Genomic DNA, 57,078 nt, shown 5'->3' on the forward strand with positions numbered 1-57,078 from the left:
CCGCGGCACGCTGTCGGTCCTCGACGCCGACGCCGTGATCGAGGTCCCCTGCCTGGTCGACGCGAACGGCGCCCACCCGGTGGCCGTGGACCCGTTGCCGGGCCACGCCACCGGCCTGGTCTGCGCGGTCAAGGCGGTCGAGCGGGAGGTGCTGACGGCGGCCGAGAGCGGCTCCCGTACGACAGCGGTACGTGCCTTCGCCCTGCACCCGCTCGTCGACTCGGTCAACGTCGCCCACCGCCTCGTGGCCGGCTACACGGCCGTCCACCCGGGCCTGGCGTACCTGCGGTAGAGCGGCCGTTCCACGACTCGCGGACAGGGCGAGGCGGGTCGTGCCCGGCCGGGGAGGGGAGGGAGGGGTGTCCGGCCCCCTGGGCGCAACGCGCCGCACACGGATGTGCCGGGGCGGACGAGGTCCCCGGCGGCACGGGCGAGCCGCCCTTGTGACCCGGCACCCCGGTATGATCTTGTGGGGCCGAACGCGCGTCCGGAAGGGGTGGGGATGACGTCGACGGCCGGACGTCCGGGGCAGCTGTGGGCGATCAGCGACTTGCACATCGGCTACGCGGAGAACCGCGCCCTGGTGGAGACGATGCGCCCCGAATCCGACGACGACTGGCTCCTGGTGGCCGGCGACGTGGCGGAGACCGTCTCCGACATCCGCTGGGCCCTCGGCACCCTCGCGGACCGCTTCCGCCGGGTCGTCTGGGTCCCCGGCAACCACGAGCTGTGGACGCACCCCAAGGACCCCGTCACCCTGCGCGGCGTCGCCCGCTACGAACACCTCGTCGAGATGTGCCGCGAGTTGGGCGTGACAACCCCCGAGGACCCCTACCCCGTCTGGGACGGAGCCGGTGGGCCTGCGGTCGTCGCGCCGCTGTTCCTGCTCTACGACTACTCGTTCCTGCCCGCCGGATGCGCCACCAAGGACGAGGGACTGGCGTACGCCCACGGCACCGGCGTCGTGTGCAACGACGAGTTCCTGCTGCACCCCGACCCCCACCCGAGCCGCGAGGCCTGGTGCCGGGCGCGGGTCGCCGAGACCGAGCGCAGGCTCGCCGCGCTCCCCGCCGAGCTGCCGACGGTGCTCGTCAACCACTACCCGCTCGACCGGCACCCCACCGACGTCCTGTGGTACCCCGAGTTCGCCATGTGGTGCGGCACCCGGCTGACCGCCGACTGGCACCGCAGGTTCCGGGTCGAGACCATGGTCTACGGGCATCTGCACATCCCGCGTACCACTTGGCACGAGGACGTCCGCTTCGAGGAGGTGTCGGTGGGCTACCCCCGCGAGTGGCGCAAGCGGAGCGGACAGCCGGGACGTCTGCGCCGCATCCTGCCGTCGCCGTCGCGCGAGGAGGTGGCCCGATGATCGAGGAGCTGCTGCCGGACACCGTCGTCACCGTGGAGGCGTACGGCCACGACGACGCCGGACACCTGCCCCTCTACCCGGAGGAGGAGGCGCTCGTGGCGCGGGCGGTCGCCAAGCGCCGCCGCGAGTTCACCGTCGTACGGTCCTGCGCCCGCCGGGCCATGGAGAAGCTCGGCGTGCCCGCACAGCCCGTGCTGACCGGTGAGCAGGGCGCGCCGCGCTGGCCGGCCGGCCTGGCCGGCAGCATGACCCACTGCGACGGCTACTGCGCCGCCGCCCTGGTCCGCGCCACCGACCTGGCCTCCCTCGGCATCGACGCCGAACCCGACGGGCCGCTCCCGGAGGGCGTCCTGACCGCGGTGGCCCTGCCCGGCGAGGCGGAGCGGCTGCGCCGACTCGCGGAGGAGCGGCCCGGCATCCACTGGGACCGGCTGCTGTTCAGCGCCAAGGAGTCCGTCTACAAGGCGTGGTTCCCCCTCACCGGGCAGTGGCTGGACTTCTCGGAGGCCGACATCGAGATCGCCGTGGATCCGGGCGACCCGCGCCGCGGCACCCTGCACGCCGTCCTCCTGGTGCCGGGGCCGGAGGTGGGAGGCCGGCGCCTCACCCACTTCCGCGGCCACTGGGCCGCCCGCCAGGGCCTGGTCGCCACGACGGTGACGGTCCCGCACACATAGCCCACCGCCCGGTCCGGGCCCGGGGCGCGCCTCGGGCGTGCCGCCCGTCCCGGGCGTGCTGCACGCCGCCGGGCGTGGTGCGCTCCTCGGGCATGCTGCCCGTCTCCGGGCGGGGTGCGCGCCGCCCGGTTGTGCGTGCTGCCCGTTCCCGGGTGTGCGTGGTGCCCGTCCTGTGCGTGGTGCCCGGCCCGGGGCTGGAGCGTCCCTGGACGCGGTGCGCGCCGCCGGGAGCGGTGTACATCGGGGGCGTGGTGCCCGTGCCCGGGCGTGCTGCCCGTCCCGGAGGCATGGTGCGCGTCCTGTGCGTGCTGCGCGCCGCCGGGCGGGCTGCCCATGCCCGGGCGGGCTGCCCGGCCCGGGCGTGGTGCGCCCCGGCGGAGCGCAGGTCATGGGCGCGGGCACCAGTGGGCCAGCAACCGGAAGAAAGCCTCCTCGTTGCCAGCGAGCCCGGCGGCCTCCAGCGCCTGCTCCGCCTCGGCCAGTACGGAGGGCGGGACGACGGGCGGGCGAGGCGCGTCGGCGGGTCCCGCCGCGGTGTCGAAGCCGGCCCGCACGGTGTGCAGGAGCCGCAGATAGGCCTGAACGGCGGTGCGCTCGCGGTCGGTCAGTACGGCGGTGGTCATCGGTCGGCTCTCCCCACAACGACGTCAGCGGTCACGCGCCACCGCCACGACGGCGGCACACTCCAAGCTTGCCGTCCACCACTGACAATCACCCCGGGCCGCGCCCCCCACGGGCCGATCCAGCCGTCAGCCCAGGTATCCCAGCGACGCACCGATCCGCCCCGCCAGGTGATCCCGCTGCACCGGCCCGCGCAGTGACGAACCCGCCAGCCACGCCCGGCACTTGCTGGCCAGCAGCAATCCGAAGGACTCGGCCTCCTTCTCGTCGGCGAGGTCGAAGCGGGAGCGCGCGGCGACCGTGCGCACGGTCGCCCGCAGCGCGTCCTCGTCCCGGTCCGCGCCGGCCCCGCCCAGCAGGCGGGCCGCGACCGCGGTGTCGTCGACGTGGTGCCCGCCGTGCCCGGCCTTCATGTGCCACAGCTCGTGCCCCAGGATCACCAACTGGTGGTCGGGCGCGGTGCGTTCCTCGACGACGACCAGGTCCTGGTCGGCCAGGTCGAGCCACAGGCCGCTGGCGGTCCCGGGCGGGAAGGCGGCCATGCGGAACCGGACGGGACGGCCCCGGCGTCTGCTCATCGCGTCGCACAGTGCCGCGTACAGCTCGACGGGCCGCGCCGGTGCGGTGAGCGTCAGCTCCTCGACCAACTCGCCGCACAGGCGGCGCATCTCCCTACCGGTGCCCACGTCTCTCCCCAGGCTCACGACTCGGGCCGCTTGACACTCTCCAGAAGCATGTCCAGCCACTCGGCGACCTTGTCGCGGTGCTGGTCGGTGGGCAGTTGGGCGGCCCGCCAGGCGATGCCGCGCACGCCGTGGTCCTGCAGCAGCCGGTCCAACGGGTCGTCGGCGGCGGCCTCCGCCTGCCGCTCACAGTCGGCGAGCTGCTGCAACAACTCCTGCTCGGTGTGCTGCAAGGCGCCCGCGAGCGCCTCGGGGTCCTCGGCGGTCAGGAACCCGGCGTGCACCCGGAAGAACCGCTGGATGGCGTCGCAGTGCTCCATGGTGGGCCGTCGGTCGCCGTTGATGAGGGCGCCCGCCTGCTGCCGGGACATGCCGGCGCCGTCGGCGATCTCCTGCTGGGTGTACTTGCGGCCGTTCGGCTTCAGCCGGGTGCGACGCAGCAGGTCCAGGCGCTGCACGAACCGGGCCTGCACATCGGGCTCGCCCGCCGGACGCCCGCACAGCAGGGCGCCCACCACATGCTCCGGGACGCCGGAGGCGGCGGACAGGCGGCCGACGTCGAAGACCTCGGCGTGCGGCACGCCGAGCCGGTCCGCGAGTGCGGTGACGCGGGCGACGACGGCGGGCAGTACGGCCGTCGGATGGGCACCCGGACCCTCGAAGGCACCCGTCACCGACTGATCTCCTACGTCTCTCACAGGCCTCACAGGCTTCTCACACGTGCTTGCCGTGAACTTCCCGGAGAGTAGCCCGCGCTCGAACCCACATCCAGGTCTCGCCACAACTGTGGCCAATTTCAGCCGTCAACAGGCATGAAATGCCACGATAGTTGACACGCCTCGCGTCGGGGCACCAGGATCGGGACGCCGCGAGAAGGCCGCATAGGCAAGAGGGGTGACCTCCCGATGGCATTTCAGGCAGGAGGGCAGCGGCCGGCGCCGCGGCCCGCTCCCGCGACGCCCGAGGCACAGGCGTATCTCCAGGACTACGCCACTTTCCTGGAGGCCGTTCCCTTTCCCTCCCTCGTCGTCGACCACCGCTGGGACGTGGTGCTGACCAACGGCGCCTTTCGGACGCTCTTCGCAGGGGCCGGGCCGCATCCGACGGCCATGCCGGGCGACAACTTCCTCAGGTTCGTCCTGTTCCACCCCGACGCGTCCGCGGTCCTCGGGGAGCACGAGTCGAGCTGGTGCCTGCCCATGCTGGCGCACTTCGCCGCGACCCTGGAGCGGTACGGACACGACCACGGCCTGCAGGCCGTGCGCCGCGACATCGCCCAGGACCCGATCATGGAGGCCGCCTACCGGCAGGGCCTGCCGCACTGGATGCGCGCCGTCGGCGTGGAGGCGGTCGAGCACGACGGTGCCGTACGGCCGGTGCACCACCCCGATCCGCGCTGGGGCGCCACCGAGTGCCGGATCGTGGTCGAAACCCCCAGGGCGCTGGACCAGCTGGGCTACACGCGGTTGACGCTGGTCCTGCGCGAGCCGCACCGCCCGCCGCGCACCCGCCGCGCCGCCTCCCACCTCAGGGTGGTCCCCGCCGCCGGGTGAGCCACCGGGAGAGCGGTCACGAGCTGGAACTCGCGCCGCTCCACGGACGTTGTGAACGGTGTGGGACGTCCTGGTCGCCCGTGGCCGCTCCGCGTCCGGCGGCACGGATCGTGTCCGTGGTCCGGGGAACGCCCGGGCGGCAACGTTTCTCCCTCCCTCGCGGAACGCGTGCGCCGGGACTGTCGGTGGGTGCCCCTAGTCTTTCGCCCATCGTCACAGCGGGGCGCGCCGATGGGCCGCCGGACGTGCTGTGCCAAGTTCCGGCTAGGGAAGAGGCGAGGAAGCCATGGGTTGGCTGGCAGCGGGCGACACTTACGAAGTCGCTCTGGTGGAGGGGCAGGTGGTGGCCCGGCCCGCGTCGGGAGCGTCCCCGGCCGAGCAGGGGACGACCTTGCCCGCCGAGATACGGGACCGTCCCGAAGTACGCGAGCTCCAGCACTTCGCCGAGTGGCTGGAGCGGCACGCGGCCCAGTGCGCCGCGCAGGTCGACCACTGGATGGTGTCCTCGCTGCCGGTGCCGACCGCTCTGCTGGCCCAGGTCTGGCCCGACGAGGCGTGGCGGGCGGCGCTGCGCGACATCGTTATCGTCGGTGACGGCCGCGGCGACGTCGGCTTTCTGCGCGACGCGGACGAGTCCGGCGCGCTGCGGGTGGTGAACCTCGACGGCGAGACCGTCCGCCTGACGCCCCGCACGGTGACCATGCCGCACCCGGTCCTCCTCCCCGACCTGGAGGAACTGCGGACCTTCGCCGCCGAGTTGGGTGTGATCCAGGGCGTCGAGCAGCTCCACCGCGCCACCTGGCGCAAGCCCGACGGGATCGACCCCGCCGCCGACAGGGTCACAGAGTTCTCCGGCGCCGAGTACCGCTCGTGGTTCCACCTCTCCTCCCGTGCCACCTCCCTCGGCTACCGGATCTCCGGCAGCAGCGTGGTCGACCGGATCCGGGACGCCGGGCGCGTTTTCACCGCCACGGTCGGCATGAGCGATCCCTACACCGAGGAGAAGGCCTGGACCGGCAACCTGAGCTGGAGCGACGAGGACGGCAGCCGGCGCCTCCCGCTGAGCGAGGTCGGACCCGTGGCCTGGTCCGAGGGCATGCGCATGGCCGCGGCCCTGCACGCCGGCCGCACCGTGAGCGCGGACGGCGCCGAGTGAACAGCACCGAGGTACGCACATCCATGAAAGGCACGCGATCATGAGCGACGGGACGACACGGGGCGGGGCGGCGGCAGAGGTGGAGGAGCTGCTGCGCGCCGGGGCGGTACTGCCGCCGGGCACCCCGGGCGGAGGCGACCGGGCCGTGCCCGTGTTCACCCGGGCCTACCGGCACCCCGGGCTGGAGGGCCGGACCGTGGTGCGCCTGATCACCGAAGACCGGACCGGGGACCCGGACGCGGGCTTCCTCGGACTCGAACCCGAGGGCGAGCCGGTGGAGGTCGGCGTCGGGCAGCACCGGGCCATGGGCTTCCCCGAATGGGTGCTGGTCCGCCATCCCTCGGACGGCCACCTGGCGATGTCCCTGGTCGAGGAGATGGAGAAGGTCGCCCGGATGGTGAGGTCCCGGGCGAAGAAGGCCCGCGCCACCTACGAGTCGATCGGCGAACGGCTCGCGGGCTCCGTGCCGCACTTCCTGCCGACCTTCTACGAGCAGGCGGGCCGGGTGTTCCTCGCCGCCGGCCAGCAGGCGTACGCCTCCCAGATGTTCGTCAACGCGCGCAAGGCCGAGACGGCACACGGGCTGCCGTTCGACGAGGCGCGGATGGACGCGGTCTTCCTGGAGTTCGCCCTGGCCGACGCCATGCCGACCAAGGTCCTCGCCGGCTATGCCAAGGGGCTGTCCTCCAGGGTCCCGGCCGCGACGGCGTTCCGGCACCTGCGCGGGCTCTTCGTCCGGCTCGCCGCGCACGGCGTGGCACCGTCGAGTCCGGGCGCGACCGATCTGCGCCGGCTGGCGAAGGCGGTCGCGGGCAAGAACGCCCTCGCCGAGGAGATGGCCTACCTGCGTGACGTGCTGCCGCTGCCCGGCACCGTCAAGGCACCACCCGGCTGGTGGAAGGCCCACCGGCCCGCCCTCGTGGAACTCGCCCGACGGGAACCCGCGGTCCGCGGCACGCTGCTGGGGCTGCTGCCCACGGGGTGGGAGCAGGACGAACTGAACCAGTGGCTGGAGCTGCTGGAGAAGACCGGAGCCGACGCCGGGCTGTGCGACGTCACCCTGCCCGCCGAGGTGCGTTCCCCCGACGGCACGGCCGGCTGGACGCGCAGGTTCCTCGGGCTCTGGGACGCCCGCTCGAAGCTCGCCCCGGCGGCGCTGTACCCGTTGCTCGACCGCACGGCCGACGCGCTGCGCACCGAACTGACCTCGTCCGGCGACACGTTGACGCCCCCGGTCGGTGACGTCAACCTCCTCGACCAGCTGCTGGCCCTGCGCATACCGGTCGCCGAACCGGAGGAGCGCTGGATGCTCAACCTGCACCAGTGGGCGACCTGCGACCAGCGGCGCGACCTCGTCGCCCTGGCGGCCGACACCCGCTTCCGCCCGGCGTTTTGGCGCGGCTGCCCCACGTTCGAGCGCGAGGGCATCGACAGACGCACCGTCACCACCCTGGCGGACACGCCCGGCGGACGCCCGATGCTCGCCGAGTGGGTCGCCGACGTCAGCCGGAGGTACCTCACCACCGAGCTGGGCGGGTTCTCCCGCTGGCGCGGTCCTCTGGAGACACTGAGCTGGCTGCCGGGCGAGGTCCTGGCGACCGCCGAGAAGGAGGTGCGGGAGGCCCTGGGCACCGGCATGGCCCCGGCGCTCGCCCGCACGCTCCGGACCGGGATCCTCGACGAACTGGGCTGGCCCGCCTGGGACGAGGCGGTCGGCCCGCCCGAGTCCGCCGAGGCGGCGGCGCAGATGACCAGGGTGTGCGAGGCCTGGCCGCACCTCATCGTCCTGCGCGGCACACGGGCCCGGGTGATCGGGGCGGAGGGCACGGTGCTCGAGCACGACCTGCGCCTGCCGGACAAGGCGGACCGCTGGCGTTCCGACGCCCGGTACGTGGACGGCGGGCTGCTCGTCTCCTGGTACTCGTTCTCCACGTCCAGCAGCCACGGTTACTGGTACGACGGCGACACCGACGCCCCGGCACCGGTACCGGTCGACGGCGACGTCCGCAACTCCTACGCGTGCCATGCGGACGGCAGCGGCGGGATGAACGGCATGCCGCCCGCCTCCCTCCCCCTCCCCGGGGGCGGCCGGACCACCGGATACGGCGTGCTGCGGAGAGGCGACACCCACGTGCCGTCGAGGCGCGAGGTGATCAGCGACGGCACGTCGTACTGGGTGTGGTTCAAGGACTGGTCCGACGAGAGGAACAGCGGCTGGCACGCCTACGACCCGGACAGCAATGCGCAGGGTGAACGCGCGGAGCCGGAGTGGTTCGACGAGGGCGCGCGCGCCGCGCCGGAGGGCAGCACCCTCCACGCCGGCTGGTTGCTGCCCGCCCCCTCCGCCGCGCCGGGTCCGGTGTCCGCCCCGGTGGACGGGCTGCTCGGCTGGCGTGTGATCACGCTGCCCGACGGTTCGAAGCGGGGCGAGGACCTGGCCGGACGCTCGGTCGTCGTACCGCCCGGAACGAGTGCGACGCCCGAGCACGCCCTGATGTTCCCCGGCGCCGACCGGGCCCTGGCCGTCACGCGGTGGTCGAGCGACCTCGTGCTGCTCGACAGCGAGGGCGCGGTCGTCGCCGAGGTCGCGCGCCACCAGGCGGCCGGGCCCTTCAGCGCGGGCACCGCCGTGCTGCCGCCCCTGCGCTACTGGCACCTGCTCCAGCCCCGCGACCCGCAGGGCTCCGCGGCGCTCCGCCGGGTCGGCGAGGACACCGCGACGGCACTGCTGGCAGCGGCCCTGGCGGAGCCGACCGGCGACGAGACGGACGGCCGGGACCAACTGCCGGCTCTGATCCGGACGTTGCTCCCCGAGGTCCGCCACGAGGCACTGCGCGCGGGCATCGCCGGCGTGGTGCGCTACGCCGCCGACCAACAGCGCACCCTGGACGCGGCGCGGGCCCGGCTCGACGCGGCGGTCGAGGGCGACGCCCCGGAGGAACCACGGCCCGCGCTCGGCGACCGCCTGCTCGCCTCGGCGCTGAACGGGGTCGGCCTGACCGAACGCGACAAACGCGGGTACTACGACTTCCAGCACGGTCTCTTCGACCTGCCCCGGCTGCTCTCCCGGTCGATGAAGGGCCTGACCGAGCCGGCCGCCGCGGGCGGAGTGCACCTGTCCATGCCCCAACAGGCACCGTTGCAGCACCTGAACGGGCTGGCCCTGCCCGAACTGCCCGCCGTAGTGGCCCTGAGGGCGGCTTCTCAGGCCACCGTGGAGGAGCACCGGCAGGCCCTGGAGGCATTCCTCGAGGAACTGGACGCCCACGAGCTCACGGAGCTCGACCCCGGCCACTGGCGCCGTGTCCGACTGGTGCTGGACCACAGCCTGTTCAGCGGGCCCGACTCCGTGAGCGGCTGGACGAAGGGGACCGTACTCGACCTGGGCGAGGGCGCGTTCCTGATCTTTCCCGACGACTGGTACCGGGTCGTTCACGAGTACGGCCACCCCGAGGGCAAGGGCAGGCAGTACGCCGCGGCCTATCACGACCCTTCCGGCCGGTTCGAGACGCCCGCCCCCTACACCTTGGAGTCCGAGGAGCCGTTCGTCCCGGGGCCGACCAGGGCTCCCGGCTGGGCCGCGGCCTTCCGGGCCGAGCTCGCCGGGCGCGGACCCGCGCCCTGGCGCCCCGAGGCCGCCGAGGAGTTCGCCCGGCTCACCGGCGTCACCCCGACCACGGCGCGGCTGGTGCTCGCCGGAATGCCGCAGATCGACGACAAGCGCGTGAGCGTGCCCTCCGCGACCCTGAAGGCCATCGGGGTGAAGACGGCCGACGCCCTCGTGGCCAAGGACGAGTTGAGGACCCTCGACATCGGCGCCCTCCGGGCCGTCGTGGCGGCGCTGCTGCCCACCGAGCCGTCCCGGCTGTGGACGGACGGCCCCGACGTGGCCGCGGCGGCCGAGGTCTGGAACCGGCGGCTGGGCCGGCGCGCTCCCGTCCCCGAGGACGTGCTCCACGAGGCCGTCCGTTCCGTGGAGCCCAAGGGATGGGCACCGGCCCAGGCACTGCGCGGCTTCCTCGACGTGAGCGCCGAACCCCGGTTGAGCGCGGACCTGACCTGGACGACGGGCGCCTACTACCTCGAAGCCACCGAGGACACCCCCGGCTTCGACGGGCCCACCCTGAGGGGAGCGGTGCCCCTGGCCGCGTGGCTCGCCCACCGTCTCCCGTCCGGCGACCCGATCCGCGCCGTCCTGCCCGGGGTGCTGACCGCGATCCGCGACCGGCTGGCCCATCCGGGACTGCTGGTCGAGCTCCACAGGAGGATCGACCTGGAGGCGTACCGCCTGGCCGCCGGCGACCCCACGGAGACGGGCGACGGCTTCGAGCGCTACGGCGCGGTCGTGCTGGGCACCGCGAGCGGCTTGCCCTACGCCGCCGTGCGGACCGCACTGCTCGACCCGGCCGGACACGACCCCCACATGGCGGCGCTGTCCCCCGGCCAGCGACCGACCGTCGTGGAGAGCGCCCTGCGCCTGGTCCACGACGGACGGTTCGCCGAACTGCTCGCCGACCCCGGGAACCCGGTGGCGGGCGAGCGCGACGAGGACGGCCTGTGGTGGCCGCAGGACCCCGCCCGGTCCGTGCCCGACCTGGTCGGCGAGGTGGCCAAGCGGTACGGCCTCGGCGAGGACGCAGCAGCCCTCTACCTGATGCTGCTCGCCATGCCGGACCCCACCGACCGCAACACCGCGCGCTGGACCGGCTGGGGCAAGCAGCGCGGCGGAACGGCCCGGCTCCGTGCCGCCCGCGTCGAACTCGCCGCCACCGACCTCGTGGTCGAGGGCAACCGCTCCAAGGCCGGACGCTCGCTGTTCCTGCCCGGCGGGTGGACCCAGCCCGGGAACCCGCACCTCCCGCTGGAGCGGTGGAAGCTGCCGATGTACGACCTGCTCGACGGCGAGGCACCCGCCCTGGGCGTCCTCGTGCCCACCCGGCCCGTCGCCGATCTGTACCGCGAGGCCTGGGGGCGCGTCCAGGACGGGGACGAGCCGCAACTGGAGGAAATGGAGGTGCCGCGACCGCGCAGGCGCCGCCGCTGAGTCCCGCCACGCGAGGGGACGGCCGCCCCGTGCGGCCGTCCCCGCCGAACCTCTCACCTGGACCCATGACCGCAAGAGAAGAGGCCGCCGCCCGGGCGGCAACGCCGGCAGCACGCACACGGCCGTACCTGATCGGCGTACGGCACCACAGTCCGGCACTGGCCGTCGCCGTACCCCGGCTGCTGGACGCCGTGGACGCCGAGGTCGTCTGCGTCGAACTGCCGGCCGACTTCCAGCCGTGGTTGCCGTACCTCTCCGATCCGCGCACCGCCGCGCCGGTGGCCCTGACCGGTGCGCACCAGGACGGACGGCTGCGCTTCTACGCCCTCGCCGACTTCTCCCCGGAACTGGCGGCGATCCGCTGGGCACGGGAACACGGCGCGGAGGTGATCTGCTGCGATCTGCCCCTCGCGGCCCCGGAGTGGTCGGCCCCGCCCGGAAACGGTGCGGAGCCGGCCGGTACGGACGTGGGCGAGTTGTGGGACCGTACGGTGGAGGCACTGGCGCCCGGCAGCACCCCGGAGGCCGTGCGCGGCGCCGCCCTCGACTTCGGCCGGGCGCTGCGCCGGGACAGGGCGGCCCGCGGCGGAATCGCGGCTGCCGACCTCGCCCGCGAGGCACACATGCGCCGCGTCGTCTCCGCGGCCGGGGAGCGCCGGGTCGCGGCGGTGGTCGGCGCCTTCCACGCGCCCGGCCTGGTCGACGAGGGAGAATCCGGGGCCGTGGGGCAGGCCGCGGCCGTCGAACACCCGGACCAGGGTTCCCCGGTCGTCACGTCCCTGGTGCCGTACGTCTTCGCGCTGCTGGACCCCCGCTCCGGCTGCCCGGCGGGCGTCCGTGACCCGCGCTGGCAGCAGGCGGTGCTCGAAGCGGAGGGCGACCCCGACCGGATACGCGACGCAGCCGCCCGCCTCGTCACCGAACTGTGCCGGGAGATCCGCGCGTCCGGGCACCCCGCGGGGACCGGAGAGGCGATCGAGACCCTGCGGCTGGCCTGCGACCTCGGCACCCTGCGCGGGCTGCCCGCACCCGGCCGCGCAGAACTGCTGGAAGCGGTGACGTCCGTACTGGGCCGGGGCGAACCGCTCGGCCGGGTACTGGAGACGGTGCTGGTCGGCGAGGGCCGCGGCCACCTCGCCCCCGGCACACCCCGTTCCGGACTCGGCCCCTGGGTGGAGGCGGAGCTCGCGTCGCTGCGGATGCCCGGTCCGAGCGGCCCGGACCGCCGGGAGCTCCGCCTCTCGCCGCTCCGCTCCGCCCTCGACGCCCGCCGCGAGATCCTGCTCCAGCGCCTCAAGGAGTGCGGGGTGGGCTACGCCGAGCCGGTCGAGGTGTCCACCGCGGGGGAGGGAAGTGCCCTCACCACACGCTGGCGGGCGGCCTGGACCCCGGCGGTCGCCGCCCGGCTGGAACTGGTGGGCGTCAGGGGCGTCACCGCCGCCCAGGCGGCCGACGGCACCCTCCGGGAGAACCACCGCCGGGCGTCGGCGGACGGCGGGGTCACCCCGGCCCGGGTCATCGGCGTCCTGGGGGCCGCGGCCCGGTGCGCCCTGCCCGACCTGGTCGGCGACTGCCTCACGGAGGCCGCGAGGGTCCTGCCCCGGGCGGCGAGCCTGCCCGAACTGCTGGAGGCGCTGGACCTGCTGGAGTCCATACGCCGGGAACACCTGCCCGGCACCACCGAGCGGACACGCGCCCGGGCCGCCGGACTCGCCGACACGCTGCTGGAAGCCGCCGTCCGTGCTCTGCCGGGGCTGGCGGGCAGCGACGAGAAGGAGGACGCCGTCGCCGTGGTGACCCTGGCCGTCCGCAGCGCCGAGGACCGGCTCGGCCTGCGGCTGGACAGCGAGCTGTACCGGCTCTCGCGCACCGGCTCCCCGCTCGTCCAGGGTGCGGCCCTCGCCGCCCGGGTGCTGCTCGACCTCGACGGCTCGGACCTGCTGGGCCACAGGCTCGCCGGCTGGGTCGAAACGGCGACGGGACCGGACACCCGGCACCGGCTGGAGCGTCGGCTCACCGGGCTGCTCGTCGCCGCGGGACCCCTGGTCGAGTCCGTACCCACGGCCCTCGACCCGCTCTTCGAGCGCGTCGAGACCATGAGCGACCGCGACTTCCTCGACCGACTGCCCGCCCTGCGCGGCGGATTCCTGGCACTCACCCGGGAGGGACGGGGACGGCTGCTCGCGGCCGTGACCGACCGCCTGGGCGACCGCCCCGACCTCCGGCTCCCCGCGTCCGCCGAGCTGGTCGGCCGGTGGGCCGAGGCCGACCACGAAGGGTTCGCCGTACTGAGGGGACTGGGCCTGGCGGGCCTGGTGAGCCCTACGGCGGCCTCGCCCTCCGAGTTCGGGTCCGAGACCGAGTTCGGGTCCGGGTTCGGGTTCGGGTCCGAGTTCGGGTCTGAAACCGAGCCCAAGGCCGAGCCCAGGGCCGAGTCCGGCTCCGGGGCCGTGCCGTTCACGGACGGTCCCGCCCCGGTCGAGACCCCGCACGGGGCGCCACGGCTCGGCCCCGCCGACCGATGGCGGCTGCTGCTGGGCCGCGAAACGGCGAAACTCCCTCCGGCCCTGCTGCCGTATGCCCGGGCCCTGGACGAGCTGTTCGGGCAGGACGGGCAGGGCGGAGAGACGGGGCAGAGCGGGGAGGACGGCGGGGCGAGCGCGGCGACCGACGCGAGCGCCGACGGCGGCGAGCAGGGGCACGGCGACGCATCCCCGGCCGACGGCCGCGGCGCGGGCGACCGAGACCGCACCGGGGGCCAGGGCCGGGGCTACCCCAGTGCCCGGCACTGGGCCGAGGACCTCGAAGCGCTCTTCGGCGCGGACATCCGGGAGGAGGTCCTGGGGCGCGCCGTCGCCAACGGCCGTACGGATGTGATCGCCCACCTCGACCCCGCGTCCGTACGCCCTTCCGTGGAGCTGCTGTCCGCCGTGCTGTCGCTCGCCCGGGGCATGCCCGAGCAGCAGGTGGCCAGTCTCCGGCCGCTCGTGAAACGGCTGGTCGACGAGCTGACCCGGGAACTCGCCACCCGCCTGCGCCCCACGCTGACCGGCCTCACCACGCCGCGTCCCACCCGGCGCCCCGGCGGCCGGCTCGACCTGCCCCGCACGCTGCGCGCCAATCTCGCCCACACCCGGCGTCTGGAGGACGGCAGGGTCGAGGTCATCCCCGAACGGCCGGTCTTCAGGACCCGCACCGCACGGCAGAACGACTGGCGGCTGATCCTGGTCGTCGATGTCTCCGCCTCCATGGAGGCCTCGGTCATCTGGTCGGCGCTCACGGCCGCCGTACTCGGCGGAGCGCCCATGCTCTCCACCCACTTCCTCACCTTCAGTACGCTGGTCGCCGACCTCACCGGCCTGGTCGCCGACCCGCTCTCCCTGCTGCTGGAGGTGAAGGTCGGCGGCGGCACGCACATCGCGGCCGGACTGGCCCATGCCCGCTCGTTGGTGACGGTGCCCGACCGCACCCTGGTGGTGGTCGTCAGTGACTTCCACGAGGGCGGCGCGGTCGACGCCCTGCTGGCCGAGACCAGGGCCCTGGTCTCCTCCGGCGTCCACCTGCTGGGCTGCGCCGCGCTGGACGCCGACGGCGTCCCCTGCTACTCGGTGCCGATCGCTCGGCAACTCGTCGCGGCCGGCATGCCGGTGGCCGCCCTCAGCCCCCTCTCGCTCGCCCGCTGGGTGGGCGAGCGTGTCCGTGGAGCCACCCGATGACCTCTTCCCGCCCGGACATCCCCCTCCCGCCGGTCGCACCGGAGGTGTTCGCCTCCGTGGTGGCCGGCCTGACCACGCGGCTGCGCGGCCGACTGGACACCGCTGTCGAGGCCGTGGCCGCCGAGCCCGTCGTCACCACCGAGGACGGCACGTTCCGCGTCCGCTGCGGTGAGGACGCGTGGGTGACGCTGAAGCCGAACCCGTCCGGTACGGTCACCGACCCCGACCAGGCCCACTGCACCTGCCTGCTGGCGCCGCGCTGCCTGCACCGGGCGGCGGTACTGGGAGCCTGCCCGATCGCCGACGCGGACCCCGAGGACGACGCCCGCCCCACCGACCCGAACCGCCGCACGGAACGGGACCGAGGTGCGGGACGGCACCGTCCTGCGGAACCGGGCGGTCCGGCCGACCCGCACCGTCCGGTTGTTCGGGACCGTTTGGCGGACCTGGGCCGTCCGGCCGATCCCGACCGTCCGGCTGATCCCGACCGTCCGCTTGATCCCGACCGGCCGGTCGACTCGGACCGCCCGGCGGACCCCGACCGCCCCGCGGAGCCGGCACATCCCGCCGCCCCCTCCGTCGAGCAGGTCCGTGCCGCCTCCGGTCTCTGGACGGCGGCGGCGGCCGTGCTCTCGGCCGGAACGGCCGGTGCCGGAGCGGTCCTTCAGGCCGAGCTGCTCCGCGCCGCCCACACGGCTCGCCTGGCGGGTCTGCACCGCGCGGAGGGCGCGGCCCTGAGCGTCGTACGCCGTCTGCGTGACGTGCGCGGCCCGCACGGCGCCCACGGACTCGCCGAGCTGGTCTCCACCCTGCGTGAACTCCTCCTCGTCACCCACCGGCTGAAGGCGGCCGACCCCGACCCGGCACTCATCGGCGCCGTCCGGCACAACCACCGCCCCGACGGACCACTTCGGCTGTACGGTGTCTGCCGCGAACCGGTGATCGGCCCCGGTGACCTCGGCGGCGTGGTCACCCATCTCCGGGACGACGACGGCCGCTGGTACACGCTCCGCGACGTTCGACCCGGCGGCCCCACCCGGGCCCGCCGCGCCGGTACGGCCCATGTCGCCATCCGGTCCTTCCTGAGCGACCACTCACGGCTGTCCCGCGGCGGCCTGATCGTCTCGGGCGCGGTCGTCGCCCCGGACGGCCGCCTTCTGCCGGAGAACGGGGTACGTGCCACCTTCGCCGCCGGCCGGTCCTGGACCGAGGCCGCGTCGGCGACGGTGTTCGCCCGGCCGATCACCGAGCCCGCCACCGGGAAGCTCCCGGCGTCCCTCGCGGGGACCCCCGACGGAGCCGGGCAGGCCCGGGCACTGACCGGCTGCGACGTGGAGATCGTCGCGGCCGACGGTGACGAACTGCTGGTGCGCGTACTGACAGGCCGAGGCGGCTCGTTCACGCGAGTACGGCCTGTCCCCGGTCCGCCGGTCCGCCTTTCCCCCGCCCACCGCCACCCCGGTCTCGCGCACACCGCCAACCTGCGGCGGCTGGGCGCGTACCCCGGGCTGCGGATCCGGGTCCTCGGCCGCGTCGACCCCGACCGGGTCACGACCCTCCGCCCGCTCGCCGTCGGGCCGGTACCCGGCACCGAGGCCACCCTGCGCCTGCCGGACGAGTGGCAGGGCCGCGCCGACCTCGGCTACGACCACCTCCAGAGCGGCCACTTTCCGCCGGACCTCCCCCTTCCGTCCCCGCCCCTCCCCTCCGGCGCCACCGTCCCCTCGGCCGACTCGCCGCTCCGGCGTGTTCGCAGCCTCCTCGAACTGGCGGTCGGGGGAGGACGCCGGGCCGCCGCCGAGCCCGCACGCGACAGCGACCGCCACGGCCACGTGGCCGCGCTGCGCCGCGGCGGATTCGCCACCGGCGCGGAGCTGGTCGCCACGCTCGGCGCGGTGGCCGCGTACCGTACCCGCGACGCCTTCGGCCGCCTCGCCGAGGACGATCAGGACCACTACACGGCCCAGTGGCTCGCCGCGGCCGTCTATCTCGCCGCCACGGAGGCGGCCCTGGGCCGTGGCACCTGGCAGGGATGAGCCGACGCGGTCAGCGCTCGGTCAGCGCTCCAGCTCCTTGTGCGCCGTCTCCGGCAGCCGCAGGTACACCAGAGAGGACAGCAGGCACACGACGGCGACGTACCAGGGGAAGAGCCCGGAGTGGCCCAGGTCCTTGAACAGCGTGCCCACGTACGGTGCCGTGCCGCCGAACAGGGCGACCGTCAGCGAGTAGGGGAAGCCGATGCCGGCCGCCCGCACCCGGGGCGGGAAGATCTCGGCGTTGACGGCGGCGCTGATCGAGGTGAAGCCGGTCAGCAGGATCATGCCGGCGCACTGCACGAGCAGCAGGACGGCGAAGGAGTCGCGCAGGGAGTGCAGCAGCGGCACGGTCAGCAGGGCGAACCCCACGCCGAAGAAGAGCAGCAGGGGGCGGCGCCCGAAGCGGTCGGAGAGCATTCCGCCCAGCGGCTGGAGCAGTCCGAAGAAGGCCAGCGAGAGGGTGCCCGCGAGCAGCGCGTCCGACTTGTCCAGCCCGGTGTTGAGCTCCGCGTACGTCGGCAGGTACGACGTCCAGGTGTAGTAGGCGAGGGTGCCGCCCGCGGTGATGCCGCCGATCAGCAGCGACTCGCGCGGATGGCGGCGCAGTGCCTCGAACAGGCCGGGACGCGGCGCCCGCCGCTGCTCGGCGCTGCGGGTCTCCTGGGCGCCCTGCCGGATCCAGAAGCCGACCAGGCTGAGCACGGCACCGAGGACGAACGGCACCCGCCAGCCCCAGCCGTTCATCCGGTCCTCGCTCAGCGTGTCCACGAGAACCGTCGCGATGCCGGACGCGACGAGCTGCCCGGCGGTCGTCGAGACGTACTGGAAGCTGGAGAACAGGCCGCGGCGGCCGGGCCCCGCCGACTCCACCAGGAAGGTCGTCGACGCCGCGAACTCACCGCCGACCGAGAGGCCCTGGAGCAGTCGGGCCACGACCAGGACCACCGGGGCCAGCACACCGGCCGCCGCGTAGGTCGGGGTCAGCCCGACCAGCAGGCTGCTGCCGCCCATCAGCAGGATGGTGACCGTCAGCGCGGCGCGCCGCCCGCGCCGGTCGGCGACCGCGCCCATCAGCAGTCCGCCGACGGGCCGCATGAAGAAGCCCACCGCGAACACGGCGAACGTCGACAGCAGCGGCACCAGCGAGTCGTCCGCGCTCTCGGGGAACACCTGGTCGGCGATGTAGGTGGCCAGGAAGGTGTAGGCGTACCAGTCGTACCATTCCACGGCGTTGCCCACCGAGGCGGCGAGGAGCTGGCGTACCGGCTGTCGGGTCGTCGGTGAGTCCGTGCGCATGCCTGTCATGATCGCGACCATCCCCGGGTGACGCGCCCGGCACACCTCACGTACCGACGACTTTCACACGAGCGACACCACACCCTTCCCTGCCGTTTGGTGCTCCTGGAACACTCCTTTCGCGCACGTTCCGTCATCACCCGGCACCGTCCGGCCGGTTGGTTCCCCCCGAGGCGAGAGGCCCTTCACTCCATGCCCGAAGTCAACCGGCGTCGTTTCCTCCAACTCGCGGGCGCCACGACGGCGTTCAGCGCGCTGTCCGCGAGCATCGAGCGAGCCGCCGCGCTCCCGGCGAACCACCGCTCGGAGTCGATCGAGGACGTCGAGCACATCGTCGTCCTGATGCAGGAGAACCGTTCGTTCGACCACTACTTCGGCAGGCTGAGAGGTGTCCGGGGCTTCGGTGACCCGCACCCGGTGACCCTGGACAGCGGCAAGTCGGTGTGGCACCAGACCAAGGCCGACGGCACGGAGGTCCTGCCCTTCCACCCCGAGGCCGACGACCTCGGCATGCAGTTCCTGGAGGGGCTGCCGCACGGCTGGCCCGACGGCCAGGCCGCCTACCGGGGCGGCAAGTACGACCGGTGGCTGCCCGCCAAGGGCACCACGACCATGGCGTACCTGACCCGCGAGGACATCCCCTTCCACTACGCGCTCGCCGACGCCTTCACGGTCTGCGACGCCTACCACTGCTCCTTCATCGGCTCCACCGACCCCAACCGCTACTACCTGTGGTCGGGACACACGGGCAACGACGGCGAGGGCGGCGGCCCGGTCCTCGGCAACGACGAGCTGGGCTACGACTGGACGACGTACCCCGAGCGGCTGGAGGAGGCCGGGATCTCCTGGAAGATCTACCAGGACATCGGCGACGGCCTGGACCCGGCCGGCCACTGGGGCTGGATCGACGACGCCTACCGCGGCAACTACGGCGACAACTCCCTGCTGTACTTCAACAAGTACCGCAACGCGAAGCCGGGCGACGCCCTGTACGACAAGGCCCGCACCGGCACCGACGTGAAGAACGGCGACGGCTACTTCGACCGGCTCCGCGCCGACGTCGAGGCCGACCGGCTGCCCGCGATCTCCTGGATCGCCTCCCCCGAGGCCTTCTCCGAGCACTCCAACTGGCCCTCGAACTACGGCGCCTGGTACATATCCCAGGTCCTGGACGCGCTCACCGCCAACCCGGCCGTGTGGGCGAAGACGGCCCTGTTCATCACCTACGACGAGAACGACGGCTTCTTCGACCACGCGGTGCCGCCGCTGCCGCCGAAGTCCGACGCGCAGGGCCGGTCCACCGTCGACGTCTCGCTGGACGTCTTCGCCGGCAGCAGGACCCACCGCGAGGGTTTCTACGGGCTCGGTCCGCGCGTGCCCATGCTGGTCGTCTCGCCGTGGAGCAAGGGCGGCTTCGTCTGCTCCGAGACCTTCGACCACACGTCGGTCATCCGGTTCATGGAGCGCCGCTTCGGCGTCCGCGAGCCGAACATCTCGCCGTGGCGGCGCGCCATCTGCGGCGACCTGACCAGCGCCTTCGACTTCTCCCGCAAGGACAGCCGGCCGGCCCGCCTGCCGGACACCGACGCCTACGAGCCGCCGGACCGCGAACGCCACCCGGACTACCGCCCGACGCCGCCGGCCGACCCGGACATGCCCCGGCAGGAGCGCGGCCTGCGCCCCGCCCGCCCGCTGCGGTACGCCCCGCACGTGGACGGCGCCGTGGACGCGGCGGCGGGCAGGTTCACGCTCACCTTCGCCTCCGGCGCCCAGGCAGGCGCTGCCTTCCTCGTCACCTCCGGCAACCGCACCGACGGCCCCTGGACGTACACCACGGAGGCCGGCAAGAGCATCGCGGACACCTGGAACGCGGCGTACTCGGACGGCTCGTACGACCTGACCGTGCACGGCCCCAACGGCTTCCTGCGCGCCTTCCGGGGAGCCAACCGGGTCGCCGGGCCCGAGGTCACCGCCCGGCACACCGGCGACGACGTCCGGCTGACCCTCACCAACCCCGGCTCCGGCACGGTCCGTCTGCGGATCGAGAACGCCTACGGCGGCCGGGGCAGGACCGTCACCGTGCGCCCCGGTACCACCGTGCGGCACACCGTCGACCTGGAGCGGAGCCGACGCTGGTACGACCTGACCGTCACCTGGGAGGCCGACCCCGCGTTCCTGCGGCGCTTCGCCGGGCACGTGGAGAACGGCCGGCCGGGGGTGAGCGACCCGGCGATCGTCACGGACTAGGTGTATTGACCCGCAGGGTTGTTCACGCGGGTGATGGGTGGGTGGCCGCCCTCCGGGCGACGACGGGAATGGTCAGACAGGCCCTGGCGGCGATCACAGCGCGGCGAGGCGCGCCCCGGCCCTGGCTCCCGGGCCACCAGCACCGCCTGCGGGCGCGCCGGTCCCGGTCCCGGCGCGGGCCCTGGCGCGCCGCCTCCGGGTCCGGCACGGCGGCCACCGGGCCGGGGGGGCGGCGTTCGTCACCGGGTGACGGTGGTCAGAGCGGTGTGAGGTGTCCCGGCTCCGGTTGCCTGGGCATCAGTACCGGCTCCGGGTGTGTCGGTTCCGGCTCCGGGCGGGCCGCCTCCGGGGCCGGGACGGCGGCCACCGGACGGGGGGCGTCGGGCGGCCGGGGCGTCGCCCGGCTCAGCTGGACCACGCCCCACGCGGCAAGCGCCGCGCCGGCCAGTGCGAGCAGCACGCCACCCGGCCCGCCCCGCAGCCGCTCCCCGAGCAGGGACAGCCCGATCACCGCGGCGGCCACCGGATTGGCGAGGGTCACCACCGCCAGCGGGGCGCCCAGACCGCCCCGGTACGCCGTCTGCGACAGCAGCAGCCCGCCCGCCGCGAACGCCGCCACCAGCACCGCCACCCCGATCACCTGCACGCTGAGCAGCGGACCCGAGCGGTCCGTGACGGCGACCGTGACCGTCTGGGTGAGCGCCGAGGCGACCCCGGAGGCGATGCCGGACGCCGTCGCGTGCCGCAGTCCCGGCCGCGCGCCGGGCCACGACAGCACGCCGATGAGCGCGGCGGTGGCGCCGGAGACCGCCAGCGCCTCCGGCACGCGCAGGACGTCGTCGGGCGCGGGCCCGGACGCGGTGAGCAGCAGCGCGCCCAGCCCCAGCAGCGTCAGTCCGGTGCCCCGCCACTCGACCGCGCTCACCCGCCGGCCCGCCAGCCGCGCCCCCAGGGGCACCGCCGCGACCAGGGTGAGCGCACCGAGCGGCTGGACCACGGTGAGCGGGCCGTACTTGAGGGCCACGACGTGCAGCAGCGCGGCCGAGGCGTTGAGCGCGACCGACCACCACCAGGCGCCGTCGGCCAGCAGGCGCAGGGCGCCCGTGTCCGAACTGCGGGAGGCCAGCCGTTCCTGGGCCACGGCCGCGGCGGCGTAGGCGCACGCGGAGACCAGGGACAGCAGGACGGCGATCAGAGCGGCGCTCATCGCCCCGCCCCCACCAGCTCGGGCTGTTCCGCCGCCCGGCGTCGCGTCGGCGGCCGGCCCGGCGGCACGGTGCGCGGCGTGCGGTGCGGCAGGTGGATCACCGCGAGCGCGAGGCCGAGCAGGGCCGCCGCCACGATCACGTCGAGCCAGTAGTGGTTCGCGGTGCCCACGATCACCAGCAGGGTCACCAGCGGATGCAGCAGCCAGAGCCACCGCAGGCGCGAGCGCGTCGCGAGGATCAGTCCGATCGCCAGCATCAGGGCCCAGCCGAAGTGCAGCGAGGGCATCGCCGCGAACTGGTTCGACAACTGGTCGGTGCGTGGCGGTCCGTACACCGAAGGACCGAACACCCGGGCGGTGTCGATCAAGCCGGTCGCGCCCAGCATGCGCGGCGGGGCGAGCGGGAAGACGAGGTGCAGCACCAGCGCGGCGCCCGTCACCGCGGCCAGCGCCCGGCGGGCCCGGACGTAGTGCCCCGGCCGTCGAAGGTAGAGCCAGATCAGGAAGGCCGCGGTGGCCGGGAAGTGCACGGTGGCGTAGTAGGTGTTCGCCACGTGCACGAGGGTGTCGCCGTGCAGGAGCAGGGACTGCACCGCGCCCTCGTCGGGCAGTCGGAGCACGCGCTCCCAGTCCCACACGTGGCGCGCGTTGCGGAAGGCCTCGGCGGTGTGGCCCGTCGCCAGCTGCCGGCCGAGTTTGTATACGAGGAACAGTCCCGCGACGAGCAGGAGTTCACGGACGAGTGGCGGGCGCGCGGGTGCGTCCGGCTCCGCTGGTGCAGGCTCGGTGCGGGCAGTCATCCCCCGGCCCTTTCGCTGACGGTGGTGCGTGTGGCTCACAGGGACGGGGGCGTGTGACGGTTTTCATCGATACGACCTCGTTCCGATACGCCAGTGTACCGATACGCTGGTGTACCGGTACACTGGCGTATCGATAGACATACGACACACTGAAGTACGGGCGTCTCGAGTGCCGCTGTAGTGGTACTGGACCCGGTGAGGAGCAGAGCAGATGACGTCGCAGGCCGCGGACCGACCGGAATCGGTCGGCACCTCGCGCCGCTCCAAGATCACGCCCGAGCGTGAGCAGGAGTTCTTCGACGCGGTGCTCGAACAGATCCGGTCCTGCGGCTACGACGCCGTCACCATGGAGGGCATCGCCGCCAGCACCCGGTGCAGCAAGTCCACGCTCTACCGGCAGTGGAAGACCAAGCCCCAGTTCGTGGCCGCGGCGCTGCGCTCCCACCGCCGGGTGCGCTTCGTCGGCATCGACACCGGGTCGCTCGCCGAGGACCTGCGCCAGGCGGCCCGGGCCGCGGGCGGCGGGGCGGGCAAGGACACCGGGCTGCTCCAGGCGCTCGGCCACGCGGTCATGCAGGACCCGGAACTCCAGTGCGCGCTGCGCGAGGCGCTCGTCGAGCCGGAGATCGCCGCGCTCCGGGAGATCCTCGGGCGCGGTGTCGAACGGGGAGAGGTCCCCGCCGACCACCCGGCGCTGGAGTACGTGCCCGCGCAGATCTTCGGCATGCTGCGCATGCGGCCCGTCCTGGAGGGCGAGCAGGCCGACGCGGACTACCTCGTCCGGTTCGTGGAGGCCGTCGTCCGCCAGCACGTACACGCCGACACCGATGCCGGCCAGGACGGCCACGGCCGCCACCACGGCCGCGCCGGTCCGCAGCCGGCGCCGCCGCGCGGACGGCTGCTGCACGGGATACCCGGGATAGCCCGGGTGCACGGGGTACGGTCCGGGAGCGGGGTAAGGCCCGGGCCCGGAGTCGGACGACCCGGGCGCGGAGTCGGGCGCCGGCGGCTGCGTCGGAGGTCCCCACGCGGCGGCCGACCCCGCGGGACGGACCTGGTCCGTCCATGCCTTGCCGTCCCACCAGCGCTCGGTGGCGGGACCGTCATTCTTCTGTCCGGGGTCCGGGTACCACCCGGGAGGAGTCACCTGCGTCATGTGCCCACCGTATGAGGCGTCGGTGAAAGCGGGATGAGAGGCCCGGCCGGAACCGGCCTCCGGCCGACGGTGCCGGGCGCCAGGAGTTGACGGACACCGACGGGAGCCGTCGCTGATGGAGCGCTCGGCGCGTCGTCCGTGCTTTACCGCATGTCACCCGTCACGGCAACTACTGCCCTGACGGTCCACCACTTGCGCCATCGGACGGCTAGGCTCAGGATCTGTACGTCATTCGGGCGACTTGGGGAGGCAGCGGGATGACGGAGGTACGGTCGACGACCGCCGCCTCGGCCTCCCTCTGGGAGCGCGACGAGGAAGTCGCCACCATCACACGGGCGGTGGACACCCTGTGCGCGGACCGCTCGTCCACCGGCACCCTGCTGGTGGCCAGGGGCGAGGCGGGAGTCGGCAAGACCGCGCTGCTCGCCGAGACCCGCCGCATCGCCGAGGCCCGGGGCTGCGCCGTCTGGTCGGCGCGCGGCGGGGAGACCCTGCGGTCCGTCCCCTTCAACGTCGTACGGCAACTGCTCCAGCCCGCGCTGGTGTCCATGCTCCCGGAGGAGGCGCGGGAGTACCTCGGCGACTGGTACGACATCGCGGGCCCCGCCCTCGGCATAGCGGAACCCGGCGAGCGGCAGGCCGACCCGCAGGGCGTGTGCGACGGCCTGGTCGCCGTCGTGCGCCGGCTCGCCCGACGGGAGTGGCCGCTGGTCCTGCTGATCGACGACGCGCACTGGGCCGACCAGGAGACCCTGCGCTGGCTGGCCGCGCTCGCCGAACGGCTCGACGAGACCTCCGTCCTGGTCGTGGTCGCCCGCCGCCCCGGCGACGCCACCGGCGACAGCGCCCGCCACCTGGACGCGGCCGCCGCCCTGGGCCGGCCCCTCGCCCCGCTGAACGCCCTGACCCCGCAAGGGACGGCCGGCCTCACCCGGGCCACCGTGGGCCACCACGCCGACGCCGCGTTCTGCCGCGAGGTGTGGGCCGTCACCGGCGGCAACGCCTACGAGACGGTCGAACTCCTCGCCAAGGTCCGGGACAGCGAACTGGAACCGGTCGAGGCGCACGCCGCCGAACTGCGCGCCCTGAACCAGTCCGCCCGGGGCGGCGGCCTCCTCGCCCGCCTGGAGCAACTCGGCGTCGACGCCACCCGGTTCGCCTGGGCCGCCGCCATCCTCGGCGGCGGCATCACCGTCGACATGGTGGCCCGGCTCACCACGCTCGACCGCGCCGACGCCGCCCGCTGCGCCGAGCTGCTGTGCGACGCCCGCATCCTCACCACGCCCGACCCGGCCGCCGGACAACCGGCCGCGGGCGACCTGGAGTTCGTCCACCCGCTGATCGCCACCGACGTCTACGACTCCATCCCCGGCGCGCTGTGCACGGCGATGCACGGCATAGCGGCCCAACTGGTCACCGACTCCGGACTGGGTGCCGCGGCCGCCTCCCGCCACCTGCTCCGGGTGCATCCCGACGACGATCCGGAAGTCGTCGAGCAACTGCGCGACGCCGCCCGCGAGCACCTCGCCGTCGGTGCCCCCGAAGCGGCCCACCGCTGCCTCGAACGCGCCCTCGAGGAACCGCCGCTGCCCGAATGCCACGCTCTCGTGCTCTACGAGCTGGGCTGCGCCGCCCTGCTCACCGCGCCCGCCACCACCATCGACCACCTGCGCACCGCGCTCGCACTGCCCGGCCTCGACGGCGACCAACGCGTCAACGCCGTGTTCCGGCTCTCCGAGGCCCTGGTCCACAACGACCAGCTGGAGGAGGCCGTCCGCACCGTCGAGGCGGAGGCCGCCCGCACCTCGGACCCGTCCGCCCGGCTGCGGCTGCAGGCCGTCCAGTACATGTGGGAGGGCCTCCATCCCGGCGCGACGTCCTCGCCCGGTTGGTCCGCGAGCCTCGCCGACATCGCGGGGACCCGCACCGGCCGGGACAACACCGAGCGTGCCCTGCTCATCCTGCGCGGCTTCGACGCCATGAGCCACGGTGAGAACGCCGAGGAGGTCGTCGAGCTGTGCGACCGGACCCTCGTCAACGGCCGCCTCGCTCCCGGGCTCGGCTGGACCGACTCCGAGTGGGGTCTGGAACTGCCGATGATGCTGGCCACCTGCTACGCCTACACCGACCGGCTCGACCGCGCCGAGGCGCTGTTCACCGAGGCCCTGCGCGCCTACGAGAGCGCCGGGTGGAGCGGCGGCCACCTCGCCGTCGCGCACACCTACGTGGGGCTCGGCCACCGCAGGCGTGGCCGCCTCAGGGAGGCCGAGAAGTCCCTGCGCCAATCGCTGCGCATCGCGGAGCGGGTCGGCCGGGGTCTGCCGCTGTACTGGTCCGCGGTCTGCAACCTGATCGACACCCTGCTCGCCCGCGGCCATGTCGAGGAGGCCCGGTCCGTCGCCGACCAGTACGGCTTCGACCCGCCGTACCCGTCCACGATCGTGCTGCCCGAGCCCCGTTCCGTACGGGGGCGGCTGCTGCTCGCCACGGGCCGCACCAAGGAAGGCGTCAACGAACTGGAGGCCGCTGAGAAGGCGGCGGCCGCACGCGGCCGGCACAACCCGGTGGTGTCCCCCTGGGCGACCGAGCTCGCCCGCGCCCTCGCCACCGAGGATCCCGGCCGCGCCGCCCGGCTGGTCACCGACGCCCGCCGCCAGGCCGAATGCTTCGGCACGGACACCGCCATAGGGGAGGCCCTGCGCTGCGCCGCCGCCCTGGAGACCGGCCGGCGCGCGGTACGGCTCGCCGGCCAGGCCGTCACCTACCTGGAGGCCTCCCCCTGCCAGTACGAGCACGCCGCCGCCCGTGTGGAGTACGGCATCGCGGCCCGCTCGGCGGACGAGCTCGAGCGGGGCATGGCGCTGGCGGACTCGTGCGGCGCCGACGGGCTGGTGGCGCGGGCACGCGAGGCACTGGAGGCGGTACACGCCGGCTGAGGGCCGCCGCCTCAGCTCCCGGTGCCGTCCTCCTCGGCCAGCACCCGCTGGGCCGCCGCGAACGCCGAGTTCGCCGCCGGCACCCCGCAGTACACCGCCGTCTGCAGCAGTACGGCGCCGATCTCCTCGGGCGTCAGCCCGTTGCGCCGGGCCGCCCGGACGTGCATGGCCAGTTCTTCGTAGTGACCGTGCGCGACCAGCGCGGTCAGGGTGACCATGCTGCGCTCGCGGCGCGAGAGCGTCTCGTCGGTCCAGATCTCGCCCCAGGCGTAGCGCGAGATGAAGTCCTGGAAGCGAGCGGTGAACGGGGTCTGCCGCCCCTGCGCCCGGTCCACGTGCGCGTCGCCCAGCACCTCACGCCGCACCGCCATGCCCCGCCTGGCACCGCCGTCGAAGTGGCCGCGCAGGGCGGTCAGCACCGCCTCGGGACGCTCGGCCGGCGCCAGGTGCGAGGCCCCCGGAATCTCGGTCAGCGCGGCGCCCGGCACCGCGTCGGCGATCTCCCGCAGATGCGCGGGCGGCGTCGCCGGGTCCTGTCGGCCCGCGACGAGCAGCGTCGGCGCGCAGATCTCGCCGAGCCGGTCCCGCAGGTCGAACGCGGCCAGCGCGTCACAACAGGCGGCGTACGCCCCCGGATCCGCGTCCCGGTGGTCCCGCACCAGCTCCGGCACGGTGAACCCCGGCGTGAACCACCGCTGGTCCGCGCTCTCGGCCAGCTTCGCCAGGCCCTCCGCCCGTACCAGCGCGGCCCGTTCCTCCCACGCCCGCGCGCCGTTGAAGTGCGCCGACGAGCAGAGCACGGCCAGGGACGACACCCGCTCCGGATGGTGCACCGCCAGATGCAGACCCACCGCACCGCCCAGCGACACTCCCGCGTAGGCGAACCGCTCCACCCCGAGCGAGTCGGCGAGTGCCAGCACCAGAGCGGCGAGGTCGCCGACGGTGGCACCGGGCCCGATGAGCTCCGCCGCCGAACCGCCGTGCCCCGGCAGGTCCCAGCGGATCACCCGGTGCCCGACGGACAGCTCGGGCGCCACCTTGTCCCACAGGGCGTACGAGGTGCCGAGCGAGGGCCCCAGCAGCAGCGGGGGAGCGGAAGCGGGGCCTTCGGTCAGGTGGTTGAGCATGGTCAACGTCGCTCCAGGGCGCGGTCGGTCAGGGCTCCGGCGGAGCCGGTGTAGCGGGCGGGGTCGGTCAGGGTGGCGAGGTCGAGGCCCTTCAGCTCGGGTACCTCGGCGAGCAGTTCGCCCAGACTGCGGTCCTCGGCATACGTACGCCGGGCGAGTTCGGTGAGCAGCTCCTTGGCGCGGGCCCGCCCGAGCACCGGCGCCAGCGCGGCGGAGAGCCGCTCCGACACGATCAGCCCGTGCGTGAGGTCGAGGTGCGCGCGCATCGCGTCCGGACGCACCCGCAGCCCCTCGGTCAGCTCGGCCGCGTCGCGCACGGCCCCGCCGACCAGCCGCAGCAGCTCCCGCAGCGGCTCCCACTCGGCGTGCCAGGCCCCGGCGGGCCGCTCGTCCCCGGCGGCCAGGGCGCCGTACAGTGTCGCCGCGAGCTGCGGCGCGCGCCGGGCGGCCGCCGCGATCAGCGTGGACCGTACGGGATTGGCCTTGTGCGGCATCGCCGACGAGCCGCCGCCGCTGCCCTCGGAGACCTCGGCGATCTCGGTGCGGGAGAGGGTCAGCACGTCCTCGGCGACCTTGCCGAGCGCCCCGGCGGTGAACGCGAGGCATCCGGCCAGGTCGGCGACCGGGGTGCGCAGGGTGTGCCAGGGCAACAGCGGCGCCCGCAGCCCCAGCTCACGGGCGTACGCCGCCGGCAGCGCGGTCGGGTCCGTCGCACCGTACGCCTCGAAGGCCGCCAACGTGCCTGCCGCTCCGCCGAGTTGGGCGGGCAGCGCGTCGCGCACGGCGGCGATCCGGTCCCGGGCGTCCAGCACCAGCGTGCGCCAGCCGGCCGCCTTCAGCCCGAAGGTCGTCGGCACGGCGTGCTGGGTGAGCGTCCGGCCCGGCATCGCCGTGTCCCGGTGCTCGGCGGCCAGCCCGGCCAGGGCGCGTTCGGTCCGGGCGAGATCGGGGAGCAGCAGGTCCAGGGTGCGGGCGGCGACCAGCATCGTCGCCGAGTCCATGATGTCCTGGCTGGTCGCACCCCGGTGCACGTACGGGCCGTACTCCGCGCCGACCGCCTCCGTCAGGTCCGCGACCAGCGGGATCACCGGGTTCCCGCCGCTCCGGGCGCGCTCGGCGAGGGACCGCACGTCGAAGCGGGCCGGGTCGGCGGCGTCGGTCACCGCCCTCGCCGCCTCGGCGGGGGCGAGGCCCAGCCCGGCCTGGGCCCGGGTCAGCGCCGCCTCCGCGTCCAGCAGCGCCCGCAGATGGGCGCGGTCACCGGTCGCGGACGCGGCCGGCGAGCCCGCCCACCCGGGGGCGAGCAGGCTCGTGTCGGCGTCGGTGTCGATGCCGGCGTGATGGGCGTGATCGGCGGGTGATGTCACTGGAACTCCAGGAAGACCGTCTCGCCCTCGCCCTGAAGGCGGATGTCGAAACGGTACGTCCGATTGCCCTCGTCGGCGGCGATCAGCGTGTCGCGGCGCTCGGGGTCCACCCGGGACAGCAGCGGGTCCGCGGCGAGCACCGCCTCGTCACCCGGCAGATAGAGCCGGGTGAACAGGTGCACGAGCAGTCCGCGCGCGAAGACGCACACGCTGACGTACGGCGCGTTGCGGCCCAGGGCGCCCGGGCGCAGGGTCCGCGCGTACCAGTGCCCGTCCGCGTCGGTCTGGATGCGGCCGAAGCCGGTGAACTCCACGCCGTTGCGGCCGAGGAAGCCGCCGGAGGCGGGGTCGCGCCGCATCGAACCGTCCACCGACGGCAGGTTGCCCTCGCTGTCCGGCCCCCACAGCTCTATGAGGGCGTCCGGCAGCGGGTCGCCCTCGCCGTCGTACACGTACCCGTGCACGGTGATCGTGTCCGGGTGCCCGAGGGGCGCGATGTCCTCGCCGCCGCGGAAGGGCAGCGCGTAACCGTAGAACGGGCCGACCGTGTGGGACGGCGTGGGCAGTACGTTCTCCGGGCCGCTGGTGTCGATCTTCGTCATGGCGGGTCAGCGTCCTTCTTCGATCCAGGTGGCGTTCGGGCCGTCGAGCACGATGTCCCAGTGGTAGCCGAGCGAGAACTCCGGCACGGACAGGCTGTGGTCGTACGTCGCGATCAGCCGCTGCCGGGCCGCGTCGTCCGTCACGGACTGCAGGATCGGGTCGTAGGGGAAGAGCGGGTCGTTGGGGAAGTACATCTGCGTCACGAGCCGCTGGGTGAACGCCGAGCCGAAGACCGAGAAGTGGATGTGGGCCGGGCGCCAGGCGTTGACGTGGTTGCGCCACGGGTACGGGCCGGGCTGGATGGTGGTGAAGCGGTAGAAGCCGTCGTCGTCGGAGAGGGTGCGGCCCACGCCCGTGAAGTTGGGATCCAGCGGCGCGTCGTGCTGCTCGCGCTGGTGGGCGTAGCGACCGGCCGAGTTGGCCTGCCAGATCTCCACGAGCTGTCCGCGCACCGCGCGTCCGTCGCGGTCCAGCAGGCGGCCCGACACGGTGATGCGCTCGCCGACCGGCTCACCGGTGTGCTGCCGGGTCAGGTCGTTGTCGATGGCGGTGAGGTCCCGTTCCCCGAAGGCGGGGGAGGACAGTTCCACCAGCTCCGGGTCCTTGGCCACGTCGATGTTGATCGGCGGCTGCTTCGGGTGGCGCAGCACCGAGGAGCGGTACGGGGCGTAGTCGCGGCGCGGGTGGTGCTCGACGGGCGAGCCGTCGGCGACCCGCTTCTCGTACGCGGCGTGCTCGGCCGCGATCTCCGCGTCGATGTCGTGCTGAGTGAGAGTCATGGGGGTTCCCGGGGTGACTGGGGCCTGTCCGGCGGATCAGGCCGCAGGAATGTGGCGGTGCCTGTTCGGCGCCGGTGAGCGGGGTCTGGTGCGTACAGCTGCAAGGCGGAGGAGGGCGACAACGCGGAGCGTTGGCAACCGGCGACAACGCGGCGGATGTGCGTGCCGGACCCCGCGTCCGCGGCATGATCCGCCGGTCAGGCCCTAGCGGTCGAGGACGAGGGCGAGGCCCTGGCCGACGCCGATGCAGAGGGTGGCGATGCCGGTGCCGCCGCCCTTGCGGGCGAGCTGGTGGGCGACGGTGCCGGCGAGACGGGCACCGGAGGCACCGAGCGGGTGGCCGAGGGCGATGGCTCCGCCCTGCGGGTTGAGGATCGCGGGGTCGAACTCGGGCCACTCGGCGACGCAGCCCAGTACCTGGGCGGCGAAGGCCTCGTTGAGTTCGAGGACGTCGAGGTCGGCGAAGGTGCGGCCGGCCTTGGCGAGGGCGCGGTTCACCGCTTCCACGGGGGCGAGACCGAAGTACTGCGGGTCGTTCGCCGAGACGCCGGTGGCGGAGATCCGGGCCAGCGGCTCGCGGCCGGTGGCCTTCAGGCCCTCCTCGTCGACCAGCAGCAGCGCCGCGGCGCCGTCGTTGAGCGGCGAGGCGTTCCCGGCGGTCACGGTGCCTCCCCCAGCCTCCGGCCGGGGGGACCCCCATCTCGCTTCGCTCGCCGTGCGGAACGACGGCTTGAGCTTCGCCATCGCCTCCAGGGACGCGCCCGGGCGTACGCACTCGTCGGCGGCGAAGTCGACCGGGTCGCCCTTGCGCTGCGGCACCGGCACGGGCGCGAGCTCGATGTCGAACAGGCCGTCCGCCTGCGCCTGCGCGGCCTTGTGGTGGGAGGCGAGGGCGAACTCGTCCTGCTGCTCCCGCCCGATCTCGTGCTTGTCCGCGATCAGCTCCGCCGACTCGCCGAGGGGGATGGTCCACTGCGGGTCCATCCTCGGGTTGACCATGCGCCAGCCCAGGGTGGTCGAGTACAGCTCGGCGTGCCCGGCCGGGAACGGCCGGTCCGACTTGGGCAGCACGTACGGGGCCCGGGTCATCGACTCCACGCCGCCCGCCAGCACGATCGAGGCGTCCCCGACCGCGATGGCGCGGGCGGCCTGGACGACGGCCTCCAGACCGGAGGCGCACAGCCGGTTCACGGTCACACCGGGAACGGAGGTGGGCAGTCCGGCGAGCAGGGCGGCCATGCGGGCGACGTTGCGGTTCTCCTCGCCGGCGCCGTTGGCGTTGCCGAAGTACACGTCCTCGATCCGGGACGGGTCCAGGCCGGGGGTGCGGGCGAGGAGTTCACGGACGGCGTGTGCGGCCAGGTCGTCCGGGCGCACGCCGGCCAGGGAGCCGTTGTACTTGCCGAACGGGGTGCGCACCGCGTCGACGACGTAGACGTCCTTCACTTCAGGTCCTCCGCGATGACTAGCCCGGCGTCGGTCTTGGCGACGACCTCGTCGACGTCCACGCCCGGTGCGGTCTCCACCAGGACCAGGCCGTCGTCGGTGACGTCGAGGACGCCGAGGTCGGTGATGATCCGGTTCACGCACGCCTTGCCGGTGAGCGGCAGCGCGCACTCCTCGAGGATCTTCGGGGAGCCGTCCTTCGCGGTGTGGGTCATGACGACGATGACGGTGCGCGCGCCGTGGACGAGGTCCATGGCCCCGCCGATCCCGGTGATCATCTTGCCCGGGACGGCCCAGTTGGCCAGGTCACCGGTGGCGGAGACCTGCATCGCCCCGAGCACGGCGACGTCGATGTGCCCGCCGCGGATCATCCCGAACGACAGCGCCGAGTCGAAGAAGGAGGCGCCCGGCAGGACCGTCACGGTCTCCTTGCCGGCGTTGATCAGATCGGGGTCGACCTGGTCGTCCGTGGGGTACGGGCCGGTGCCCAGGATGCCGTTCTCGGACTCCAGGGTCACCTCCACGCCCTCGGGGAGGTGGTTCGGGATCAGCGTCGGCAGACCTATGCCGAGGTTGACGTACTGGCCGTCCTCGAGCTCACGCGCGGCCCGCGCGGCCATCTGTTCACGCGTCCAGGCCATCAGCTGCTCACCGTCCCTCGTGCCGAAGGCGCGGAAATCGTGCGCCGTTCGATCTTCTTGTCGGCGGCCTGCTCGGGAGTGAGCGCGACCACCCGTTGCACGAAGATCCCCGGCAGGTGCACGGCGTCCGGGTCGATCCCGCCGGGTTCCACCAGCTCCTCCACCTCGGCGATGGTGACCCGGCCCGCCATGGCCGCCAGCGGGTTGAAGTTCCGCGACGACCTGGCGAACACCAGGTTGCCGTGGCGGTCGCCCTTCGCCGCCCTGACCAGGGCGAAGTCAGTGCGGATGCCGCGCTCCAGCACGTACTCCCCGCCGTCGAACTCGCGGACCTCCTTCGGCGGCGACGCCAGCGCGACCCCGCCGGAGCCGTCGTAGCGCCACGGCAGCCCGCCCTCGGCGATCTGCGTGCCCACCCCCGCCGGCGTGTAGAAGGCCGGGATGCCCGCACCACCGGCCCGCAACCGCTCGGCCAGCGTGCCCTGCGGGATCATCTCCACCTCCAACTCCCCGCCCAGGTACTGCCGCGCGAACTCCTTGTTGGCGCCGATGTAGGACCCGGTCACCCTGGCGATGCGCCCCGCGGCCAGCAGGACCGCCAGCCCGGACTCCATCGCCCCGCAGTTGTTGGAGACGACCGACAGCTCGCCGACCCCGCGCTCGTACAGCGCCTGGATCAGCACGTTCGGCACACCGCTCAGCCCGAAACCGCCCACCGCGAGCGATGCGCCGTCCGGCACGTCGGCCACCGCCTCAGCGGCTGTGGCCACCACCTTGTCCATCCGAGAAGCCCCATCTCTTCCTGGCGCCCGAGAAACAAATTAATCAGCGCACTGAGTATTTCGGCGAGGTTTCCCACACGCTGCCACTGGAGAGCCGAAGCGTCAAGACCTCGGAAAACGCGAGGTGGGCCGCTTGTGTGGTGACGGACATCATCTGCGAGGTCCGGGGTATTGTTCAGTGCACATACGAATGCGACCACGGGAGCGCACATGGCCGCGGTGGACCTCACCACCCATCCCGGGCACCTGGCCCGGCGGCTGCAGCAGGCGCACTACCTGCTGTGGAACACGATGGTCTCCGAGGAGACCACCTCGCCGCAGTTCGCGGTCCTCAACGCGCTCGTCGCCGAACCGGGCCTGGACCAGCGCACCGTGGGGGAGCGGGTGGGGCTCGACCGGTCCACCATCGCCGAGGTGATCAGCCGGCTCGACCGCCGCGGGCTGCTGGACAAGGTCCGTGATCCGCAGGACGGCCGCCGTTTCCTGCTGCGCCCGACCGACGACGGCCTGCGCGTCCACCGCAAGCTGAGCGTGCGGACGGCCCGGATGAACCAGGTGTTCCTCGCACCGCTCTCCGCCGGCGAGCAGGCCGTGTTCTTCGATCTCATCCAGCGGGTCGCGGACGCCGCCGAAGGGCTCCGCAACCCCGCCGATCCCAGCGTGGCGACGAACTGATCAGGGCGTCTTCGCGAACACCACCCACACCTGGCCGTCGGCGAAGTTCACCGGCGCGCCGTCCGGCGCGGTGAAGGAGGTGCCGTCCGCGGCCGACCGGCGCTTCCACGTCGCCTCGTAGGCGCGCCCGTCGCGCAGCACTTCCGCCCGGCCGGAACCCACCGACTCCACGTAGGGCGAGTTGTTGCCCCGGAAGTCGCCGAACGCGGACTCGTGGACCTTCACGTGCTGGACGACGACCGTCGCCGGTGCGGGTGCCGATGCCGTCGCCGGTGCCGGGCTGCCGTCCATGGTGACCAGCCAGCGGCCGCGCCCCTCGGACCAGGTGAAGGTGAAGCTCGCCGAGGGATAGCGCACCGTGCGCGAGGACTGCGGCCGGCCGCCCGCGGGGGCCTCGCCGTGGTGGAACCCCGTGGTGAGGGCGGCGGGACCGGCGGGCGACGGCAGCAGTCGGCCGGGCCGCACGTACAGGTTGTGCGGCGCGGGCCGGTCCTCGTGCCGGACGTAGGCGTCGGACGTCCTGTCCGGTGGCTCGGCCCGCAGGGGCGCACGGTCGATGAGCGGGAGCAGTTTCCGCTGGGCGCCGGAGAACGCGAGCGTCGGCCGGTCGAACTGGCGCAGCAGCTCCAGGTCGGACTCCCGGGCGCTGCGCACCGGGCCGACCACTTCCGGGAGCTCGGTCGCGTAGATCGCCATCAGACGGCTCAGTCCGCCCTCCACCGGTTCCACGTAGACGACGTCCGCGGCATCCAGTCCCGCCTGCGGCCTGGCCGCGGGCACGTTGTCGAGCTTCACGGCGAGTACGGACGCGGTGCCGTGTGCGTCGCGCGGCGGTGGTGTGCCGTGCCGTTGCGTGTCCTGCGGCCGCCCGGTGTCGTGGGACGGCTTGGTGTGGGGCGCTCGCGCGTCGTCCTCCGCTCCCGACCCCGCCGTGCAGCCCGCGGCCAGCGACACGGCCACTGCCGCGGCCAGCAGTGCCGGCCCGGTGCCGACCCGTGTGCCGTGCCGTACGGCACGGTCCCGTCTGCGCGTACCTCGACGCATTCCGACCATCCGGCACCCATTCCATGTCAATGATTGTGTGTTTCTGACAGCAATCAGTGCCATACCCGACTGAATGTGGCAGTGCACCCGGAATCCGCTGTTCGGCCCAGCGGGCGGCGGTTCGCCGGTGGACGGCCGGGTACCCGGCCGTCCACGCAGGACGGGCGTGCGACACCCGCGCGCACCTGCGTCGGACACGAGCCACGGAAGGAGCGCGAGGCGATGAAGGCGGTTGTCTGGCAGGGCAAACGGGACGTCCGGGTCGAGGACGTGCCCGACCCGACGATCCAGGAGCCGACGGACGCGGTCATCCGTGTCACGTCCTCGGGACTGTGCGGCTCCGACCTCCACCTGTACGAGGTGCTCACACCCTTCATGACACCGGGCGACATCCTCGGTCACGAACCCATGGGGATCGTGGAGGAGGTCGGCCCCGAGGTGACCGGCCTGGTGCCCGGCGACCGGGTCGTGGTGCCCTTCCAGATCGCGTGCGGGCACTGCTACATGTGCGACACGGGACTGCCCACCCAGTGCGAGACCACGCAGGTCACCGGCGAGGGCATGGGCGCCCGGCTGTTCGGCTACACCCGCCTGTACGGGGCCGTCCCCGGCGGCCAGGCCGAGTACCTGCGCGTGCCGCAGGCGCAGTACGGCCCGATCAAGGTGCCCGAGGGCCCGGCCGACGACCGCTTCGTCTACCTCTCCGACGTCCTGCCCACGGCCTGGCAGGCGGTCGCCTACGCCGGCGTCCCGCAGGGCGGCAGCGTCGCGGTGCTCGGCCTCGGCCCGATCGGCGACATGGCCTGCCGGGTCGCCCGGGCCACCGGCGCCGGCCGGGTGTTCGGCGTGGACCTCGTGCCGGAGCGGCTGCGGCGGGCGCGGGAGCGGGGCGTGGAGACGTACGACCTGCGGTCGTTCGACAGCGAGAAGGAACTCGTCGCCGCGATCCAGGACGAGACCGGTGGCCGCGGCCCCGACGCCGTGATCGACGCGGTCGGCACCGAGGCGCACGGCGGAGCCGCCGCCAAGCTGGTCCAGCAGGCCGCGGCCGTGATGCCCCGGTCCATCGGCGGCCCGCTGGCGGAGCGCTTCAGCGTCGACCGGCTCGCGGCCCTCCACACCGCCATCGAGCTGGTGCGGCGCGGCGGCACGATCTCGCTGAGCGGCGTCTACGGCGGAATGGCCGACCCGATGCCGATGCTCACCCTGTTCGACAAGCAGGTCCAGCTGCGGATGGGACAGGCCAACGTACGCCGCTGGAGCGACGAGATCATCCCCTACCTGACGGACGAGGACCCCCTGGGCGTCGACGACTTCGCCACCCACCGGGTGCCGCTGGCGGACGCGCCGCACGCGTACGAGATGTTCCAGAAGAAGCAGGACGGCGCGGTCAAGATCCTGATGAAGCCGTAGGCCGATGCGGCCGTGGGGAGCGCTCAGGGGCCGCTCAGGGGCCGCCGAGGATCTCCGCCAGGTCGTAGCGGACCGGCTCCTCGAGCTGGGCGTAGGTGCAGCTCTCCGGCGTCCGGTCCGGGCGCCAGCGGCGGAAGCGGGCCGTGTGCCGAAAGCGCGCCCCGTTCTCCATGTGGTCGTACGCCACCTCCACGACCCGCTCCGGCCTGAGCGGCACCCACGACAGGTCCTTCTTGCCCGACCAGCGGCTGGGGGCGCCGGGCAGCCGGGCCGACTCGTGCGCCGCCTCCTCGGCCCAGGCGGCCCACGGATGGCCCCGGACGTCGTCCATGCGCAGCGGTTCCAGCTCCTCCACCAGCTCGGCGCGCCGCTTCATGGAGAAGGCGGCGCTCACGCCCACGTGCTGGAGGACGCCCCGGTCGTCGTAGAGGCCGAGCAGCAGCGAGCCGACCACGGGGCCGCTCTTGTGGAGGCGGTAACCGGCGACGACGACGTCCGCCGTCCGCTCGTGCTTGATCTTGTACATGGCCCGCTCGTCCTGGCGGTAGCGCAGGTCGAGCGGCTTGGCGACGACCCCGTCCAGCCCCGCCCCCTCGTACTGCTCGAACCACTGCCGGGCCACCTCGATGTCGTCCGTCGCCGGCGCCACGTGCACCGGAGCCGTGACCTCGGAGAACGCCCGCCCCAGCAGCGCCCGCCGGTCGGCGAGCCGCACGTCGAGCAGGGACTCGTCGTCCAGCGCCAGCAGGTCGAAGACCACGAGGGAGGCCGGCGTCCGCTCGGCCAGCGTCCGCACCCGGGAGTCCGCCGGATGGATCCGCTCGGTGAGCGCGTCGAAGTCCAGGTGGCCCTCCCGCGCGATCACGATCTCCCCGTCCACCACGCACCGCGCGGGCAACCGCTCCCGCACCGCCTCCACCAGCTCCGGGAAGTACCTGGTCAGCGGCTTGCCGGTGCGGCTGCCCAGCTCCACCTCGCCACCGTCGCGGAACACGATCGCCCGGAACCCGTCCCACTTCGCCTCGTAGTGCATGCCCGGTGGGATGTTCGCCACGGACTTGGCGAGCATCGGCTTCACGGGCGGCATGACGGGCAGATCCATGCTCCGACTGTAGGAGCGGCCCACCCGGCCCGCCCGCCGGCCACCGTCGCCGCCGAGCGGCCCCGGGCCGGTGTGCGAGGTCCGCCCGGTGCGCCTACCGTGGCTCGCATGGCGGAAGCGGTGGAACTGGAAGCGGGCGGGCGGACCGTGCGGCTGTCCAGCCCGGGCAAGGTCTTCTTCCCGGAGCACGGCTACACCAAGCTCGACGTGGCCCGGTACTACCAGGCGGTCGCCCCCGGCATCCTGCGCGCCCTGCGCGAGCGGCCCACCACCCTGGAGCGCTACCCGGACGGCGTCACCGGCGAGTGGTTCTACCAGAAGCGCGCGCCCAAGGGCATGCCCGACTGGATCCCGACCGCGCACATCACCTTCCCCAGCGGACGCAGCGCCGACGAGATGTGCCCGACCGAGGAAGCGGCCGTCCTGTGGGCCGCCCAGTACGGCACCCTCACCTTCCACCCCTGGCCGGTCCGCCGCGACGACGTCGACCACCCCGACGAACTGCGCATCGACCTCGATCCCCAGCCCGGCACCGACTACGACGACGCCGTCCGCGCCGCCCACGAACTGAGGGCGGTCCTGGAGGAGTTCGGCGGGCTGCGCGGCTGGCCCAAGACCTCCGGCGGACGCGGCATCCACGTGTTCGTGCCGATCGAGCCGCGCTGGACCTTCACCCAGGTGCGGCGCGCCGCCATCGCCGTCGGACGGGAACTGGAACGGCGGATGCCGGAGCAGGTCACCACCAAGTGGTGGAAGGAGGAACGCGGCGAGCGCATCTTCGTCGACTACAACCAGACGGCCCGGGACCGGACCATCGCCTCCGCCTACTCCGTGCGCCCCCGCCCGCACGCCCCCGTCTCCGCGCCGCTGCGCTGGGAGGAGGTGGGTGTCGCGCACCCGCGGGACTTCGACATCACGACCATGCCCGCGCGCTTCGCCGAACTGGGCGACGTGCACGCGGGCATGGGCGAGGGGGCCTACTCCCTCGACGCCCTGCTGGAACTGGCGACGAAGGACGAGCACGACCACGGACTGGGTGATCTGCCGTACCCGCCCGAGTATCCGAAGATGCCGGGAGAACCCAGCCGGGTACAGCCGAGCAGGGCCAGGAAACCCGCTCCTGGCCCCAAGTGAGCTACAACTCCTTGATCCGGACGTCCCGGTACGAGACCACGTCCGTCGTGCCGTGCACCTGGAGCCCGATGTAGCCGGAGGCGAACCGCCGCCCGTCCGTACCCGGGTCGTCCGAGCGCTCGGGGTAGAAGTCCTGGCCGCCGGTGTTGTCGAACTCGTTGATCAGCACACCGTTGCGGTAGACCGAGTAGTGCTGGTCCACCACCCGGATCTCGTAGTCGTTCCAGGTGCCCTTCTCCGTCACACCGGCCCCGGCGAGGCCGACCCGGTCGAAGCCGTAGACGGATCCCGTCTTGTACATGTCGCCGGTCGGGCTGTCGAACACCTGCACCTCGTGCCCGTACTTGATGGCGACCCACTCCGGCCGCGACTCCTCGGGGTGGTCGTGGACCTGCGGGAAGCGCACGAAGACGCCGCCGTTGGTGTTCGCGGTGCCCGGCGCGTCGTCACGCCACTGGAGCTTCAGCGAGAAGTCGCCGTACTTCCGCTCCGGGAACCACAGCATGCCCATACCCGGTGTGGTGGAACTGGAGGTGATCGACCCGTCCGGGTTCTGCCCGAACGAACCGCCGCCCACCTGCTGCCACTTGGCGAAGGAGCCCTGGCTGCCGTCGAGGATGGTGCGGTAGCCCTCGGTCTGGCCGGGCCGGCCGATCCCGGACTGGCGGGCGGCCTTGTCGATCGCCCGGTACTCCCGCCTGTCGACGACCCCTTCGGCCAGGAGCCCGTCCGTCACCTCCCGCACGTGCTTGAGGAACAGTGCCTGGGACGTCCACTCCTTCTCGTCCTCGATCAGCTCGTTGATCCGGCACCGGTTGTTCGTGACCCGGTTCGGCACGCCCGTGTCGACCGTGCCGACGATCACCGTGAGCCGCTCGTCGTACTCCGGGCAGGGCGGCGCGGGTACGCCCCCACCGGCCACCACCGTGAAGCTCACGGTGAGCGGAGCGGAGGTGTTGCCGGCCTTGTCGCTCGCCCGGTACGCCACGGTGTGCCGGCCCACGCGGTCGACGACCACGGGCGCGGTGTACGCCAGGTAGGGGCCCGCGTCGAGCGAGTACTCCACGCCGGCCACCCCGGAGCCGCCCTCGTCCGTGGCGCTGACGGTCACCTTGGCGCTGCCGACGTACGCACCGTCGGAGTCCTTCGTGCCGTCCACGGTCACTCCGGTCACCGGCGGCGTGGTGTCCCTCGGGGGAGCGGCGACGACGGTGAAGACGACGCTCTTGTCCGCCGCGGCGTTGCCCGCCTTGTCGGTGGCGCGGTAGCGCACGGTGTGCTCGCCGACCCCGTGCACCATCACGGGCCCGGTGTACGCCTGCCAGGCGCCGTCACCGACCGCGTACTCGATGGTGTTGACGCCGGAACCGGTGTCGGAGGCGGTGACCGTCACCGTCGCCATGTCGATGTAGGCGCCGTCCGCGTCGCGCTCGCCGCTGACCGTCGCCGAGGTCTCCGGCGCGGTCGTGTCGTCCGTGGGCACGGGGGCCACGGTGAACGTGACGCTCTTCTCGGCGGCGGCGTTGCCCGCGTTGTCGAAGGCCCGGTAGCGCACCGTGTGCTCGCCGACCTGGTCGACGACGACCGGCGTGGTGTACGGCTGCCAGGCGCCGTCGGCGCCGATCGCGTACTCGACGCGGTCCACGCCGGAGCCGGCGTCGGTGGCGCCGATCGTCACGCTCGCGGAACCGACGTACGCGCCCTCGGAGTTCTGCGTGCCGCCCACGTCCGCCGATGTCTCGGGCGCCGTCGTGTCCTCGCCCCCGCCGCCCTCGGTCACCACGAGCACGCCCTTCATCTCCCCGTGGCCGGGGATCGTGCAGTGGTAGAGGTAGCGGCCGGGCGTGAGGGTGACCTCGGCGGTGTGCTTGCCGCCCTGGGCGTCGCCCGGGTTGGCCAGGATGTTCAGCTGGACGTCGCTGTTGTACCCGGGGTCGCTGGTGACGAACGTCAGCGTGTGCGGCATGCCGGTGGTGTTGCCGGTCGCCGCACTGTTCTCGAAGACGATCGTGGCCGGTCCGGCCACCGCCGTCTCGGGCGCGGACGTGTACTTGCTGATGTCGTCACCGGCGGTCCAGGTCAGGACCTGGTCGGCGGCCTCGGCCCGCACCTGCCTCGCTGGCTGCCCCGACGCGGACGTCGTCTGCAGACCGAGCACCATCAGCAGGCCGGCCAACAGGGCGGCCCACATTCTTCGTCGGCGTATCACTCAGTCCCCCTCGCCAGCTTTCCGGCGGCCGGCGTCGGCCCGCCGCCCTCGTAGGTGACCCGCCACAGGGCCGACTTGGAGTCCGAGGTGAAGAAGCCGCGGCCGTAGTCGAGGACGTACAGCGCGCCGTCCGGACCGAACTTCCAGCCCATCAGGTTCTTGATGCCGTCGTTGCCGACCGGCACGATCTTCTTCAGGGACTCCGAGTGCACCGGCAGACCGCCGTCGCCCTGGGTCTTCGGATCGGTGAGCACCGCGTTGCGCGGCTGGTCGGCGTCGTAGAAGTCACCGACGAACCACTTGCCGTCCCAGTACTCCGGCCACTTGGTGGCGCTGGTGCTGTCGGCGTCGTAGCGGTAGACGGGGCCGTTCATCGCGGCCTGGCCGCCGCCCTTGAGCCAGGGCAGCCGGTAGGTGGTCTCCTCCTGCTTGTAGGACGGGATCCCGTTCTCGTCGCGCGGGAAGTCGGGGCCGCCGCCCTGCGGCGAGTACCAGATGTTGTTGCCGGTGACCGGCGGCAGGTTGACCAGGCCGTCGTTGTTCGGCGACTCGTTCTTCGGGTGGTCGCAGTCGTACCAGCCCAGCGGCTTCGAGGGGTCCGGCAGGTTCCGGTCCCGGTACGGCTGCTTGTTGCCCATGCAGTACGGCCAGCCCCGGTTGCTCGCCTTGGTGATCACGGCGAACGTGTCGTACTTGGCCGGGCCCCAGGTCGGCGACGGTGCGCCGGCGTCCGGGCCGACCCAGCCCGCGTACAGGGTGTCGGTCGCCTTGTCGACGGAGATGCGCGCCGGGTTGCGGACGCCCATCACGTAGATCTCGCCACGGGTCTTGCCACCGCCCTCGGCGGTCTCCTTCCCGGTGAACAGGTTGCCCTCGGGGAGGGTGTACGTCCCGTCCGGCTCCGGGTGGATGCGCAGGATCTTGCCGTTGAGGTTGTTGGTGTTGCCGGCGGTACGGCGTGCGTCGGCGAAGGACACGCCCTTGAAGTTGGGCTGGGGGTTGTTGCCCGAATAACCGTCGCTGAATCCACTGGAGTTGTTGTCACCGGTGGCGATGTACAGGTTGCCCTTGGAGTCCCAGGCCATCCCGCCCCCCGCGTGGCAGCAGCTGTGGACCTGCACCGGCCACTTCAGCAGCACCTTCTCGCTGCCCAGGTCCAGCTTGTTCGTGGCCCGGTCGAGCGTGAAGCGGGAGACCCGGCGCTCGGCCATGTGCGTGTCCCGGTTGAGCCCGGAGTGCGGCGTGTAGTGCAGGTACACCCAGCCGTTCTCCGCGAACCGCGGGTCCAGCTCGATGCCGAGCAGACCCTCCTCGACCTTGACCAGTTCCTCGCCGCCGCCCTTGTTGCCGAAGACGGTCAGCTCACCGGCGAGCGTGACCTTCTCGGTCTTCGGGTCGTAGACGTGGACCTGGCCCTTGCCCTTGCCGATGTCCGGGTCGTTCCAGTCGGTCACCACCGGCTGGGAGGAGTCCGCGCCGCCGCGGCCGATGTAGAGCACGCGGCCGTCCGGCGCGGTGACCAGGCCGTGGGGTTCGCCGATCTGGTCGTTCTGGCCGGGCTGGTTGGGCTGGGTGAGCCGCTCGGCCTTGTAGTTCCCGGTGATGGTCGCCTTGCAGTCGGCCTGCGCCAGCCGGGTCGTCCACATCAGGGCGCCGCGCAGATGGGCGCGGAAGTCGGTCTCGTCGTACGACGACACCGTGCCGCCCATGCCGGTGTAGAAGGACCGGCCGCCGTCGTAGTCCCGGCACCAGCTGACCGGGTGGTCCCAGCCGTTGGCGCTCGCCCCGGGCTGGTACGTCGACTCGCGCACCCGGGCCACGGTGTGCACGTCGCCGGACGGGTTCTTCTGCCAGTTCAGCCACGCGTCGGGCCGCTTCCACTCCAGCGGCAGGTCCTTGGTGGCCGGATGGCGCCGGTCACCGACCTCGACGGTGGCACGTTGGACCTTGGCCGGACCGGCGGCGGGACGGGCGCCGACCAGACCGGTGAACCAGTCCGAGTAAGGCTCCGCGCGGGCCGCGTCGTGGATGCCGACGAAACCGCCGCCGGCCTCCATGTACGCCTCCAGGCCCGCCTCCTGCTCCGGATCGAGGACGTCACCGCCGCCGGTCAGGAACACGATCGCGTTGAAGCGGCCGAGCCTCTTCTCGTTGGTGAAGACCGAGGCGTTGTCCGTGGCCTCGACCCTGAAGCGCTCGTTCGTGGGGCCGGACAGCCCGATCCGCTCGATGGCGGCGATCCCGGCGTTCACGACCGGTGACTCGTCCCCGGCCGCGGCGGACCCGTAGAAGATCAGCACCCGTACGTCGGCGCCGCCCGGTGGCGACTTGATCGACATCGTTGTCAGGGGCGGATCGGGCGCCGGACGCGCGCTGGCGGCGGGACCCGACAGCAGCCCGGCGGTGACGAAACCGGCGGTCGCGAACGCCGCCCAGGTCTTTCTTCTCGCGCTCAACCCTCGTAAGTGCATGGGCACCTCCTCGGTCACGGCAGCAGCGCCAAGGAAGCTAGACCTCTTTGCGTGGTTCGCCAATAGGTATGACCGGGATCGAACGAACTTTGTCCTGAGTGTGGATAAACCCGGCCGCAACCGGTACCGTCCCACAGGTTCATCACGGCCAATCAGGGCTACGTCTCCGCAAATTCCGTATCGGCGTGGGGAGTTGGGCATGGACAGGCGTGGTTTCAACCGGCGGGTACTGCTGGGCGGCGCGGCGGTCGCGACATCGTTGTCCATCGCACCGGAGGCCGCCGGCGCGGGCACCCCGGCGAAGGCGACGGCCCCGGCGAGGACGGCACCGGCCGGGGGCCAGGTGAGACACATCAAGATGTACGCCGAGAAGCTGCCCGACGGGCAGATGGGCTACGGCTTCGAGAAGGGCAAGGCGTCCGTCCCCGGCCCGCTGATCGAGCTCAACGAGGGCGACACGCTGCACATCGAGTTCGAGAACACGATGGACGTGCGGGCGAGCCTGCACGTCCACGGCCTGGACTACGAGATCTCCAGCGACGGCACGGCGATGAACAAGAGCGACGTGGAGCCCGGCGGCACCCGCACCTACACCTGGCGCACCCACACGCCCGGCCGCCGCCAGGACGGCACCTGGCGGGCGGGCAGCGCCGGCTACTGGCACTACCACGACCACGCCGTCGGCACGCCACACGGCACCAACGGCATCCGCAACGGCCTCTACGGGCCGGTGATCGTGCGGCGCAAGGGCGACGTGCTGCCGGACGCCACGCACACGATCGTCTTCAACGACATGCTCATCAACAACCGGAAGCCCCACACCGGCCCCGACTTCGAGGCCACCGTGGGCGATCGCGTCGAGATCGTGATGATCACCCACGGCGAGTACTACCACACCTTCCACATGCACGGTCACCGCTGGGCGGACAACCGCACCGGCATGCTCACCGGTCCCGACGACCCGAGCCAGGTCATCGACAACAAGATCACCGGCCCGGCGGACTCCTTCGGCTTCCAGATCATCGCCGGGGAGGGGGTTGGCGCCGGGGCGTGGATGTACCACTGCCACGTGCAGAGCCACTCCGACATGGGGATGGTGGGGCTGTTCCTGGTCAAGAAGACCGACGGGACGATACCGGGATACGACCCGCACGAGCACGATCACGCGCAAGGAGCCGAGGGGACCGAGGGGGCCGACGGTGCCTCGGCGCACCACGAGCACTGAGCAGCGGTCGGAGCGGGGCGCCGCGTACGACTCGTCCGGCCCCCGTGCCCGTACGCACGGGGCCGGCCGGGCGCGGGGGACGAGCGGATCAGGAGTCATGGGCCTTTCGCATGAACATGAAGTGATGGTGACGCCGCCCGCCCCCCGGTACAAGCCGTTTTCCCGCGCCGGGAGCGCTCTCTCCCGCCCGGCGGCCTGCCGCTATCCTGAGCCGCAGCCGCCGACGAGGAGTCCCGAAGTGAGCGCGACCGCGTCACGTCCCACGCTGGAGGCCGTGGCCGAGCGGGCCGGGGTCTCGCGGGCCACCGTGTCCCGGGTGGTCAACGGGGCGCACGGGGTGCGGGCCGCGTTGGCCGAGCGGGTCCGGCGCGCGGTGGAGGAGCTCGGTTACGTGCCCAACCAGGCCGCCCGCAGTCTCGTGACCCGACGCCACGACGCCGTCGCCGTCGTCGCCGCCGAACCGGAGACCCGGGTCTTCGCCGACCCCTACTTCGCCCAGCAACTCCGCGGCATCAGCAAGGAACTGACGGCCCACGACAACCAGCTCGTGCTGCTGCTCACCGAGGGCCGCGAGGACCACGCCCGCGTCGGCCGCTATCTGGCCGGCGGCCACGTCGACGGCGCGCTCGTCTTCTCCCTGCACCTCGACGACCCGCTGCCGGGCCTCGTCCGCGACGCCGGTGTGCCGACCGTGTTCGGCGGGCGCCCCGGCTGGGACGACGGCCGGGACGACGTGGTCTACGTGGACAGCGACAACCGCGGCGGCGCCCGCGACGCCGTGCGCCACCTGGCCGGGCTCGGCCGCACCCGCATCGCGCACATCACCGGACCGCTCGACCAGACCTCCGCGGCCGACCGCCTCGCCGGCTTCCGCGACGTCCGGGCCGGCGCCGATCCGGGTCTGGTCGCGCGCGGCGACTTCACCTCCGGCGGCGGGGAGCGGGCGATGCGGGAGCTGCTGGCGCGGTGCCCGGACCTGGACGCCGTGTTCGCGGCCAACGACCTCACCGCGGCGGGCGCGCTGCGGGTGCTGCGGGAAAGGGGGCGGCGGGTGCCGGACGACGTGGCCGTGGTCGGCTTCGACGACATGCTGCCCGTCGCCGAGCAGACCGACCCGCCGCTGACCACGGTCCGCCAGGACATCGAGGGGATGGGCCGGCTGATGGCCCGTCTGCTGCTGCGCGGCCCGGACCGCGGCGCCGGCGCGGAGGAGTCCACGGCGACCGCGCCGGACACGCCGTCCGGTGTCGTCCTGCCGACGACCCTGATCCGCCGCGCGAGCGCGTGATGTGGAGCCCAAGGACCACGACCGGGCGCGTCGTCGGGGTCCGTCCGGCGGATCACGCCGCGGACGCGGGCTCCGCCGCGCACCCGGCCCCACCGCCTGGAGGGCGCGGGCACCGTCCGCACGCCCGCCCCGAGCCCGCACCGTCCCTCTCCTGCGGTCCGCTGCGACGTGATCCGCCGGGCGGGCCCTGGCCTAGGCCTCCCGGGGCATCGGCCTGAGTACCGCGAACCGGGCGCCGTACGGGTCGGCGAGCCGGGCGAGGCGGCCGACGCCCTCGACGTCCGTCGCGGGCATCCGTACCGTGCCGCCCAGTTCCTCCGTCCGGGCGATCACGGCGTCCGTGTCGTCGACCGCGAAGTACGGCTGCCAGTGGGCGTCCGTCTCCACCGGGTGGTCGGCGAGCGGGACGACGCCGCCGAACATGCTCTCCTCGCCCTCCCCGGCCGGGTTGACGCACGTGTACGTTCCGTCGCCGGGGAAGGGGACGGCGGACGTCTCCAGCCCCAGCACCGCGTGGTAGTACGCGGCGGCGGCCGCGACGTCCGCCGTGTACAGCTCGACCCAGCACAGCGAACCGGTCTCGCCGGCCACGCCCAGGCCGCCCAGCCGCCCGGGCTGCCAGACGCCGAACGGCACCCCGGCCCGGTCGGCGAGGACCGCCATGGTGCCCTGGCCCATCACGTCCGTCGGCCGCACGAGCACACCGCCGTGGGCCCGAACGGAGGCCTCGGCGGCGGACTCCGCGTCCGGGACCTGGAAGTACACCGTCCACGACGGCGGTCCCTGCTCCGGCGTGGTCCGCATGCCGCCGGCCGCGATCCGGCCGTCCAGCTCGAAGAAGCCGTAGCCCCCGGCCTCGGGTCCCGCCGACCGGAACCGCCAGCCGAAGAGCGCACCGTAGAAGGTCGTGGCGCCGTCGACGTCGGACGTGCCGACGTCGATCCAGTTCGGGGCGCCGGTGACGAAACGGGTGGTGAGCATCATCGCCCTCCTCGGAAGGGTCCCGTTGCCTGCACGGCCGAGTCTTCCACCGACGACCGACCATCGCTTCCGCGCGCCGCCGTGCGCGCCCGTGCGGGGCGGGGGAGCATCGGGGCGTCCCCAGGCGTCGCCGGGCGGCGTTGATCCCGCGTTGATCGAACGTTTTTCACCGCCGGGCACGCTCCTGCCATGCACATCGAAACGATCGCGATGCCCGACCTCGCCTGGCAGCAGGAGGCCTTGTGCGCACAGACCGGGGCCGACTTCTTCTTCCCCGAGCCCGGGAGCTCCGTACGGGACGCGAAGCGGATTTGCGCCCTGTGCCCGATCCGTTCGACCTGCCTGGAGTACGCGCTCAGCAACGACGAGCGCTTCGGCGTCTGGGGCGGACTGTCGGAGAAGGAGCGGCTGGCGCTGCGGCGCGCCCGGCACTGATCCGGGCCCGTTCCGCGCCGCCCGAGCCACCCGCGCCGGTGGCCGGCACGGGTGGCTCGGATGCGGTCAGCCTGCTGCCCGGGCCGCCATCCGCGCCTTGCGCGTCGCGAGCTTCTCGTCGAACTTGGCGGCCTCGGCGTCCAGCCCGCCCATGTACAGCCCCAGTTCCTCCTGGGCCTGCTGCCCCTCGGGACCCAGGCCGTCGATCTCCATGATCTTCAGGAAGCGCAGCACCGGCTGGATCACGTCGTCGTGGTGGATGCGCAGGTTGTAGACCTCGCCGATCGCCATCTGCGCGGCGGCCCGCTCGAAGCCCGGGATGCCGTGACCGGGCATCCGGAAGTTCACGACCACGTCCCGCACCGCCTGCATCGTCAGGTCGGGCGCGAGCTCGAAGGCCGCCTTGAGCAGGTTCCGGTAGAAGACCATGTGCAGGTTCTCGTCGGTCGCGATACGGGACAGCATGCGGTCGCAGACCGGGTCGCCGGACTGGTGGCCCGTGTTGCGGTGCGAGATGCGGGTGGCCAGCTCCTGGAAGGCGACGTAGGCCACCGAGTGCAGCATCGAGTGCCGGTTGTCCGACTCGAAGCCCTCGCTCATGTGGGCCATGCGGAACTGCTCCAGCTTGTCCGGGTCGACCGCGCGCGAGGCGAGCAGGTAGTCGCGCATCACGATGCCGTGGCGGCCCTCCTCGGCGGTCCAGCGGTGCACCCAGGTGCCCCAGGCGCCGTCGCGGCCGAAGAGGCTCGCGATCTCGTGGTGGTAGCTGGGGAGGTTGTCCTCCGTCAGGAGGTTCACCACCAGCGCGATCCGGCCGATCTCGGTGACCTTGGACTGGTCCTTCTCCCAGGCCTCGCCGTCCTCGAACAGGCCCGGGAAGTTGCGGCCGTCGCTCCACGGCACGTACTCGTGCGGCATCCAGTCCTTGGCGACCTGCAGATGCCGGTTCAGCTCCCTCTCGACGACCTCTTCCAGCGCGAACAGCAGCCGGGCGTCGGTCCAGTCGGTGGAACTGCCGAGGGACGGGGAGACGATCGTCACGAATAACTCCAGGGGACGTGCGACAGAAAGGAGCGGCCGGCGAGCGGTGCCGGCAACCTACGGGATCGTAGGCTACGAAACCGTAGGTTACGAGGGCGTAGGTTAAACGCACTGTAAAGGCCGCTGATCAGTCACCGTCCACCAGGGCCAGGAAGGCCTCCGGACGCGCAGGTCCTGGGCCGAACGGATGACATCCGCCCCCGCTCAGGGGTGCAACTTCCGCACCAGGACCGAGAGGCACGTCACACAGGCTTGACGCGGCGTCGGCCCGCGCGCACGAACCCCCCTCGGCGGGCCGTGGCACTTCCCGACTCTTAGCCCACCTGGCTGGCGTGGCGGTGCGGGTCACCGGTCCGTGCGGTCGATCGTGCTTCCATCGCGCCAGGAGGCATACGACATGGCTGACGACCGACAGCAGAGCACCCGCTTCGGGCCCTCCGGGTCCCGGCGCCGTGTACTGGCCGCGGCGGCCCTGGCGCCCGTACTCGCCGGGCTGCCCACCCGCGCCGGCGCCCTGCCCGCAGGACCGGGGGACGGCGCGCCGGTCGAGCCCGTGATGACCGAACCGGCCGACTGGGCGGACGTGGGCAAGGCCCTCGGGCGGACCGGTGACATGAGGCGGTTCATGTACCACACGGGCTTTCCACGCTGGGACCTCACCGTCTTCTCCCGTGGCATCCGGGTCGACCCCGCCCTCGCACTGGGCACGCATGTGTCCTTCGTCCGGTACGCCGACCACAGCACCTTTCTGATGGGTGACACCGTCGTCACCGAACGCGAACTGCAGAGTTTCATCGACGTCCTGCTCCGGTACGGGATCGAACCGACCGCCATCCACAAGCACCTGCTCGCCCACGAGCCGGCCGTCTGGTGGGTCCATGTGCACGCCCACGGCCACGACCCGGTCGCCGTCGCCCGCGGCCTGCGCGCCGCGCTCGAGCGCACCGGCACCCCGCTCGACCGGCCCCTGGCCGTCTCACCGCCCGAGGACCTGGACATCGCCGCGATCGACACCGCGCTGGGCGTCAAGGGCTACGCCGACGACAGCATCTACAGATGCACGTATGTCCGTCGCGAGACCATCGTCGACGGCCGGATGACGCTGCCTCCGGGACTGGGCGCCACCAGTGCCGTCGGCTTCCAGCCGCTCGGCGGTGGACGGGCCGCGCTCAGCGGCGACCTGGCGGTGGTCGCCCACGAGGTCCAGCCCGCCCTGACGGCCCTGCGACGCGGTGGGATCGAACTCGTCGAGCTGCATCACCACAACCTGACCGACGAGCCGCGCCTGTTCTTCGTCCACTACTGGGCCGTCGGCGACGCCCTGAGCCTCGCCAGGGGCCTTCGGCCGGCCGTGGACACCACCAACGTCGTACCCATGCACGGAGGAGTGATCTGATGGCCGACGACAACGAAGCGATCACCTGCCCGTTCGACTTCAGCGAGGTCCTGGACTTCGACCCCGCCCTGGCCGACCTGATGCACCGCGGTTCCCCCACCCGCGTCAGGCTCAGCTACGGTGACGCCGACGCCTGGCTGGTCACCGGGTTCGAGGCCGTCAAGCAGGTCACCACCGACCACCGGCTCAGCCGGGCGGGCATCATCGGCACGGACTACCCGCGGATGACGCCGGAGCCCATCGTCTCCCCCGAGTCGATCAACGTGATGGATCCGCCGCAGAGCAGCCGCGTCCGCCACCTTGCCTCGCAGGCCTTCACCCAGCCGCACGTCGAGGCCATGCGGCACCGGATCGTCCGCCTCGCGGATCTCCTGCTGGACGAGATGGAGGAGGGCGGGTCGCCGGCGGACCTGGTCCGGCACCTCTCCGACCCGCTTCCCCAGCACACCATCATGGACCTCCTCGGCATCGAGCGGCCGGAATGGCCCCGCATCGAGGAGTCCGTGCACCAACTGCTCGAGGTCGGTCCGGACACCAAGGAGGCGGCCGCGGAGGCCAAGGCCGACCTCACGGCCTACTTCGGAAAACTCGTCGAACAGCGCCGGAACTCACCCGGCACGGACCTCATCAGCGCGATGGCCGCGGCACGGGACGGCCGCGAGCAGCTCGACGACAGGGAACTGGCCGTCATGGCGCTCATGCTGGCGCTCAGCGGCCAGGACACGGCGACCTGCGAGATCAGCAACATCGTGTACCTGCTCCTGACCCGTCCCGCGCTGATGGAGCACCTCCGGCGCCGGCCCGAGACCCTGACCGACGTCCTGCACGAGATGCTCCGCTACATCCCGTTCCGCAAAGGGGTCGGCATCCCCCGGGTGGCTCTCGAGGACGTGGAACTGGACGGTGTGCGGATCCGGGCGGGTGAATTCGTCCACGTGTCGTACCTGACGGCCAACCGTGATCCGGAACGCTTCCCGGATCCGGACGTCATCGACCCCGACCGGCCCAGCTCCCCCCACATGACGTTCGGGTGGGGCGGCCACCGGTGCATCGCGATGCCGCTGGCCATGGCGGAGCTCGAAGTGGCCGTCGGACGGCTCATCGAGCGCTTCCCCGGGCTGCGGCTCGCGGTGCCGCCCGAGGAGGTGCGGTGGGACACCGAGACGATCAGGCGGTTCCCACTGGAGCTGCCGGTGGCCTGGTAGGGAGCGTGCCCGGCCATGGGGAGCAGCGGGTGCGGTGAGGGACCTTCCGGACCTCTCCCGCACCCCCTGTCCCACCGCTGCCGGCCGCGTCTAGGCGAGATGCCCGACGGCTTTTGGCGTGGTCTCCTTCAGCTCCCCCTCCTCCAGCAGCAGCCAGCGGGTGATGCCGATCGACTCCAGGAACGGCAGGTCGTGGCTGGCCACGATCAGCGCCCCCTCGTACGACCCCAGGGCGGTGGTGAGCTGCCGCACGCTCGCCATGTCCAGGTTGTTCGTCGGCTCGTCCAGCATCAGCAACTGCGGGGCGGGCTCGGCCAGCATCAGCGCGGCCAGCGTCGCCCGGAAGCGTTCGCCGCCGGACAGGGTCGCCGCCTTCTGGTCGGCACGGGCGCCCCGGAACAGGAAGCGCGCCAGCCGCGCCCGGATCCGGTTGTCGGTGGCGCCCGGCGCGAACCGGGCCACGTTCTCGGCGACGCTGAGTTGGCCGTCGAGGACGTCCAGGCGCTGCGGCAGGAACCGCAGCGGGACGTGCGCCGTCGCCTCGCCCGCCACCGGCTCCAGCTCCCCGGCGACGGTGCGCAGCAACGTGCTCTTGCCCGCGCCGTTGCGCCCGATCAGCGCGATCCGCTCGGGGCCGTGCAGATCGAAACCCCGCTCGACGCGCGCGCCGTACACCAGCTCCAGGTCGCGCAGCGTGAGCACGGACCGGCCCGGCGGCACCGCCGTGTACGGCAGGTCGACGCGGATCTCGTCGTCGTCCCGCACGGCCTCCACCGCGTCGTCCAGCCGCTCCCTGGCCTCCGCGAGCTTCTCCTCGTGCATGAGGCGGTGCTTGCCCGCGGACTCCTGCGCCGCCCGCTTGCGCGCCTGCATGACGATCTTCGGCTCGCGCTTCTGCTCGTACATCTTCTGGCCGTACCGCTTGCGCCGGGCCAGTTTGACCTGCGCGTCGGCCAGTTCGCGCTTCTGCTTGCGCAGGTCGGACTCGGCGACGCGCACCATCCGCTCGGCCGCCTCCTGCTCGACGGCCAGGGCCTCCTCGTACGCCGAGAAGTTCCCGCCGTACCAGGTGATCTCGCCGGAACGCAGGTCGGCGATCTGGTCGACCAGGTCCAGCAGTTCGCGGTCGTGGCTGACCACGACCATCACCCCCGGCCAGGAGGCGACGGCCGCGTACAGCCGCCTGCGCGCGTACAGGTCGAGGTTGTTGGTGGGCTCGTCCAGCAGCAGGATGTCGGGCCGGCGCAGCAGCAGCGCGGCCAGGCGCAGGAGCACCGACTCGCCGCCCGAGAGCTCGCCGACGGTGCGGTCGAGCCCGACGTGGCCGAGGCCGAGTTCGCCGAGCGTGGCGAGGGCGCGCTCCTCGACGTCCCAGTCGTCGCCGACGGTCTCGAAGTGCTCCTCGGCCACGTCGCCCGCCTCGATGGCGTGCAGCGCGGCCCGCCGAGCGGCGATGCCGAGCGCCTCGTCGACGCGCAGCGCGGTGTCGAGCGTGACGTTCTGCGGGAGGTGACCGACCTCGCCGGCCACGCGGACGGTGCCGTCGGACGGGGTGAGCTGCCCGGCGATCAGTTTCAACAGGGTGGACTTTCCCGATCCGTTGACGCCGACGAGCCCGGTCCTGCCGGGACCGAAGGCGGCGTCGAGTCCCTCGAAGACGGGGGTGCCGTCGGGCCAGGCGAAGGCCAGGGACGTACAGGTGAGGGAACAGGTGGGGGAAGTGGACATACGGGGTCTCCGCGGTTGCTCGAAGCGGTCAGGGGCAAACGCGTATCGAGACACCGGGAGGCGGCGACCGCCGTCGGGCGAGGAAGGAGGAGCCGAGGGAGGACTCGGGCATGAGAAAAGCCCTGCTCCGCAAGGACGGCTCGAACGCCGAGGTCGCACGCTCGCGCACACACGTGACGTGTGTGACGCGGTGTCTCAGGACCTCAGACGAGCAACGTCCTTCTCCAATCGGCGGCAACAGAAGCGCTGAAAAGCGTAGGAGGGGCCGGGTGGGCTGTCAACGTTTTATCCGGCCCGGTCTCACGGCCCCAAGGAGGCCCCGTGTCCAACGGCCCGCTCTCACCGCCCGCCCGGCTCTGCCTGCTGGCCTGGGACCCCGCCCGGCCCGGCGCCACCGCCACCGCCCGGATCCAGCACCTGGTGCGCGCCGGGGCGCTCACCGAACTGGCCCGGCGCGGCCTGCTCACCGACGACGAGGGCATCGCCACCCCCGTCGACCTGGACTCCCGCACCGGGGACGCCGTCCTCGACGGGCTGCTGGACCTCGTTCGCGAGTCGCTGCCGCACCGCTGGCGGACGTGGGTGCGGCTGCACGCGCGGGTCACCTACGACGCGGTCCGGGAGCAGTTGGTGGCCGAGGGGTACCTGCGCGCGGAGAAGAAGCGCGTCCTCGGCGTGTTCCCGTCCGTGGAGTACGTCCTGGCGCGGGTCGCCGTGGCGCAGGCGCTCCGGGAGGAGACGCGGTACGTCCTTCAGGGCCCGGTACCGGTCGGGGAGGTCTCCGAGCGGGACGCGGCCGTGGCCGCGCTGGCGGCCGCGGCGGGACTGCGCGCCCTCGGCCCGCCCGGAACCGGTGCGCGCCGGGAAGGCCGGGTCGCGGAGCTGACCGAGCGCGGCGGGGCGGCGGCACCCGGGCTGCGGAGGATCGTGGGCGAGGTGTGGGGCACGGTGAGCGCGGAGACCGCGCGTGCCGTGGCGTCGGCGGGCGGCTGAGACGGACCGGTCGGGTCCACATCCCTGCCGCGTCGGGGCCGGCACGGGGCCCGCCGCGGCCGGGTCGGGCGAGCCGCAGCCGCCAGGCCGGTGGTCGCGGCCCGGCGGCGCCCGCCTCCTCGACGGGCCGGGTGCCGGCGCCCGGCCCGCGGCGCGGCGCTGGGCGCGGCCGACGGCGACCGCCCGGACCGCGGTGTTCCGGCGCCGGCCGCCGTGGCCGGCGTCAGAACGTCCCGCGCATCAGCTCCGCGAGGTCGTGGTCCAGGTCCAGCTGGAGGTGCTCCAGGCCGACGGGCACCAGCTCGCTGCTGGCCTGGAGGAACCGGCGCAGCTCGCCCGAGCGCACGTGGATCACGGCGGTACCCTCGGGCGCGTGGAACTCCAGGACGGTGCGGTCGTACCCGTACGGGCGCACCCGCACGTCGCCGTGGCCGTCCGGCTCCCGCATCCCCGCGATGAGCAGCTCGCGGGAGAAGGTCCAGCAGACCTCCACGCCCTCGAGGGTGGCCGGGGCCGGGAAGGTCATGCGGACGGCGAACGGGTCGCTCCGGTCGTAGTGCAGCGTGGCGGGAATGCTCGGCATGCGCGGCGCGGCGGCGACGAGGCGCGCCTCGACGGGCTGCTCGATGACGGTGGACAACGCCTTGCTCCCTCGTGACGGCTGGACGGGCTTTCGGGGCGGTGCGGGCCGGGCACTGGAAGAGACGACGGAATCAGCCGATCCGTGCACACGACGACCGAGTGACCTCTGTCACCGCCTTCATGCCCGGGAGTGGCACGGCTCTTCTCGCGGGCACCGATGGGCACTTGCGGCTCGCACGCCACGCGCGCGTGCCGTCCCCGGTCCTCTGGACGGCGTCGGGGCGGTGGGCTGGCTTCGCCCGCCATGAGGCGCTTGGGGAACACGCGAGGCACGGCACGGTCCGCCCGAACCCGCGGCGGGCGTACGACACGGGCGGTGACTGCGGGCGCGGTGTGCGCGGCGGCGCTGGCCGCGCTGACGGCCGTACCGGCTCGGGCGCACCAGCAGCCGCACTGGGACGTGAAGGACACCGGGGTGTCCGACGTCCGGTTCCGGGGGCTCGCGGCCGTCAGCCGGCACACCGCCTGGGTGGCGGGCACGCGGGGCACCGTCCTGCGCACGGCCGACGGCGGCGCCACCTGGCGGGACGTGTCACCGCCGGGCGCCGAGGAGCTGCAGTTCCGGGACATCGAGGCCTTCGACGCCCGCCGGGCCGTGGTGCTGGCCATCGGTGAGGGCGAGGCGTCCCGCGTGTACCGCACCGACGACGGCGGGGCGACCTGGACCGAGTCCTTCCGCAACACCGACGCGCGGGCGTTCTACGACTGCCTCACCTTCTTCGACCGCCGTCACGGACTCGCCATGAGCGACCCGGTGGACGGGAAGTTCCGCATCCTGTCCACCAGCGACGGCGGGCGCTCCTGGAAGGTGCTGCCGAGCAGGGGCATGCCGGCCGCGCTGGAGGGCGAGGCCGGGTTCGCCGCCGGCGGCCAGTGCCTGGTCGCGTCCGGACCCGGGGACGTCTGGCTGGCCACCGGCGGCGCGGAACGCGCGCGCGTGCTGCACTCCGGCGACCGGGGCCTCACCTGGTCGGCCTCCGACGCCCCGGTCCCGGCGGGCGACCCGGCCCGGGGCGTCTTCGCCCTCGCCTTCCGCGACCGCGCCCACGGCCTCGCGGTCGGCGGCGACTTCCGCCCCGACCAGCCCTCCCCAAAGGCGGCGGCGCGCACCGGCGACGGCGGCCGTACCTGGCGGACCGCGGACCGCCCACCGTCCTCCTACCGGTCCGGCGTCACCTGGCTCCCGCACAGCCGCGGCGCCGCTCTCGCGGTCGGCCCCACCGGCACCGACCTCACCACGGACGGCGGCCACACCTGGCGCACCGTCGACACGGGGTCGTACGACACCGTGGACTGCGCCCCGGGCCCGGGCTGTTGGGCCGCCGGCGAGCGGGGGCGGGTCGCCCGCCTCGAGCGTTGACGTCGCGCGAGGCCGGGTGTTTGTCCGTAACGTGGGTATCCGTTCGCTGTACGTGAGAGGAAGTGAGCGGACATGCCACGCGGTTCGAGCTCCAAACGGGAGCGGCAGTACGAGCACATCAAGGACAGCGCCGAGGACCGTGGCGAGAGCACCGGCCGTGCCAAGGAGATCGCCGCGCGGACGGTGAACAAGGAGCGCGCCCGGTCCGGCGAGTCGAAGACCGCCGGCCGTACGTCCACGAAGGACAAGTCGCCCGGCGAGCGGGGCGGCCGGCGGTCCGGATCGCGGCAGGGCTCGCAGGGGCCCACCTACGACGAGCTCTACCAGGAGGCCAAGCGCCGGGACGTCCACGGCCGTTCGCACATGAACAAGGGTGAGCTCCAGCGCGCGCTGGGCAAGTGAGCCGTATTCCTAGGGGAGCGTCTCCCGGTACGGCTCCAGGGTCGGTGCCGTCTTCGTGGCGATGAACTCGGTGACGCGGTACGCGCACACACCGGCCTTGACGAACGGGTCGCCCGCGGTGATCTCCTCGATCCGCGCACGGTCTTCCGCGACGGCGACGATCACTCCGCCGTCGCGGGGTTCCTTGCGCCCGGACGCCAGGAACACCCCCTGGGCGTAGAGGTCGTCGAGCCACACCACGTGGTCCGGCAGCACGGCGTCCACGGCGTCGAGCGGGGCGGTGTAGGAGAGCTCCAGTATGAACATGATCATGAGCGTACTCCGCACCCCTTAGGCTGGGGCCACCATGACGACCGTGACCGTGCAGATCCCCGCAGGCTGGCCCGCGACCGAGGAGCAGGCCCGCGCCGTCCAGGACGAACTGCGGGCGCGGGTGGTGCTCGACGAGCCCGGCCCGCCGCCCGGCACGGGCCGGGTGACCGGAGTGGACGTCGCCTACGACGACGAACGCGACGTCGTCGCGGCGGCGGCCGTCGTGCTGGACGCCTCGACCCTCGCCGTGGTCGCCGAGGCGAGGGCCGTCGGACGGATCTCCTTCCCCTACGTGCCGGGCCTCCTCGCCTTCCGGGAGATCCCGACCGTCCTCGCCGCCCTGGAGGCGCTGCCCTGCCCGCCCGGCCTGGTCGTCTGCGACGGCTACGGCCTGGCCCACCCGCGCCGCTTCGGCCTGGCGAGCCACCTCGGCGTGCTGACCGGCCTGCCCACGATCGGCGTGGCCAAGAACCCGTTCACCTTCACGTACGACGACCCGGACGCGCCGCGCGGCAGCATGTCCCCGCTGCTCGCCGGTGCCGAGGAGGTCGGGCGTGCCGTCCGGACGCGCGACGCGGTCAAGCCGGTCTTCGTCTCCGTCGGCCATCGCGTGAGCCTCGACAACGCCTGCGCGCACACCCTGGCGCTGGCTCCCGCCTACCGCCTGCCGGAGACGACCCGCAGGGCCGACGCCCTGTGCCGTGCGGCCCTGCGGGCGGCCACCCCCTACCCGGCCTGACCCTCGACGCTCCAGCGGCCCACCTCCTGGTACGCCGA

At 73.1% G+C, this 57,078-nt stretch carries 45 protein-coding genes and 2 pseudogenes (2 of these 47 only partly in view); 23 read left to right on the forward strand and 24 right to left on the reverse strand.

All coding sequences use genetic code 11. The annotated features are described in order from the left end of the window. The 3 genes from RM812_RS00425 to RM812_RS00435 form a co-directional block, all read left to right on the forward strand. On the forward strand, positions 1 to 292 hold the end of the coding sequence (locus RM812_RS00425) for a 6-phospho-beta-glucosidase (protein WP_311570309.1). 1,046 nt of this gene lie to the left of the window's left edge; 292 of the gene's 1,338 nt are visible here — the last part of the coding sequence; its start codon lies off the left edge, out of view; its stop codon occupies positions 290 to 292. 210 nt (positions 293 to 502) lie between these two features. Beyond that, positions 503 to 1,372 carry a metallophosphoesterase family protein gene (locus RM812_RS00430; RefSeq protein ID WP_311570310.1) on the forward strand — a complete coding sequence of 290 codons (870 nt, stop codon included), beginning with the start codon at positions 503 to 505 and terminating at the stop codon, positions 1,370 to 1,372. After that, positions 1,369 to 2,049 carry a 4'-phosphopantetheinyl transferase family protein gene (locus RM812_RS00435; protein WP_311570311.1) on the forward strand — a complete coding sequence of 227 codons (681 nt, stop codon included), beginning with the start codon at positions 1,369 to 1,371 and terminating at the stop codon, positions 2,047 to 2,049. Before RM812_RS00430 ends, RM812_RS00435 begins: the two co-directional genes overlap by 4 nt. Positions 2,050 to 2,435: 386 nt before the next feature. Here the strand turns inward: RM812_RS00435 and RM812_RS00440 are convergent, their stop codons facing one another. From RM812_RS00440 to RM812_RS00450, 3 genes are all read right to left on the reverse strand, one after another. Further along, on the reverse strand, positions 2,436 to 2,672 hold the full coding sequence (locus RM812_RS00440) for a hypothetical protein (protein ID WP_311570312.1): 237 nt from the start codon (positions 2,670 to 2,672) through the stop codon (positions 2,436 to 2,438). Positions 2,673 to 2,798: 126 nt separating this feature from the next. Beyond that, a complete protein-coding gene (locus RM812_RS00445; protein ID WP_311570614.1) occupies positions 2,799 to 3,338 on the reverse strand; it encodes a toxin-antitoxin system, toxin component in 540 nt (179 codons plus the stop codon). Between the two features lie 32 nt (positions 3,339 to 3,370). After that, entirely contained in the window at positions 3,371 to 4,027 is a 657-nt protein-coding gene (locus RM812_RS00450) for a helix-turn-helix domain-containing protein (RefSeq protein ID WP_311570313.1), read from the reverse strand. A gap of 231 nt (positions 4,028 to 4,258) precedes the next feature. On the opposite strand from RM812_RS00450, the gene RM812_RS00455 reads away from it, so the two are divergent. The 5 genes from RM812_RS00455 (at position 4,259) to RM812_RS00475 (ending at position 16,858) form a co-directional block, all read left to right on the forward strand. Beyond that, positions 4,259 to 4,906: an MmyB family transcriptional regulator gene (locus RM812_RS00455; RefSeq protein WP_311570314.1), complete on the forward strand. Its 648-nt coding sequence runs from the start codon at positions 4,259 to 4,261 to the stop codon at positions 4,904 to 4,906. 286 nt (positions 4,907 to 5,192) lie between these two features. Continuing rightward, positions 5,193 to 6,062, forward strand: coding sequence for a DUF4132 domain-containing protein (locus tag RM812_RS00460; protein WP_311570315.1), 870 nt, complete (start codon positions 5,193 to 5,195; stop codon positions 6,060 to 6,062). A 40-nt stretch (positions 6,063 to 6,102) separates the two neighbouring features. After that, complete coding sequence (locus tag RM812_RS00465) at positions 6,103 to 11,106, forward strand: DNA-binding protein (RefSeq protein ID WP_311570316.1); 5,004 nt, start codon at positions 6,103 to 6,105, stop codon at positions 11,104 to 11,106. A gap of 65 nt (positions 11,107 to 11,171) precedes the next feature. Next, positions 11,172 to 14,822 carry a DUF5682 family protein gene (locus RM812_RS00470; RefSeq protein WP_311570317.1) on the forward strand — a complete coding sequence of 1,217 codons (3,651 nt, stop codon included), beginning with the start codon at positions 11,172 to 11,174 and terminating at the stop codon, positions 14,820 to 14,822. Beyond that, positions 14,819 to 16,858 (forward strand): SWIM zinc finger family protein, encoded by a 2,040-nt coding sequence (locus RM812_RS00475; RefSeq protein WP_311570318.1) that lies wholly within the window; start codon positions 14,819 to 14,821, stop codon positions 16,856 to 16,858. The genes RM812_RS00470 and RM812_RS00475 overlap by 4 nt, the downstream gene beginning before the upstream one ends. Before the next feature lie 21 nt (positions 16,859 to 16,879). Here the strand turns inward: RM812_RS00475 and RM812_RS00480 are convergent, their stop codons facing one another. After that, positions 16,880 to 18,175, reverse strand: coding sequence for an MFS transporter (locus RM812_RS00480; protein ID WP_311570319.1), 1,296 nt, complete (start codon positions 18,173 to 18,175; stop codon positions 16,880 to 16,882). A gap of 171 nt (positions 18,176 to 18,346) precedes the next feature. On the opposite strand from RM812_RS00480, the gene RM812_RS00485 reads away from it, so the two are divergent. Next, complete coding sequence (locus RM812_RS00485) at positions 18,347 to 20,401, forward strand: phosphocholine-specific phospholipase C (RefSeq protein WP_311570320.1); 2,055 nt, start codon at positions 18,347 to 18,349, stop codon at positions 20,399 to 20,401. 256 nt (positions 20,402 to 20,657) lie between these two features. On the opposite strand, the gene RM812_RS00490 is transcribed toward RM812_RS00485, so the two are convergent. Both RM812_RS00490 and RM812_RS00495 read right to left on the reverse strand, forming a co-directional pair. Beyond that, positions 20,658 to 21,608, reverse strand: coding sequence for a DMT family protein (locus tag RM812_RS00490; RefSeq protein ID WP_311570321.1), 951 nt, complete (start codon positions 21,606 to 21,608; stop codon positions 20,658 to 20,660). Beyond that, a complete protein-coding gene (locus RM812_RS00495) occupies positions 21,605 to 22,408 on the reverse strand; it encodes a phosphatase PAP2 family protein (RefSeq protein WP_311570322.1) in 804 nt (267 codons plus the stop codon). The genes RM812_RS00490 and RM812_RS00495 overlap by 4 nt, the downstream gene beginning before the upstream one ends. A 211-nt stretch (positions 22,409 to 22,619) precedes the next feature. Here RM812_RS00495 and RM812_RS00500 point away from each other — a divergent pair. Further along, positions 22,620 to 23,210, forward strand: a pseudogene (locus tag RM812_RS00500) (TetR/AcrR family transcriptional regulator); the annotation flags it as partial. On the opposite strand, the pseudogene RM812_RS00505 reads toward RM812_RS00500, so the two are convergent. Beyond that, a pseudogene (locus RM812_RS00505) lies at positions 23,202 to 23,564 on the reverse strand (DUF2510 domain-containing protein); the annotation flags it as partial. The pseudogenes RM812_RS00500 and RM812_RS00505 overlap by 9 nt on opposite strands. A 257-nt stretch (positions 23,565 to 23,821) precedes the next feature. Here RM812_RS00505 and RM812_RS00510 point away from each other — a divergent pair. Beyond that, on the forward strand, positions 23,822 to 26,500 hold the full coding sequence (locus tag RM812_RS00510; RefSeq protein ID WP_311570323.1) for an ATP-binding protein: 2,679 nt from the start codon (positions 23,822 to 23,824) through the stop codon (positions 26,498 to 26,500). Positions 26,501 to 26,511: 11 nt separating this feature from the next. On the opposite strand, the gene pcaDC is transcribed toward RM812_RS00510, so the two are convergent. The 7 genes from pcaDC to RM812_RS00545 all read right to left on the reverse strand — a co-directional run bounded on the left by pcaDC (position 26,512) and on the right by RM812_RS00545 (position 33,245). Continuing rightward, positions 26,512 to 27,627: a bifunctional 3-oxoadipate enol-lactonase/4-carboxymuconolactone decarboxylase PcaDC gene (gene pcaDC, locus RM812_RS00515; protein ID WP_311570324.1), complete on the reverse strand. Its 1,116-nt coding sequence runs from the start codon at positions 27,625 to 27,627 to the stop codon at positions 26,512 to 26,514. 2 nt (positions 27,628 to 27,629) lie between these two features. Next, a complete protein-coding gene (gene pcaB, locus RM812_RS00520; RefSeq protein WP_311570325.1) occupies positions 27,630 to 28,994 on the reverse strand; it encodes a 3-carboxy-cis,cis-muconate cycloisomerase in 1,365 nt (454 codons plus the stop codon). After that, positions 28,991 to 29,596 (reverse strand): protocatechuate 3,4-dioxygenase subunit alpha, encoded by a 606-nt coding sequence (gene pcaG / locus RM812_RS00525; RefSeq protein WP_311570326.1) that lies wholly within the window; start codon positions 29,594 to 29,596, stop codon positions 28,991 to 28,993. The genes pcaB and pcaG overlap by 4 nt, the downstream gene beginning before the upstream one ends. A 6-nt stretch (positions 29,597 to 29,602) precedes the next feature. After that, positions 29,603 to 30,376 carry a protocatechuate 3,4-dioxygenase subunit beta gene (gene pcaH, locus RM812_RS00530; protein WP_311570327.1) on the reverse strand — a complete coding sequence of 258 codons (774 nt, stop codon included), beginning with the start codon at positions 30,374 to 30,376 and terminating at the stop codon, positions 29,603 to 29,605. A gap of 204 nt (positions 30,377 to 30,580) precedes the next feature. Further along, the gene (locus RM812_RS00535) at positions 30,581 to 31,822 is read right to left on the reverse strand and encodes a thiolase family protein (protein WP_311570328.1); all 1,242 of its coding nucleotides are present in this window, start codon (positions 31,820 to 31,822) and stop codon (positions 30,581 to 30,583) included. Beyond that, entirely contained in the window at positions 31,819 to 32,463 is a 645-nt protein-coding gene (locus RM812_RS00540; protein ID WP_311570329.1) for a CoA transferase subunit B, read from the reverse strand. The genes RM812_RS00535 and RM812_RS00540 overlap by 4 nt, the downstream gene beginning before the upstream one ends. Then, positions 32,463 to 33,245 (reverse strand): CoA transferase subunit A, encoded by a 783-nt coding sequence (locus tag RM812_RS00545; RefSeq protein ID WP_311570330.1) that lies wholly within the window; start codon positions 33,243 to 33,245, stop codon positions 32,463 to 32,465. The genes RM812_RS00540 and RM812_RS00545 overlap by 1 nt, the downstream gene beginning before the upstream one ends. Before the next feature lie 210 nt (positions 33,246 to 33,455). Here RM812_RS00545 and RM812_RS00550 point away from each other — a divergent pair, with 210 nt between their 5' ends. Next, positions 33,456 to 33,920, forward strand: coding sequence for a MarR family winged helix-turn-helix transcriptional regulator (locus tag RM812_RS00550; protein ID WP_311570331.1), 465 nt, complete (start codon positions 33,456 to 33,458; stop codon positions 33,918 to 33,920). On the opposite strand, the gene RM812_RS00555 is transcribed toward RM812_RS00550, so the two are convergent. Continuing rightward, positions 33,921 to 34,973, reverse strand: coding sequence for a DUF3048 domain-containing protein (locus RM812_RS00555; protein ID WP_311570332.1), 1,053 nt, complete (start codon positions 34,971 to 34,973; stop codon positions 33,921 to 33,923). 213 nt (positions 34,974 to 35,186) lie between these two features. On the opposite strand from RM812_RS00555, the gene RM812_RS00560 reads away from it, so the two are divergent. After that, complete coding sequence (locus tag RM812_RS00560; protein WP_311570333.1) at positions 35,187 to 36,377, forward strand: zinc-dependent alcohol dehydrogenase; 1,191 nt, start codon at positions 35,187 to 35,189, stop codon at positions 36,375 to 36,377. Between the two features lie 34 nt (positions 36,378 to 36,411). Here the strand turns inward: RM812_RS00560 and RM812_RS00565 are convergent, their stop codons facing one another. Beyond that, complete coding sequence (locus RM812_RS00565; protein WP_311570334.1) at positions 36,412 to 37,479, reverse strand: ATP-dependent DNA ligase; 1,068 nt, start codon at positions 37,477 to 37,479, stop codon at positions 36,412 to 36,414. Positions 37,480 to 37,587: 108 nt separating this feature from the next. Between RM812_RS00565 and ligD the strand changes: the two genes are divergently transcribed. Continuing rightward, the gene (gene ligD / locus RM812_RS00570; RefSeq protein WP_311570335.1) at positions 37,588 to 38,613 is read left to right on the forward strand and encodes a non-homologous end-joining DNA ligase; all 1,026 of its coding nucleotides are present in this window, start codon (positions 37,588 to 37,590) and stop codon (positions 38,611 to 38,613) included. Between the two features lies 1 nt (position 38,614). Here the strand turns inward: ligD and RM812_RS00575 are convergent, their stop codons facing one another. Beyond that, positions 38,615 to 40,804 carry an OmpL47-type beta-barrel domain-containing protein gene (locus RM812_RS00575; protein WP_311570336.1) on the reverse strand — a complete coding sequence of 730 codons (2,190 nt, stop codon included), beginning with the start codon at positions 40,802 to 40,804 and terminating at the stop codon, positions 38,615 to 38,617. A 14-nt stretch (positions 40,805 to 40,818) separates the two neighbouring features. Continuing rightward, on the reverse strand, positions 40,819 to 43,293 hold the full coding sequence (locus RM812_RS00580; protein WP_311570337.1) for a ThuA domain-containing protein: 2,475 nt from the start codon (positions 43,291 to 43,293) through the stop codon (positions 40,819 to 40,821). A 199-nt stretch (positions 43,294 to 43,492) separates the two neighbouring features. On the opposite strand from RM812_RS00580, the gene RM812_RS00585 reads away from it, so the two are divergent. Both RM812_RS00585 and RM812_RS00590 read left to right on the forward strand, forming a co-directional pair. After that, positions 43,493 to 44,518: a multicopper oxidase domain-containing protein gene (locus RM812_RS00585; protein ID WP_311570338.1), complete on the forward strand. Its 1,026-nt coding sequence runs from the start codon at positions 43,493 to 43,495 to the stop codon at positions 44,516 to 44,518. Between the two features lie 238 nt (positions 44,519 to 44,756). Beyond that, the gene (locus RM812_RS00590) at positions 44,757 to 45,806 is read left to right on the forward strand and encodes a LacI family DNA-binding transcriptional regulator (RefSeq protein ID WP_311570339.1); all 1,050 of its coding nucleotides are present in this window, start codon (positions 44,757 to 44,759) and stop codon (positions 45,804 to 45,806) included. Positions 45,807 to 45,998: 192 nt separating this feature from the next. On the opposite strand, the gene RM812_RS00595 is transcribed toward RM812_RS00590, so the two are convergent. Then, positions 45,999 to 46,787 (reverse strand): VOC family protein, encoded by a 789-nt coding sequence (locus tag RM812_RS00595; protein WP_311570615.1) that lies wholly within the window; start codon positions 46,785 to 46,787, stop codon positions 45,999 to 46,001. A 189-nt stretch (positions 46,788 to 46,976) separates the two neighbouring features. Between RM812_RS00595 and RM812_RS00600 the strand changes: the two genes are divergently transcribed. Next, positions 46,977 to 47,222 (forward strand): WhiB family transcriptional regulator, encoded by a 246-nt coding sequence (locus RM812_RS00600; protein ID WP_311570340.1) that lies wholly within the window; start codon positions 46,977 to 46,979, stop codon positions 47,220 to 47,222. 66 nt (positions 47,223 to 47,288) lie between these two features. On the opposite strand, the gene RM812_RS00605 is transcribed toward RM812_RS00600, so the two are convergent. Next, entirely contained in the window at positions 47,289 to 48,263 is a 975-nt protein-coding gene (locus RM812_RS00605) for an acyl-ACP desaturase (protein ID WP_311570341.1), read from the reverse strand. Positions 48,264 to 48,660: 397 nt separating this feature from the next. Here RM812_RS00605 and RM812_RS00610 point away from each other — a divergent pair, with 397 nt between their 5' ends. Both RM812_RS00610 and RM812_RS00615 read left to right on the forward strand, forming a co-directional pair. Continuing rightward, entirely contained in the window at positions 48,661 to 49,659 is a 999-nt protein-coding gene (locus RM812_RS00610; RefSeq protein ID WP_311570342.1) for a DUF1259 domain-containing protein, read from the forward strand. Further along, a complete protein-coding gene (locus tag RM812_RS00615) occupies positions 49,659 to 50,864 on the forward strand; it encodes a cytochrome P450 (protein ID WP_311570343.1) in 1,206 nt (401 codons plus the stop codon). The genes RM812_RS00610 and RM812_RS00615 overlap by 1 nt, the downstream gene beginning before the upstream one ends. Positions 50,865 to 50,954: 90 nt before the next feature. On the opposite strand, the gene RM812_RS00620 is transcribed toward RM812_RS00615, so the two are convergent. Beyond that, the gene (locus tag RM812_RS00620; RefSeq protein WP_311570344.1) at positions 50,955 to 52,592 is read right to left on the reverse strand and encodes an ABC-F family ATP-binding cassette domain-containing protein; all 1,638 of its coding nucleotides are present in this window, start codon (positions 52,590 to 52,592) and stop codon (positions 50,955 to 50,957) included. 321 nt (positions 52,593 to 52,913) lie between these two features. Between RM812_RS00620 and RM812_RS00625 the strand changes: the two genes are divergently transcribed. Then, positions 52,914 to 53,585 carry a GOLPH3/VPS74 family protein gene (locus RM812_RS00625; RefSeq protein ID WP_311570345.1) on the forward strand — a complete coding sequence of 224 codons (672 nt, stop codon included), beginning with the start codon at positions 52,914 to 52,916 and terminating at the stop codon, positions 53,583 to 53,585. Between the two features lie 223 nt (positions 53,586 to 53,808). Here the strand turns inward: RM812_RS00625 and RM812_RS00630 are convergent, their stop codons facing one another. Then, the gene (locus tag RM812_RS00630; protein WP_311570346.1) at positions 53,809 to 54,225 is read right to left on the reverse strand and encodes a spore wall synthesis regulator SsgD; all 417 of its coding nucleotides are present in this window, start codon (positions 54,223 to 54,225) and stop codon (positions 53,809 to 53,811) included. Between the two features lie 333 nt (positions 54,226 to 54,558). Here RM812_RS00630 and RM812_RS00635 point away from each other — a divergent pair, with 333 nt between their 5' ends. Further along, positions 54,559 to 55,587 (forward strand): WD40/YVTN/BNR-like repeat-containing protein, encoded by a 1,029-nt coding sequence (locus tag RM812_RS00635; RefSeq protein ID WP_311570616.1) that lies wholly within the window; start codon positions 54,559 to 54,561, stop codon positions 55,585 to 55,587. Positions 55,588 to 55,659: 72 nt separating this feature from the next. Beyond that, positions 55,660 to 55,989 (forward strand): plasmid stabilization protein, encoded by a 330-nt coding sequence (locus RM812_RS00640; protein ID WP_311570347.1) that lies wholly within the window; start codon positions 55,660 to 55,662, stop codon positions 55,987 to 55,989. A 9-nt stretch (positions 55,990 to 55,998) separates the two neighbouring features. Here RM812_RS00640 and RM812_RS00645 read toward each other — a convergent pair whose 3' ends face one another. After that, entirely contained in the window at positions 55,999 to 56,295 is a 297-nt protein-coding gene (locus tag RM812_RS00645; protein ID WP_311570348.1) for a YciI family protein, read from the reverse strand. 40 nt (positions 56,296 to 56,335) lie between these two features. On the opposite strand from RM812_RS00645, the gene RM812_RS00650 reads away from it, so the two are divergent. Next, on the forward strand, positions 56,336 to 57,040 hold the full coding sequence (locus tag RM812_RS00650) for an endonuclease V (RefSeq protein ID WP_311570349.1): 705 nt from the start codon (positions 56,336 to 56,338) through the stop codon (positions 57,038 to 57,040). Here the strand turns inward: RM812_RS00650 and RM812_RS00655 are convergent. Next, positions 57,028 to 57,078: the 3' portion of a hypothetical protein gene (locus RM812_RS00655; protein WP_311570350.1), read on the reverse strand. Its footprint extends 144 nt past the window's final position; 51 of the gene's 195 nt are visible here — the last part of the coding sequence; its start codon lies beyond the right edge, outside the window; it ends in the stop codon at positions 57,028 to 57,030. The two genes, RM812_RS00650 and RM812_RS00655, sit on opposite strands and share 13 nt — an antisense overlap.

The organism is Streptomyces lancefieldiae (genome assembly GCF_031845825.1).
Classification (GTDB): domain Bacteria; phylum Actinomycetota; class Actinomycetes; order Streptomycetales; family Streptomycetaceae; genus Streptomyces; species Streptomyces lancefieldiae.

Excerpts from the sequence above, each read along its gene's own strand:
- RM812_RS00430 (WP_311570310.1), top strand. The coding sequence starts at position 503 with ATGACGTCGACGGCCGGACGTCCGGGGCAGCTGTGGGCGATCAGCGAC.
- RM812_RS00435 (WP_311570311.1), top strand. The coding sequence starts at position 1,369 with ATGATCGAGGAGCTGCTGCCGGACACCGTCGTCACCGTGGAGGCGTAC.
- RM812_RS00440 (WP_311570312.1), bottom strand. The coding sequence starts at position 2,672 with ATGACCACCGCCGTACTGACCGACCGCGAGCGCACCGCCGTTCAGGCC.
- RM812_RS00445 (WP_311570614.1), bottom strand. The coding sequence starts at position 3,338 with ATGCGCCGCCTGTGCGGCGAGTTGGTCGAGGAGCTGACGCTCACCGCA.
- RM812_RS00455 (WP_311570314.1), top strand. The coding sequence starts at position 4,259 with ATGGCATTTCAGGCAGGAGGGCAGCGGCCGGCGCCGCGGCCCGCTCCC.
- RM812_RS00460 (WP_311570315.1), top strand. The coding sequence starts at position 5,193 with ATGGGTTGGCTGGCAGCGGGCGACACTTACGAAGTCGCTCTGGTGGAG.
- RM812_RS00465 (WP_311570316.1), top strand. The coding sequence starts at position 6,103 with ATGAGCGACGGGACGACACGGGGCGGGGCGGCGGCAGAGGTGGAGGAG.
- RM812_RS00470 (WP_311570317.1), top strand. The coding sequence starts at position 11,172 with ATGACCGCAAGAGAAGAGGCCGCCGCCCGGGCGGCAACGCCGGCAGCA.
- RM812_RS00475 (WP_311570318.1), top strand. The coding sequence starts at position 14,819 with ATGACCTCTTCCCGCCCGGACATCCCCCTCCCGCCGGTCGCACCGGAG.
- RM812_RS00480 (WP_311570319.1), bottom strand. The coding sequence starts at position 18,175 with ATGGTCGCGATCATGACAGGCATGCGCACGGACTCACCGACGACCCGA.
- RM812_RS00485 (WP_311570320.1), top strand. The coding sequence starts at position 18,347 with ATGCCCGAAGTCAACCGGCGTCGTTTCCTCCAACTCGCGGGCGCCACG.
- RM812_RS00490 (WP_311570321.1), bottom strand. The coding sequence starts at position 21,608 with ATGAGCGCCGCTCTGATCGCCGTCCTGCTGTCCCTGGTCTCCGCGTGC.
- RM812_RS00495 (WP_311570322.1), bottom strand. The coding sequence starts at position 22,408 with ATGACTGCCCGCACCGAGCCTGCACCAGCGGAGCCGGACGCACCCGCG.
- RM812_RS00510 (WP_311570323.1), top strand. The coding sequence starts at position 23,822 with ATGACGGAGGTACGGTCGACGACCGCCGCCTCGGCCTCCCTCTGGGAG.
- pcaDC (WP_311570324.1), bottom strand. The coding sequence starts at position 27,627 with ATGCTCAACCACCTGACCGAAGGCCCCGCTTCCGCTCCCCCGCTGCTG.
- pcaG (WP_311570326.1), bottom strand. The coding sequence starts at position 29,596 with ATGACGAAGATCGACACCAGCGGCCCGGAGAACGTACTGCCCACGCCG.
- pcaH (WP_311570327.1), bottom strand. The coding sequence starts at position 30,376 with ATGACTCTCACTCAGCACGACATCGACGCGGAGATCGCGGCCGAGCAC.
- RM812_RS00540 (WP_311570329.1), bottom strand. The coding sequence starts at position 32,463 with ATGGCCTGGACGCGTGAACAGATGGCCGCGCGGGCCGCGCGTGAGCTC.
- RM812_RS00545 (WP_311570330.1), bottom strand. The coding sequence starts at position 33,245 with ATGGACAAGGTGGTGGCCACAGCCGCTGAGGCGGTGGCCGACGTGCCG.
- RM812_RS00550 (WP_311570331.1), top strand. The coding sequence starts at position 33,456 with ATGGCCGCGGTGGACCTCACCACCCATCCCGGGCACCTGGCCCGGCGG.
- RM812_RS00555 (WP_311570332.1), bottom strand. The coding sequence starts at position 34,973 with ATGGTCGGAATGCGTCGAGGTACGCGCAGACGGGACCGTGCCGTACGG.
- RM812_RS00560 (WP_311570333.1), top strand. The coding sequence starts at position 35,187 with ATGAAGGCGGTTGTCTGGCAGGGCAAACGGGACGTCCGGGTCGAGGAC.
- RM812_RS00565 (WP_311570334.1), bottom strand. The coding sequence starts at position 37,479 with ATGGATCTGCCCGTCATGCCGCCCGTGAAGCCGATGCTCGCCAAGTCC.
- ligD (WP_311570335.1), top strand. The coding sequence starts at position 37,588 with ATGGCGGAAGCGGTGGAACTGGAAGCGGGCGGGCGGACCGTGCGGCTG.
- RM812_RS00575 (WP_311570336.1), bottom strand. The coding sequence starts at position 40,804 with ATGTGGGCCGCCCTGTTGGCCGGCCTGCTGATGGTGCTCGGTCTGCAG.
- RM812_RS00580 (WP_311570337.1), bottom strand. The coding sequence starts at position 43,293 with ATGCACTTACGAGGGTTGAGCGCGAGAAGAAAGACCTGGGCGGCGTTC.
- RM812_RS00585 (WP_311570338.1), top strand. The coding sequence starts at position 43,493 with ATGGACAGGCGTGGTTTCAACCGGCGGGTACTGCTGGGCGGCGCGGCG.
- RM812_RS00595 (WP_311570615.1), bottom strand. The coding sequence starts at position 46,787 with ATGCTCACCACCCGTTTCGTCACCGGCGCCCCGAACTGGATCGACGTC.
- RM812_RS00600 (WP_311570340.1), top strand. The coding sequence starts at position 46,977 with ATGCACATCGAAACGATCGCGATGCCCGACCTCGCCTGGCAGCAGGAG.
- RM812_RS00610 (WP_311570342.1), top strand. The coding sequence starts at position 48,661 with ATGGCTGACGACCGACAGCAGAGCACCCGCTTCGGGCCCTCCGGGTCC.
- RM812_RS00615 (WP_311570343.1), top strand. The coding sequence starts at position 49,659 with ATGGCCGACGACAACGAAGCGATCACCTGCCCGTTCGACTTCAGCGAG.
- RM812_RS00620 (WP_311570344.1), bottom strand. The coding sequence starts at position 52,592 with ATGTCCACTTCCCCCACCTGTTCCCTCACCTGTACGTCCCTGGCCTTC.
- RM812_RS00640 (WP_311570347.1), top strand. The coding sequence starts at position 55,660 with ATGCCACGCGGTTCGAGCTCCAAACGGGAGCGGCAGTACGAGCACATC.
- RM812_RS00645 (WP_311570348.1), bottom strand. The coding sequence starts at position 56,295 with ATGTTCATACTGGAGCTCTCCTACACCGCCCCGCTCGACGCCGTGGAC.
- RM812_RS00650 (WP_311570349.1), top strand. The coding sequence starts at position 56,336 with ATGACGACCGTGACCGTGCAGATCCCCGCAGGCTGGCCCGCGACCGAG.